Origin of the sequence: Engelhardtia mirabilis (genome assembly GCF_007748095.1) — a bacterium.
Taxonomy (GTDB): domain Bacteria; phylum Planctomycetota; class UBA1135; order UBA1135.
Window position 1 is genome coordinate 4,266,352 of sequence record NZ_CP036287.1, and the last position, 57,671, is coordinate 4,324,022.

Below are 57,671 nucleotides of genomic sequence, written 5' to 3' on the forward strand. Positions count from 1 at the left end.
GCGAGGGCCGCTTCTCCGGCCTGCCGAGCCGGGCCCGGGTGGGACGCTTCCTGACCACCCAGCGCGGCACCAGCGCCTGGCGCCTGGTGCTCATGGTCGGGCTCTTGCAGCTGCCGGTCCAGATCGCGGCGCCCTTCTTCAACCCCTTCATGCTCGAGGAGCTCGAGTTCACCTACGTGGAATTCATGGTCGCGTCGGCGTCCATCCTGCTCCTCAAGGTGCTCGTGCTGCCCCTGTGGGGTCGTTCGATCGACCGCCACGGCGCGCGGCGCACGCTCCTGCGTGGCGCGGTGCTCCTGGCCCTGGTGCCTCTGCCCTGGGTGATCGCCGAACGCCTGTGGTTCGTGGTCCTGTGCCAACTCCTCAGCGGCGCCGCCTGGTCGGGCTTCGAGGTCGGCCAGTTCTCGCTGCTGCTCGAGGTCAGCTACCGGCGCATGCGCCCGACGATCTTCGCCGCCCAGGCGATGGTCAACGGCACGGCCCAGCTGGCCGGCGGCCTCCTGGGCAGCCTGGTGATCGCCAACAGCGCGGACCCGCGCTCGGTCTTCGCCCTGAGCGGTGTCCTGCGTATGGCCGTGGTGGTGATGCTGATCTGGCTCCTGCCGGCCAGCACGCGCCGCCTGCGGCCGCAGCTGCGCGTGGTCGGCTTCCGCCCTGGCGGTGGCCTCGACCAGCGGCCGATCTACGTCGGGGACGACAGTCCGGATCCGACGGAGGAGCTCGCCCCTGACGACTCTTTCGTCGAGGACGAGCCCTCCGAGCGCGCCGTGGGCCGGAGCTGAATCGGCTCAGTGCCAGACGCCCGGCGCCTCGTGCCCGGTGCGCTCGACCCACGACTCGTAGCTGCCCTCGAAGACCAAAGGCTCCCGCGCCACGCCCTCCCCGCCGCCCGACAGGTCGAGCACCCGGTTGGCCATGCCGCGCAGGAAGGTGCGGTCGTGGGAGACGAACAGCATCGTGCCCTCGAACCCGCGCAGGGTCTTGATCAACATCTCCTTGGTGGCGAGGTCCAAGTGGTTGGTGGGCTCGTCCAGGACCAGGAAGTTGGGCGGGTTGTAGAGCATCTGCGCCAGGACCAGGCGCGAGCGCTCACCTCCCGAGAGCACGCGGATCGGCTTGTCGATCTCGTCGCCGGGGAAGTCGAAGCAGCCCAGCAGGTTGCGCTTGGAGGGAGTTGTCGCCGTGGGGAAGGCCTGGTCGATCTGCTCCCAGACCGTGAGGTCGGGATCGAGCACCTCCAGCGCCGACTGGGCGAAGTAGCCCAGCTTGAGGCTGGCGCCCAGTCGCACCGTGCCCCCGTCCGGCTCGATCACCCCCGCCACCAGCTTGAGCAGGGTCGTCTTGCCGGCGCCGTTGACGCCCATCACGCACCAGCGCTCGCCGCGCTTGACCTCGAAGTCGAGGCCGTCGTAGATCGTGCGGTCGCCGTAGCGCTTGGCCACCCCGGCGAGGGTCGCCACGTCGTTGCCCGAGCGCGGCGGCGTGGGGAACTCGAAGGGCACCAGCACGCGCTTCTTGGGCGGCTCGAGCTTCTCGATCTTCTCCAGCTTCTTGACCCTCGACTGCACCTGGGCCGCCTTGGCCGCGTGCTTCTCGAAGCGCTCGATGAAGCGCTCCTCCTTCTTCAGCATCGCCTTCTGCCGCGTGAAGGCCGCCTCGCTCTGGGCCGCGCGCACCTCGCGCGCCCGCTCGAACGAGGCGTAGTCACCCGTGTGGCTGACCAGCTCGCCCTCGTCGATCTCGACGATGCGCGTGACCACGCGATCCATGAAGTCGCGGTCGTGGGAGGTCATCAGGATCGCCGCCGGGCTGGCCTTGAGGTAGCCCTCCAGCCACAGGATCGACTCGATGTCCAGGTGGTTGGTGGGCTCGTCGAGCAGCAGCACCTCGGGCGCCTGGATCAGCACCTGGGCGATGGCCACGCGCATTCGCCAACCGCCCGACAGGGCCGACATGGGCCCCTCGATCTGCCGATCCTCGAAGCCCAGCCCGTGCAGCACCTCGCGGGTGCGCGCGTCGAGCTCGTAGCCGCCGCGCTGCAGGTACTCGCCCTGGGCCTCGCCGAAGCGCTCGAGGATCGCGTCCAACTCGTCCGCACGCTCGGGATCGGCCATGGCGGCCTCGAGCTCGGCCACCTCGTGGTGTAGGGCGCCCAGATCGCCGCAACCCAAGATCGCCTCGTCCAACACCGAGCGCTCGCTGCCCTCCCCCGCGTCCTGGCGGAAGTAGCCGATCGACAGGCGTCGCGGCACCTGCACGTCACCGCCGTCGGGCTCCTCGTCGCCCACGATCAGGCGGAAGATGGTCGACTTGCCGGCGCCGTTGGGACCGACCAGGCCCACCTTCTCGCCCGGGTTGAGCTGGAAGGAGGCATTCGCCAGGAGGGCCTGGCGGCCGTAGTGCTTGGAGAGCCCGTTGAGCGCGATCATCAGGGCGGGGAGGATAGTCAGGATGCCGCGCCGCGCCGAGTCCCGATTGGGCCCTGGGTGGCCGCTTCCGGCAGGCTGAACGCTCGGCGCCCTCCAAGGGCGCGAGCAGCCCCAGGGCCCCCCCGCCCCGCCTAGTGTCCTGGATCAGAAATTCGGCGTCACTTCCCGGGCTCCGATCGCCGCTGGCGTCGCCAGCGCCTCCTCCGAGTATCGCAGCGGATACGCGTCGTCGGCGCGCCTAGCCAGCATCGATCGGACCTCCGGGTAGTGACGCCGAATTTCTGATCCAGGACACTAGTCGACGAGCCCGGAGAGGGTCGAGTTGTCCCGCGACAGCCGCGTGAGCTTGCGGTCGAACCTGCGGATCCGCAGCAACGCGCGCACGATCAAGTAGGTGCCCAGGACGAAGAGCAACGCGCAGGCGAGCAGCACCGGCCAGATCAGGTGCTCGACCTCCGACCAGGCGTAGAGCTTCGAGGTCGCGATCAAGACGCTCACGATGGACAGGGGCAGGGCTACGACGGCGATCCCCGTGCGCACGGCCGAGAGCGATGTGCGCTTCTCCGCCAGCAGGACCTGGGCCTCCGCCAGGAGCAGCGTCTCTCGACCCTCGTGCAGGTTCGATCCCCCCGAGCCCTTGGATCCGGACTCGGGACCGCGGCCCCCCATCGCGCGCTGTGGCTTGCCCATCGGACCCAGAGGATAGCCGCGGCTCCCGGCGGCGCCGCTCCGGCCCCAGTCGGCACTTCGCCGGGACCAGCTCCCGCTCAGCGCCGCCCGCCGTCGGGCCGGCTCGAGGCCATCCGGACCAGGAGCCACCCCCCGCACCCGATCGCCAGGCCCAGCGCCATCCAGCCCCCGACCCTCAGGGCGCCCGCGAGGCTCGCGTCGGACCGCAGCAACCCCATGTGCGCCAGGAGCCAGTTCCAGTCGTGGATCGGCTCGCCTGCCCCCAGCCCCACGAGCTGCAGGGCCTGACTGCGGGCGTCGGCCACGTAGACCGCCACGTCGAACAGATTCGTGCCGAACCAACCGATGGCGAACGTCACCGCGAACCAATCGCGCTGGCGCAGGAACATGGCGACCCCGATCAGCGGCGCGAGGCACTGGCTCAAGCTGCCGCCGAGGATCGCCATGAACATCCCCAGGGGCCCGAACAGCACGTGGCCGAACTCGTGCACGCCGAAGTTGAGGCCGTCGATGATCGGCTGGTAGGTCACGTCCTGGGAGTAGCCCCAGGCCCACCAGGCCAGGAGCGCGAGCAGCGGCAGACGCGGGACCACCGAGCTGCGCTCGCAGTAGGCCTGGATCTCCCCCACCAGCCCGGAGTCCGCCAGCTCGGGCACCGGGCGCGGCGCCCGCCGCTCGGGCGCGTCCGCCGGGCGCGCCGGCCGAGACCGGTTCCGCGCCGTGCAAGCGGGACAGGTCCGGCTCAGGTCCGCCTGCTCGATCGAATCGAGCGCAAAGGTCCCGAGACACTCCGCGCAGATCACGCGCAGGGCCGTGGCGGACCCGATGGTTCGGTGGCGCGTCACGCTGGCAGTCTTCGGCCGCTCCGCAGCCCGGCCTGAATCGGAACCGCGCCCCGACGGCCGCGCGTCGTCGGCCGCCCGCCCACCCGGTCCCGGCCGGCTGGGCGGGCGCCGCGTCGATCAGGGCGTCGTGCCCTGCAGGGCATTGCTGGCGCTCAGCCCCTGGACCGCCCCGGGGTCGAGGAACCACTCCTGCAACCAGATGCTTACCCCCGAAGGGATCCCGGCCGGCCAGGTGGCCGAGTAGACGTGGCTCTGGTTGGCGCCGACCACGAGCGGGACCACCAGGTCGGGGTCGGGCACGAGGGTGCCGCCGGCGAAGGGCAACGAGAGCTGGCTGGCGCCGATCAGCAGCGCGCCGCTCGCTCCGGCCAGGCCGTGGTCGAGGGTCACGGTCACCGGGTCGCCGGCCTCGAGGCCCGACAGCCCGCGCAGCTTCGGCACGCCGTTCGCTCCGGCGACGGCTCCGCCGAGGTCCGTGAACAGGTCGCCGACCGGCGTCAGTAGGACCACGCCCGACTGGCCGCTGGGCCCGCTGCCGGTGGCGGCGATCTGTCCGGCGTCGTTGGCCGCCCCGCCGAGGTTGGTGAAGAAGGACCACTTGCCCTGCTGCGCCGGGACCAGCAGCGAGGTCAGCAGTTGCACGCCGATGCCGGGCACGTAGGCGGCCGGGGTGGGGATCTCCGCGTAGACCAGGCCCGAGTCGTTGATGTCGAAGGCCTGCACCGAGGCCGACTGGCCGAACTTGACGCTCAGGGACTGCCAGTCGCCGGCGGCTGTCCAGCGCGTGGCGCTGATCTGCGAGCCGTGCAGGGCCTTGCCCGCCAGGCCGCCGACGTCGCTGATCGCCCAACCCTGGAAGCCGGTCATGTCCGCTGCCAGGGTCGGCAGGGGCGAGGCCGTGAGGGTGTCGATGTCGAACAGGCCACCGTTGATCCCGACCACCACGCCCTCGTCGTTGATCTGCTTGGGGCTGCTCGGCGCGCCGAGCGAGCCGATGTCGAGCAGGCCGCTGGGGGAGTTGAACCACACCGTGGGTCCCCCACCGAAGCCGGGGAACAAGGACGAGCCGACGATGTCGCCGCGGTTGTTCACGTCGTAGGCGACACTCTGGGTCTGGCCGGGCAGGGCGCCCAGGAGCTGCACCGTCCAGCTCCCGGCGCCGTCGGGGTACCAGGCAGCGGCCTCGCCGAACTCGGGGAAGCCACCGGCCGCCACGGAGCCGACCACCACGCTGTCGTCGTTGATCCCCTGGGCCCAGGCCGAGCTGTAGCCAGCCGGCAGAGGCAGGAACTGGTAGGGCCGCTCGGGGCCGCCGATGAAGGCCTGGACGTTGCCGGCGACGGTCCAGCCGACGACCTCGCCGAGCTCGTTCATGTCGTTGATGACAGTGCCGCTGCCGAGGAACTGCGCGCCGTAGTCACCCTGGGCCAGGGCGGGCGCGACGAGGACCAAGAGGAAGAAGTGGGAGAGAGTCTGTGTACGCATGTCGTTCGGGGTGCTCGGGTAACAGGGAGGGTCAGGAGACCCTGGCGCTGGTCGAGGCCGGCGCACTGACGAGCGTCACCGCGTAGCGGCGCTCAGTCCGTTGGAGAGGGACCAGCCCAGTGCGGTTTCGGGATCGACGACCGCGGCCTGGAGGAAAGCCTCGGTGCCGGTGGACAGGTTGGGCCAGTTGAACGTCACGTCGTAACGACCGAGGGAGTCGGTGCCGACGGGAACGAGCACGTCGATCGGGTTGGCATGCAGCGTTCCGCCGAGCAGAGGCACTGCGACGGACGAGCCCGACCATGCGATCAGTGCCACGCTGTTCGGTGCCGCGCTCGCCAGCCGCAGTCGCGTGGGGGTCCCTGGAAGCAGGCTGCCGAAGCCGCCGAGAATCGGGTCACCGAGGGCACCGCGCACGGCGCCGCCGAGGTCGTCGAAGGCAGCCGGCGTGAGCAGCACGATCCCACCGCTACCGAAGGGGTCGACGCCGTTGCAGGCCAAGGCCCCGCCGCGACTGATCGCGGGGGCGAAGCTGCCGCCGAGACTCCAACTCCCGAATGCCGGATCGAGGGTGCCCTGCAGGGCGATACTGCCGACCTCGTCCACATAGACGTAGAGGCCGAAGACGCCGAGCTGGAACACGGTGTCGCCGAAGGCCGAGAGGCCCAGGGCGCCGGCCGCCGACAGGGGGAAGTTGCTGAACAACTTCCAGGCCCCGCCGTCGGTGAAGCGGATCGGAACGAAGGGGTTCTGGCTGGTCGCCGTGACCCCGTAGCCAGCACATTGACCGGCATCGTTGATCGAGCCGAGTTTGCTGAAGACGAAGTTGTAGGGCGTGCCGGTCGGGTTGCCGAGGTCCTCGAGCACCAGGTCGTCGAGGTCCATGCGGTAGGTGTCCCCCACCACCTGGCGCCGCTCGTTCAAGCCCTCGGGCACGACCGGGAAGGTGGTGGTCGGAAGCTGGACCGTGCCGGACAGCTCGTTCCAGACGAAGCTGCCGCTGAGGATCCCGTACTTGCCCACGACATCGCCCGCGTCGTTGATGGCTCGCGCGTCGAAGGGCAGGGTCCCGCCGGGTCCGGCGGGCAGCAGCTCGTAGGCGTAGATGCCACCGACCGGCCGCCACAGGATCGCCCGCGACAGGCCGCCGCCGAGCAGCACGCTGCCCACCGCCACCCCCGAGCCGTTGACGTCGCGCACGTCGCTCCAGGTGGCCTCCGCCGGCAGGGGCAGCAACTCGAGGCCGCTGCCGACCGCGCCGGTCCAGGCGCGCTTGAAGCCGGCGATGAACGTGTTGCCGACGACGCGGCCGCCGTCGTTGACCGCGGAGGCGGCTACGGTGCTCCAGCCGGCGGGTGCGGAGCCGACCAACTGCGGCTCCCAGGTGGGGACTTGGGCGAAGGCCGAGCCGGCCAGGGCGACCAGCGGGGCCGCGACGGCGAGGACGCGCGTTGACATCTGCATCGGAAGTGGGGAGTTCATGAGGCTCCACCGGCCCCGCCCGACCCCGCACGGCGCGGGGTTACCTGGGGCGGATCCGGGGGCGCTCGATTGCTAAACGGATCCGCAAGTCCCGTGCCACGCGCCAGCCCCCCCCGGAGGGCGCAGCCGCGCACCGTCGGACCCCGGGCCCGTCCAAACCTCGGACGGATCCGTCCGGACCGCGGACCGCCGGCCGCGCAGCGGGGTCGGCTCAGGCCGCGGGGCCCGCCAGACCCGGCTCGTCCCGGTGCTCAGCGAGGACGGCGATGACCAGGGCCCGATGCTCGTCCAGGTCCACGCCAAGGAGTTCGGGCCCCCGCTCGACTTCGTCCCGCTCGACCCCCGCTGCGAAGGACTCGGACTTCAGCCGCTTGAGCACGCTCTTCGGCGTGAGCGTCGCGAGACCGTCCGGCCAGACCTTTCAGCAGGCCATGACGAATCCGGTCAGCTCGCCGCAGGCCACCAGGGTCCGGTCGAGCTGCGACTCGAGGGGCACGCCCCACTTGGTGTAGTGGGTAATGATCGCGTGGGCCAGCCGCTCTTCGCCGCGCTCGCGCAGCCCGGCGACGATGCGCTGCGGATGTTCTGCGGGCCACTGCTCGTAGTCGGCGTCGTGGAGCAGGCCGGCGAGTCCCCCCTCCTCGATCTCGGAGGGGTCGCCACGGCGACCTGCTGCGGCACGTATCACCGACTCCGCCCCGGCCCCAGGGCTCGAACCCGCCCCCCGATCCTGTATCGTCCCCCCATGACCCCGCCCGACGAAGAACCGGCTCCGCTCCCGCCCTACGTCATCGAGAACGCGCGCTCCGGGCGTTCGAAGTGCAAGACCTGCCGCAAGACCATCGACAAGGACGCCCTGCGTCTGGGCGTGTTGGTCGAGGGGCCCTTCGGCGAGGGGCACATGTGGCACCACCTGACCTGCGCGGCGGGGGCGCTCCTGCCCAAGGTCGAGCAGGCCTACGAGCGCGAGGCTTGGAACGCGGCCAAGGTCCCGCCGGACCCCGCCGACCTACCGACCCTCGAGTCGCTGCGGGAGCTGGGCGCTGCGGCGCAGGCCGCGCGGGCCGAGAAGGAGGCCAACAAGCTCGTGATCCCCTATGCGGAGATCGCGCCCTCGGACCGCTCCAAGTGCAAGCAGTCGGGCGACCCGATCCCCAAGGGCGCGGTGCGGATCGTGCTCGGCAAGTCGGCCCAGTTCGGCAACCAGACGCGCACCTCGGCCTTCGCCGTGCTGCCTCAGCACGTGGGCGACGCCCTGGCGGACGAGGAGATCGCGACCGAGGCGGTCGGACTGGCGGAGCAACTGCGCGCCAACAGCCGCATCGACCGCGAGTTGCTCGAGGCGGCCATCGTCGAGATCGGGGAGCTCTGAGGGGGCGTTGGACGGCGCGGACGAGCAATTCGCCGGCACAGACCAGCGGGTGTCGTCGTTCGCACCCGGTGGCGCGGGACCGCGCCCGGGCCACACGGGCGGCGCCCGGCCAGGTCCCGGCGCCGCGCGAGCCATGCAGCTGCGTCCCTACCAGACCGAGGCCCTCGAGGCCGTGCGCGAGGCCTACCGGCGGGGTCACCGGGCGGTGTTGGTGGTCATGCCCACAGGCACCGGCAAGACGGTCCTGTTCGCCGAGATCTCGCGCCTGGCCAAGGGTCCAGTGCTGGTCTTGGCCCACCGCCAGGAGCTCGTCGAGCAGGCGCGCGACAAGATCTCGGCCTGGATCGACGACGTGGTGGCGGTCGAGATGGGCTCGCGCCGGGAGCTCACCCGCCCGGACGGTACGCGGCCCAAGATCACGGTGGCCTCGGTGCAGACCCTCGGCCGACGCCTGGCCTCGATCCCGCGCGACGCCTTCCGCATCGTCGTGGTCGATGAGGCCCACCACGCGACCGCGGATTCCTACCGCACGATCCTCGACCACTTCCACGGTCACCTGCTCGGCGTCACCGCGACGCCGGATCGCAGCGACAAGGCGCCCCTGGGCGACGTCTTCTCCGAGGTCGGCTTCGAGTACGACATGCGCCAGGCCATCGCGGACGGCTGGCTGTGCCCGATCCGCTCGTTCCTGGTGCAGACCCAGGCCGACTTCTCCGGGGTGCGCAAGGTCGCCGGCGAGCTGGCCACGCGCGGGGTCGAAGAGATCCTCACGCGCGACCTGCACCTGGCCGAGATCGCCGAGCCGATCGTGTCCGAGCGCGGCGAGCGCCCGACGATCGTCTTCGCGGCCTCGGTGGCCCATGCGCGCGCCTTGGCGCGGGTGCTGTGCGAGCTCGGCGGCGACCCTTCCTTCGCCGTGGCTCTCGACGGCACGATGTCCCTGGAGCAGCGCGCCCCGGTGATCGAGCGCTTCCGCGCCGGGCGCATCAAGGTGCTGGTCAACTGCTCCCTGTTCACCGAAGGCTTCGACGTCCCGGACATCGCCCTGGTCGCCATCGCTCGCCCGATCCTGTCGCGATCGTTCTACGCCCAGATGGTCGGCCGCGGCACGCGTATCGCGCCGGGCAAGCGCGACCTGATCGTGCTCGACTTCCTGCCGGGCAACTGCCGCCACTCCCTGGTCCAAGCGGTCGACATCTTCGCCTCGGAGCGCGAAGAAGTGCAGGAGCGCGCGCGGGCCATCGCCGCCGCGGCCAGCGCCCTGGGCGAGGCCATCGCCCTGGAGCAGGCGCTGGAGCTGGCGCAGCAGGAGCAGGAGGTCCAGGACGCCGACGTGGCCTACCAGCTGCGCCGGCGCGACCCCTTCGCGGCGATCGGCATCGACCTGTCGCGCTACACGCGGCGGCCGCAATCGGGGCAGCGCGCCACCGCGGACCAGCTCAAGGCCTTCAAGCGCGCGGGCCTGCCCACCGACGCCGTGGCCGAGCTGTCGAGCTCCCAGGCGGAGGCCCTGCGCGAGGAGCTGCTCGATCGCAAGGCGGTGGGTCTGTGTACGCCGCGACAGGCCGCGAAGCTGGTGGCCCACGGAATCGACCCGCGCGAGATGTACCACGACGAGGCGGCGGCGCTCCTGCGGGAGATCAATGCCTGAGCGAGACGCCGCGGACCGATCTATGATCGCGCCGTCCGAGTCACCCCCTCACCGGCGATCGCCGGCCACCGAGAGCGGTCGACCCGATCACCCGCGGGCTCGCTCGAACAGCCCTGTTCGACCTGCGGCCAAGCAACCCGACAAGGACCCAACGATGCGCGCCACTGCCCTTGCCCTCTTCGCTCTCACCCTCGCCGCCGGCTGCGCCTCGATCGAGGGCAGCTCCGAGTCCGCGGCCGACTCCTCGGCCGGCTTGGTCGAAGCCCTCGTCAGCCCCTTCGAGTCCTCCTCCACCTCCTCCGGCAGCGGCGGCACCGCCGCGGGCGTCAGCTACCAACAGGACGTCCAGGCGTTCGTGTGCTCCTACCTGAGCGCGCCCTCCGAGCCCGGAGACTTCGCTCGCGGCCTGACCCAGGTGGCCCAGGCCCACGGCGTCAGCGACTGGGAATCCCAGCCGGGCACCTTCGAGGTGATCGAAGCCAGCGTCAGCGATCCGGCCCTGGACTCCGAGTCCCGCGCCCGTCTCGAGCTCGAGCTCGAGGCTCTCGGTCGTCGCGACTGAGTCGGGCGCGATGCTCGCGGCTGCGATGGCCCTGTGGGCCCCGGGGCTGGTCCTGTGGGCACAGGCCGCGGCCGACCTCGAGGGCGCCTCATGGCAGCGCGCTCCCGAGGTCGGCTTCATTCACGTCGAAGGCAACGTGGACGCCGCCGCCGGTGGTCACGCGGGACTGCGCGTCGGCCCCCACGTTTACCACTTCATGCAGACAGGCGGCGGCACCCTGCGGCTGTCGCGGGTGGAGTGGCCCGCCTTTCGCCACGTCTACGCCGGGCTCAAGAACCGCAGCCTGCACCTCTACTACCTGGACCTCGATGCCGAGGACGCAAGGCGCATCGCGGCGAGCGCCGCGGGAGTCTGGATCGAACAGGAGCTCGAGCGTGAGCGCATCTCGCAGCTCGCGCAGGACGCGGCCTGGTGGCAGGCCCTGGCCACGGGGGACTCACCACCCCCGCTCGAGTGCGCTGGCCTGCTCGCCGGCCCGCAGGCTCCGAGTAGCGCCGAGGGCATCGCCCTGCGGGCGACCCTGCGCGCTCGACTCGGGGAAGACTTCGCCGCCAAGCGCTTGGACTGGCTCGAGGCCGTGATCGATCAAGTCTCGGGTGCCGAGCAGTCGCTGCTGAGCTTGCGCGAGCGTTGCACCGAGCGCGAGGTGGTCCTGGCACTCCAGCGCGCGGCGCCCCTGGCGGACGCGGTCCTGGTCGACGTCTCGCCCGCGCAGCCCCTCACCCCGGCCGAGCGCAGCTCGCTGGAGCTGTTCCGCGATCAACAGTCCGACCGGGTCGTCGCGCTCTGGAGTTCGTCTCGCCCGGACCGCGGTCGCGCCCTGGCCGTGGCTGCGGCCCGCCATCACGCGGCGTCGCGGTCCCTGGTCGAGGGTCGCCTGCTGACGCTCGACGGTTTCCCCGACAGCGCGCAGCTCGTGCGACCCGACGCGGACGAGGCGCGGCTCGCCTACGCGCCGCTCGAACGCCGCGCCCGTGAGGGGCTCGCGGCCATGCGCGCTGGGATCCTCGACGGCGGTCTGCCGACCGAGTTGGACTTCGGTCGTCTGGAGGAAGCGGCCACTCGCTGCCGGGAGGCCGAGCGTGGAGCCGCGGGCGAACCGGTTCGAGTCTGCGCGGGGCGCCTGTTGCCCTCCCGCGGCCGAGCGACGAGCCTGCCGATTCACGTGGATACCGAGCGTGCCCTGGCCTCCGCTGCGAGCTGTCAAGACCAGTGGGAGGCGGCCGACGCCGCCTGGCGTGGGCGCCACGGGTACGCCCTGCTGAGTCGCAACTGCGCCACGGAGCTGGTGGACCTGTTGCAGGCCGCCTTCCCCGACGGGGACCAGGCGCGCCTGGCGTTGGGCGGATCGCTCGATGCCGGGGAGGGCTTCGCCTTCGTGCCCTGGGTGCTGGCTCGCCAGATCCGCACCGAGATTCGCGTGCGTGAGGTGCAGCTCGTCCCCTCCCAGCGCCGCGCGGCGTTGGACCAGCTCGCCCGGGCCGGCGCGGGTCGCTGGGAACTGGTGCGCGAGGGCTCTCCCCTGACCTCCAAGCTCTACACGCCGCGCGCGGAGGACGGCTGGTTCCTGTTCTTCACCGACGACACCGTCTGGAACCGCCCGCTGTGCGGAGTGCTCAACCTGACCTATGGCTTGGCGCGGAGCGTCGTCGGCCTCTTCGCGCTGCCCTTCGACGGCGGTGAAGAGGCGAGCGCGAGCCTGCACGGCGCCTTCTACAGCCTGCCCGAGTTGGTCTTCTGGAACGTACGCAAGGGGACGTACGACTCGGTCGAGGCGATGCGGTAGCGATACGGCTTCGCACAGCTTGTCATCGCTCAGTAGCCGGACCCGGTCGGGTTGGTCCAGAAGCGCACCACCTGGTAGGGCAGCACGCCGACCTCCTGCTCGAGGGGTTGGTTCGACGAGTCCGCCGTCAGACCGCGGTGATAGACCGCCATCCCCAGCTCGTAGCGCCAGGCTTCGAAGTCCGCCACCGTGGCGATGTCCCCGACGAGGCCAACGTAGGAACTCACCTGGCTGACCGTCACGCTGTAGGCCGAGGAGTTCGTCAGGCCGAAGCTGCCGCCGAACTCGACGCCCCCCGAGGAGAAGCCCGCCTCCCAGGTCACGTCGAAGGTGCGCTCGTCGGTCGTCGTGCTCTGCTCCTCGAGCTCGATGCCGAGCTTGTTGCTCGACAGGCCCTTGCCCACCGTGAGCGGCGCACCGTCGCTGGTGCGCCAGCCCACGTACTGGTCGGTCAGCGCTTGGAGCTCGGTCAAGCTCGGGTAGCTGGTCGGGTCGCCGATGGTGTGCGACAGCACGTCCGTGCCGATGCGCAGCTCGGGCTCGACCTGCGCGTTGTAGTAGTCCACGGTCCACTTGTAGACCCGCGACTCGACCGGCACGTCGAAGGTGAAGTACGCGCCGACCTGGTCCGGATCCGGAGCCGCCAGGATCTCGTACTCGTAGGACTGGAACAAAGTGCCCTGGAAGACGACGGAATCGGTGCTGAAGTCGGTCGCGTAGCCCTGGATGAAGCTCTCCGTGAAGGACTGGGTCTCGGTCGTCGTCAGCGCCCCCGCGATAGTCTGCCGGGCCGAGACGCCGAACAGGTCGAACAGGTCGGAGACGGCGAAGCCCGTGTAGACCGATGCCGTCACGCCGGTAGTGACGCCGATCGACTGGGAGCTGCTGGTGGTCAGCGAGTAGCTGGTCTCGCAACCGTCGTAGTTCTGGCTGATCCCGGCGCGGGTCGGCACCGCGGACAGCACGACCATTGGCATGGGGTCCGAGAGGGATGTGAACTTGACTCCCGTGAAGCGGATCGCGAAGCCATCGGCATCGAAGTCCCCCGCCACCAGGACCGGCGGGTAGGGCGAGCCGCTGGACTGGGCGGTGGAGGTCCAGGAGTTCGTGATCGGGCCGCCGGGGTCGCCCCAGTCGATGCGCTGGGAGAGGCGCGACTTGGTCGATGAGCCGGAGCTGCCGGACATGCGGCAGAAGTAGAGCTCGCTCTGCCCGTCGGCATCGTCGTCGGTCTCGACCAGCGAGGCGGCGTCGTCCTCGGACAGGAACAGGCTGGTCAACTCGACGTCGGGCTGCCAGCCGCCGCCGTCCCAGCGCCACGAGACCAGCTTGGAGCTACCGAACTCCCCCGACGGAACCAGCAGCGCGACCTCGCAGATTCCGTCCGCGTCGCGGTCGAAGGCCACCGCGTCCCAGGCACGTTCGGGGTGGAAGGCGAAGAACGACGGAGCCGGGCCGAGCAGGGTCTTGGCCGGCGAGACGTCGAGGCTGCCGTCGAGCAGGTCGAAGCTACGCACCGATTGCACGCCGTCGGAGAAGATCGCGACGGTCAACTCGACCTGGACGTCGCCATCGATCTGGGAAGCGAGCAGCCGGCTCGCGGTGCGGTCGGGGTCGAGGTTGGCCTGCACCTCGAACCAGGGCTCCAGCAGGGCGAAGTCCGCTTCGGCGTCGTCGACCAGGGCGAGCTCGACGCTCGTGCTGGGAAAGTCGGAGCGCTGGGCGAGCAGCGCCAGCTCCGCGCGTCCGTCGCCGTCCAGATCCTCCACCACGGCCTGGACGTCCTGCAGGTCATTGGCGGGGAACCCCAAGAAGGTCTTGGGCAGCGGCAACGTGGCCAAGAGGCCCAGACCGTCCGAGGGGTCGTCGTAGACCCGCACCCAGACGTCGCCGGTGCCCGTGCCGATCTCGAAGCGGCGCGCGACGATCACCAACTCGTCGCGGTAGTCACCGTCCACGTCGCCGAGGGTCACGCGCGCCTCGCGGTAGGGAAAGCCGGCCGAATCGATGGTGAACTCGGAGCTGGACTCGTAGCCGACCCCGACCGAGCGCTCCAGGATCGTGACGCGCAGGGCGCCGCCGTCGATGCGCACCAGCACCAGCTCCTCGTCGGCGTCGTCGTCCAGGTTGCCCGCGGCGGCGGCGCGGTACTGGCCGGGCGCGACCAGATCCGCGACCTCCCCCAACACTCCCGCACCGGCGCCGATGTCGTCGAACAGGGTCGCCCGCGCGGTGGCGGGGTCCTCCGGCACGTTGATCATCAGCAGCTCGTCGCGGGTGGTCAGCACCGACGCCTGGTTGCCGAGGGGGTTGAACTGCGCCGGGTGGGGATCCTCGTACTGGAAGTCGTCCTTGCCGTAGGTCGCGTCCTGGGGCGCGGGCCCGGCTCCCCCACCCGCCGGACCACCGCCACCGCCTCCACAGCCGAGCACGAGGAGCGGGAGGGAGAGGGCCGAGAGCAGCTGTCGAGTGGGTCGCATGGGGGTCTCCGAAGGGGTTCAACCTGAAAGCGACGGGTGTGCCGATCGGCTGTCAGAAAACTCCCCCATCGCCCAGGCGGTCCGGTGCAGGGCGAAATCCACGGGACCTGACAGGACCGGCCACCGGCCGTCGCTTGACCCTTGGATGCCCCCCGCCCTGCTCCTGTCTCTGCCCCCGATCGCGGGCTATTCTTCGCCCATGGACCCGCTCCCCGGCCCCGAGGACGCGACCCGGCTCCTGCGGCGCGCCGCGCAGGGCGGTCAGGGGGGGGACGCGCGGCTGATCGAGCTGCTGCAACCGGAGCTGCGGCGCCTGGCCGAGCAGGCCATGGCCCGCGAGCGATCGGACCACACCCTGCAGCCCACGGCCCTGGTCAACGAGGTCTGGCTGAAGCTGTTCGAGCCCGACCAGGTGTCCTTCGCCGATCGGCAGCACTTCCTGGCCCTCTCGGCCCAGGTCATGCGCCAGGTGCTGGTGGACCACGCGCGCGCGCGCCGCCGGTTGAAGCGCGGCGGTGGCTGGCAGCGGGTGCAGTTGCAGGACGCCCAGGGCGAGCTGCAGATCGACGAGGTCGAGCTCGACCTCTTGGCCCTCGACGCCGCTCTGGAAGACCTGCGGATCCTCGCGCCGCGCCAGGCCCAGGTCGTCGAGCTGCGCTTCTTCGGCGGCCTGTCCGTCGAGCAAACGGCCCAGGCCCTGTCGACCTCCGAGAGCAGCATCGCCCGTGAGTGGCGCTTCGCCCGGGCCTGGCTCGCGACGCGATTGGGTGGTGCATGACTGCAGGCGACTCCCGCAAGTTCGAGGCCGCCCTCGAAGCCTTCAACGACCTCTGCGACCTTGCGCCCGACGACCTGGAGCGGCGCCTGGAGGAACTGGACAACGCGGATCCGGTGCTGCGCGCGGAGGTCGAAGCGCTGCTGCGAGCCGACCGCCGCACGGCACATCCCTTGGACCGGCGCGCCGTGGACCTGTTGCCGGAGCTGGGCGCGTCCTCCGCGGGCAGCGCCCGGCAGCCCCACCGGATCGGCGAGTACGAGATACTCGGCGTGCTCGGCCTGGGCGGAATGGGCGTCGTCTACGAGGCGCAACAGGAGTCGCCGCGTCGCAGGGTCGCGCTGAAGTTGATCCGCCCGGGCCTCTTGACGCAGGACCGCCTGCGCCGCTTCGAGCACGAGGCCAGCGTGCTGGCGAGCTTGAGTCACCCGGGCATCGCCCAGATCTTCGCCGCGGGCACCGCCGGTACCCCGCCCGAGCTGCAGCCCTTCATCGCCATGGAGCTGGTCCAGGGTCTGCCGCTCGACCAGTTCGTGCAGGAGCGGAACCTCGACCTGCGCGCGCGCCTGGCCCTGGTGGCGAGCCTGTGCGACGCGGTGCACTACGCCCACGGCAAGGGCGTCGTGCACCGCGACCTCAAGCCCGCCAACGTGCTGGTCACCGCCGACGGCAACCTGAAGATCCTCGACTTCGGTGTGGCCCGCATGACCGACGCCGACGTCGACACGTGGACGCGCGGGACCCAGGTCGGCGAGGTACTCGGGACCCTGCCCTACATGAGCCCCGAGCAGGTGACGGGCGACCCCGAGGCCGTGGACCTGCGCGCCGACATCTACTCGATCGGCGTGCTGGTCTTCGAGCTGCTCGCCGGGCAACGCCCCTTGGACCTGACCCAGCGCAGCCTGGCGGAGGCCGCGCGGGTGATCAGCGAGGAGGAGCCCACGACCCTGGGCTCCATCGATCGCAGCCTGCGTGGGGACGTGGAGACGATTGTCGGCAAGGCCCTCGAGAAGGACCGCGAGCGCCGCTATCCCTCGGCCCAGGCCCTGGCGAGCGACCTGCGTCGCTACCTGGCCCACGAGCCGATCCAGGCTCGCCCGCCCAGCCGCACCTATCAACTGGCGCGCCTCGCACGCCGCAACCGGGGGCTCGTGGCGGGCCTGGCCCTGACGATGCTCGTGCTGACGGTCGGCGCGGTGACGTCGACGGCGTTGTTCCTGCGCTCCCAGCACAACCTCGGGCGCGCACAGGAAGCCGAAGCCCGTTGGCGCGACGCCGCGCAGCGGGCCGAGGTCGAGACCCGAGTGGCGCGGGAGGTGTCGGACTTCCTCAGCGGACTGTTCGAGGTCAGCGATCCCAGCGGCGCCGCCGGGGCGCGGGTAACCGCGCTCGAGCTGCTCGAGCGCGGCCGGCAGCAGATCGCCGAGGGCCTCGCCGACCAGCCGCTGGTGCGCGCCGAGCTGATGAACACCATGGGTCGGGTGTACTTCAACTTGGGTCAGTACGCCGCCGCGGCGCCGCTGCTCGACGACACCATCGCGGCCCTGCGCGCGGAGCCGGACGCGGACCCGCTCGAGCTGGCCACGGCCCTGTTCTCGCGCGGGGAGGTCTACCACTACGAGGGCGAGCTGGAGCCGGTCGAGGCGTACTACGCCGAGGCCCTGGCCCTGCGCGAGGCGAACCTGCCCCCGGGCGACCTGTTGATCGCCCACAACCTCGACGTGCTCGGACGGCTCTACCGCGACCTCGGCGATCCGCAGCACATGCTCCGCGCGCGCGAGCTCGCCCAGCGCGCGCAGACCATGCGGATCGAAGGCGGCGCCGACGCCATGGCCCGCTCCGAGAGCCTGCAGAGTCTCGGCTTCCTGGCCATGGCCGAGGGCGACCTCGACGGCGCCAGGGACCTGATCGAGCAGGCCCTGGCGATGCGCGAGGAGCTGCCGAGCGAACGCTTTCGCGTTCCCGAGCTGCGCCACACCCTGGCCAGCCTGCACTCGGCCCGGGGTGAGCTCGCCGAGGCCGAGGCCTTCTACCGGCAGGGAGTCGAGGAGTCGCGGCGGATCTTCGGCGAGCGCCACGTCTTCGTGGCCCACAACCTGAGCGGCCTGGCCTTCTGCCTGCAGGCCCAGGGCGAGCTGGAGCGGGCCGAGGCGACGTTCGTCGAGGCCCTCGACCTGATTCCGAATCCAGACAGCCCCATCGGCCGCCAGGTCCGCAACGGGCTGGCGTTCGTGAAGCAGGACCGCGGGGACCTGGACGGGGCCGAGGAGATCTACCGCGACCTGGTCGCGGCCTCGGCCCGGCGGTTGGGTGCGGACCACGCCATGACGCTGGTCCATCGCAACAACCTCGCCTCGCTGCTGCTCGACCGGGGCGACGTCGAGGGCGCGGTCGAGATCATGTCCGAGGTGGTCGCCGCCCATGGGCGCGCGGGGCTCGAGACTCCGGACCGCGCCTTGGCGGTCCGCAACCTGGCCAACTACCTGGGTCAGCTCGGGCGGCAAGAAGAGTCGGTGATGCGTTTCGAGGAGTACCTCGAGCTGTGCGGCAAGATCTTCGGCGAGGCCTCGCCCCAGGTCGCGCGGGCTCAGGAGCTCCTCGACGGGCAACGGGCGGCCGGCGGTCGATGAAGCGATAGGCTGCTACCGTCTTCCCGGCCATCCTCCACCACGTTCAATCAACCATGCGCCCTGAACTCTCCCGCCGCCAGTTCATCCAAACGACCGGGGCCGCCGGATTCGGGCTCGCCGCGACCCGCCTGGCCCGGGGCGCCAGCCTCTTCGAGCCGGGCCCCGTGCGGGTGCTGTCCATCGGCGTGATCGGCACCATCGGCGGCGCCGACCGCGAGCAGGTCGCCGCGCACCCCGAGGCCCAGATCGTGGGCCTGTGCGACGTGGACGCGAACTCCCTCGCGCGGGCGTCGGAAGACCACCCCGACGCGTTCACCTGCACGGACTACCGCGAGGCCTTCGCGCGCCACGGGGACGCCTTCGACGCGGTGATCGTGTCGACGCCGGACCACTCCCACGCGCCCATCGCCCTGACGGCCCTGGCCCACGACAAGCACGTCTACGGGCAGAAGCCGCTCGTCCACCAGCTGGAGGAGATCGCGCTGGTCGAGCGCGCCATCGCGGCCAAGCCCGACCTGGTCACCCAGGTCGGCAACCAACGCATGGCCTATCCGGGTCGCCGCGCGGCCGTGGAGATCCTGCGCTCGGGCGTCCTGGGGCGGGCGCTCGAGGCCCACGCCTGGACCGGCGCGCCGGGCCCCGATCCGTACTTCAACTTCGAGCACCACTTGAGTGCCCCCGTGCGTCCGCCGGAGCACATCGACTTCGACCTGTGGCTGGGCCCTTGCCAGGAGCGGCCCTACCGCGAGGACCTCTTGCCGGTGAAGTGGCGCTCCTGGTGGGACTTCGGCAGCGGCGGGCTCGGCGACTGGAGCGTGCACGTGCTCGACGTGATCTTCTTCGGCTTCGACGAGCTGACCTCGCCGATGTCCGTGGTGACCCACGCCCAGCACCCAGCCGACACCTTCCACACGCATCACTGCCGTTCGACGATCACCTATGCGGTGGATTCGGACGCCTTCGCCGGGAAGCGCTTCGCGATCCACTACAGCGACCGCAACCAGGCGCCCTCGCGGGCGGCCCTGGGACTTCCGGGGGATCGCTGGCCGGACTCGAACATGACCGTCGTGGTCTGCGAGGGTGGCGTCCTGTCCTTGACCGCCGGGGGCGGCTTGGAGATCTGGCGCGACGGCGAGCTCACCGATGGGCTGGCGCTGCCCGGCCTGCCCGAGTTTGGCGAGCTCAACCACTGGCACGCCTGGATCGACAACATCGTCGGTGTGCCGACCGAGCTGCGCACGCCCTTCCGCGACGGCGCGCGCATCACCGAGGCCGCGCTGCTGGCGGTCAAGGCCTCGCGCTTCCCGGGGCAGGAGCTCCTGTGGGACAAGGCCGCCCTGGCCTTCACCAACCACGCCGAGGCCACCGACACCGTCGTGCGCCGCGACTACCGCACGGGCTTCGCGCCGCCCGAGGTGGGTTGACCCGTTCGGCGGGCGCCGGTCGGGATCGACGGCGCTCGCGGCGGGCGGCGACCTACCTGACTCCGGGGAGGTCGAGCGGCGCCCGAGGCACGCCGCTCGTCGAGCAGCGCGGGTGCTAGGCTCCCTCCATGTCACTCCGCCTCCTGGCCTCGCTCGCAATCGCCGCTCCCGCCTCCGCCCAGGGCCTGCACGGCTACATCGGCTACGAGGCCTCGCCGCCGCCGGACAGGTCCGAGTACGCCGCCGGGATGGGGTTCTACTCGGCGGTTTGGCCGCTGATCGACGAGCCCCTCGACGGCTTCCAGATCGGACTGGCCGGCGCGTGGATCCTGCCCGACAACTCGGACAACAGGGATGTCCCGCTCGCACCCGAGGGCACCCTGGCGCGGCGCTGGGCCGAGCGCGGTCCGACTTGGGACAGCGTGTTCCAGACCGTCGAGGGCGGCCTCGGCTACTGGCGCGGGAACCGCTTCCGCTACGGGCCGCCCAAGTTCAGCATGAACGCCACGCCCCAGTGCTACGACTACGAGGTCGGCTCCCCGGGCTGGTCGTTCTTCTACGACACCGAGGCCCTTCCGGACGATCGGCTCGGGATCGCCCAGCTCTCGAACCGCATCCTGATCCCGCCCGACGCCCTGCCCTTCGAGGGCAATCCGCGCGGGAAGTTCATGGGCTACACCTACATGGCGCTCCCGTTCACCGATCCCGTGCCCGCGGATGCGGACACAGGGCGCGAGCCCACGGGGGACCAGGCGTGGACCTGTTTCGTCGCCACGCAGAACTTCAAGGGACCCATCGCCTACTACATCCCCGAGACCTGGAGCAAGATCGCGCGCCTGTTCGACGAGCCCTTCCTCCACGGCCGCGGGCTCGACGCTCGGGCCGGAGTCATGGGCGGCGGCGCGATGGAGATCAACACGGTCCCGCGCCTCGAGGCGACGGCTACGGACGGCACACGCTACGCGCGCATTCCGCGTCTGTCGTTCCCCGTCGACGCCGACGGACGCGCGGTCCTGGTCCAGGACGTGAGCTACTACTCGAAGGCCGCCCTCTACGACGACTTCCTCGCCTGGCGCCGCGGCGGCGAGCCCTGCTCGGGCAGCTTCCGGGCCGAGGGCACCTTCGTGGCGAAGCTGTCCACCCGCTCGACCCGCTACGACCAGTCCGGCAAGCCCATCGAGGGCGTGAACGAGGTCTTCGACACCCGGGTCTTCGACGACAACACCTGGGGCTTGGTCTGGAACGAAAGCGAGGTCGCCGAGCCCGGCCAGTTCCCCGAGTACTTCCGCGTCGAGGAGGAGCGCTGCGTCGCGGTGGCCGCCAAGGATGTCCCGCGCTCGACCGGACTGCGCCGGGAGACCTTCGCGCTCGCGACGCCGGGCGCGCCCTTCACCTCGCCGGACCAGCCCACGGCAGGCAGCGCCTGGTCGGAGCCGGGCCCGGCCTCGCCCGCACGCAAGGTCAAGCTCGGTGACGGCTCCCTGGTGACCTACCGCTGGTACCGCTTCGTGGACCAACCCTCGCTCCAGCAGTACCGACGACCGCCCTACTCGTGGAGTGATGCGAAGTGCGACGCCTTGCAGGCCTTCATCGAGGAGCTCCACCGCCAGTGGCCGACGGACCGCGACTACATGGCGCCGCCGACTTCGGGCGAGCTCGTACGCTTCGATCCGGCGCTGTTCGTGTCGCCGCCGAAGGGCATGGAGGTGGGCTACGTGCCGATCGTGGCACGCCAGGAGCGCGCCCGTTAGCGGCGCACCGATCGACGCCCGTAGCCAACCCGGCGCGTCAAGGGCTGCGGTCGGCGCCGGCGTGGCCCGCGAGGGCCTCGTGCAGGGACCGCAGCAGCGGCTCGATCGAACCCTCGGGCATCCCGCGCTCGATCACGACCACCTCGGCGCCGGCCAGGTCGGGGGGCGCTAGATCCAGGCGCTGGGGCGGCGACACCGAGGCGCCCGCGGACTGCAGCACGTAGGTCGCGCCGCTCGCCCGACAACGGGCCAGGGCCTTGATCCGCAGGAGCCTGGGGCCGTCGAGTTGCGTCACGAGGCGCAGCCAGAGCTGGACGGCCTCGATCTCCACCGCGTCGTCGACGCGGATCGAGTGGGTCGTGTAGCCGATCGAGCCGTGGTCGGCTCGGCCGTCGCCGGAACTGGCAGCCGGGCCCGCGAGCGGCCCCCACAGCCAACCCCTGGCCCCCTCGACCGAACTCGACGCCCGCAAGCCGAACCCGGGCCGGTCCAGCAGCCAGTGCCAGTCCAACCGCCCTCGGTCCGCGGCGCGCACCTCCCGACCGGGCACCTCCCGCTCGAGCCAAGCCCGCACGCCCTGCGCGCGCTGCGGCGCGAGGTCGACCTTGCTGAGCACGACTCGATCGGCGAAGTCGAGCTGGCGCCGCACCTCGGGCTGCTCCCGGGCCAACTCCTCGATGCGTTCGCAATCGACCGCGACGATGACCCCGCGCAGCTCCACGCGCGCCGCGAGCCCCGCGTCCGCGGCGATGGCGTGCAAGAGGGGCGCAGGGTCCGTCAAGCCGGTGGTCTCGAGCACCACCCGGGCCGGCCGCCGCTCGAGCAGCCGGTCGAGGGCCACCAAGAGGTCGCCACGCAACTCACAGCACACGCACCCCCCCGGCAGAAGCAGGACGTCCTCGTCCACCCGCTCCAAGAGGTGGTGGTCGAGCCCGAGCTCCCCGACCTCGTTGACGAGCACGGCCACGGGCTCGAGGGCGTCGGCCAGCAGCGCGCGCAGGATGGTGGTCTTGCCGCTGCCGAGGAACCCCGTCAGGACGTGTAGCGGCGTGGTCTTCTTCGAACTCATGGGTGGCCGTCGTAGCCGAGGGCCGCAGTAGCATACGCCGATGCAACCGCGTTTCCTGATCGACGCCCACGTCCACCTGAACAACTACCACGAGGCGACTCGGCGCCCCACGGTGGAGAACGCCAACGAGCTGTTCGCCAAGATGGACGAGATCGGCATCGCCCACGCGGTCGTGATCACCTCCTACAAGGTCGACCTCGACCGCCCCAGCGTCGAGGAGCTGCTCGAGATCCTCTCCGCGGACTCGCGCGTCACCCTGGTCGAGGGTCTGCGCTGGCGCGGCGAGGTGCGTACCGACCTGTTCTCGCTGGAGGAGCGGATCCGTGACGGCGCCATCCAAGGGATCAAGCTCTACCCCGGCTACGACCACTACCCCATCAACGACCCCTCGCTGGAGACGGTCTTCCGGATCGCGGCCAAGCACGACGTGCCGGTGATGATCCACACCGGCGACACCTACTCGAAGACCGCCAAGGTCCGCATGGCCCACCCGCTGCTGGTCGACGACGTGGCGGTCGACTACCCGGACGTGCGCTTCGTCATGTGCCACCTGGGCAACCCCTGGTTCCAGGACGCCGCCGAGGTGCTCTACAAGAACGACAACGTCTTTGCGGACATCTCGGGTTTGACCCTGGGCGACTTCACCTACGACTTCGAGCGCTACGTCGCGATGCGCCTCAAGGACATGATCACCTACATGGGCGACCCCGGCAGCCAGCTCATGTACGGCAGCGACTGGCCCCTGGTCAACATGAAGCCCTACGTGAAGCTGCTGCACGAGCTCGACTTCACCGACGAGCAGCTCGAGAACGTGGCCTGGCGCACGGCCGCGAAGCTGTTCAAGATCGACGAGGCCACCTTGGTCGCGCCGGAAGGCGGCGGAGCTCCGAGCGAGTAGGCGCAAGTCGGAGAGACCCGATCCTGGCCCGCTTCGGGTGACGACGTCCTCGCCATCAACCCGGGCGTGGGTTGCCGAGATCGGCCCAGCTCTCGGCGTCCAGGAAGATGTCCGTGGTCACCTGGGCCGGGTCGCTCACGCCGCAGGCCGCGATCAGGTCCAGGGTCGCTCGGACCGTGTTGCGGTGGAAGCGCTCGACGCGCAGACGCTTGTCGGCCACGGACAGCCCCTTCACGAGTTCCGGATCCTGGGTCGCTACGCCCGTCGGACAGGTGTTCTTGTCACAGCGCAGGGCCTGGATACAGCCCAGGCTCAGCATGAAGGCCCGGGCCGAGTTGCAAACGTCGGCGCCCAGGGCCAGGGCCCGCACCAGGGAGGCGGCGGTCAGGAGCTTGCCGCTGGCGATCAGGACCAGGCGCTCGCGCAGGTCGAACTCCTGCAGCGTGCGGTGGACGAGTTGCAGCGCGGGGCGCATCGGCATGCCCACCGAGTCGGTGAACTCGAGCGGCGCGGCGCCGGTTCCGCCCTCGGCTCCGTCGACGGTGATGAAGTCGGGCAACAGGTCGGTCTCGACCATGGCCTCGCACAGCGCTCGGAACTCGTCCTCGCGACCGATGCAGAGCTTGAAGCCCACCGGCTTGCCGCCCGAGAGCTCGCGCAACGAGGCGACGAACTCGAGCAACCCCCGCGGCCCCTGGAAGGCGCTGTGCCCGGGTGGCGAGAGCACCGTGCGGTGCGGTTCCACCAGGCGCACTCGAGCGATCTCCTCGGTGTTCTTGATCGCCGGCAGCACTCCTCCGTGGCCGGGCTTCGCGCCCTGGGAGAGCTTGATTTCGATCATCTTGACCTCGGGTCGGCGCGCGCGCTCGACGAACGCGTCCCGGTCGAAGCGACCCTGGTCGTCGCGGCAGCCGAAGTAGCCGGTCCCGATCTGCCAGACGACGTCGCACTCCCCCACCAGGTGGTGCTCGGTCAGCGACCCCTCCCCCGTGTTGAGGTAGAAGCCGCCAGCCCGCGCGCCGTGACTGAGTGCTTCGATCGCGCGGCCGCTGAGTGCGCCGTAGCTCATGGCCGAGATGTTGAGCATCGAGGCCTCGTAGGGCTGGGTACAGCGCCCGGCGCCAATGGTCACTCGCGGCTCCTGCTCGAGCGCCTGCACCGGATACATCGAATGGCGCAGGCCTTCGTAGCCCTTGTCGTAGAGGTCGAGCTCGGTCCCGAAGGGGTGGGTCGGATCCAAGTCCTTGGCGCGCTGGTAGACCAGGGCGCGGTGGTTGCGCGAGATTGGGACACCGTCCGTGTGCCGCTCGATGAAGTACTGCTGGATCTCCGGGGAGATGGCCTCGAACAGGAAGCGCAGGTGACCGGCGAGCGGGAAGTTGCGCAGGATCGAGTGCTCCCGCTGGAGCATGTCGCGGAGCCCGACCCCGAACAACACCACCAACGGCACCAACAGCCAGGCGAAGGCCAGGTGCCACCAGGTCAGGAGGGCGGCGGCGACCACCAGGGTCGCGCCAACTGCGAGGAACAGACGTCGCATGGGCTCAGGTCTCGGGGGACTCGGCGGGGGCGTGCATCGAAAGAGAAACTGGACAGATAGGGCGCTATCTGAGTGGCTCAACCTTCAATCGCCTGGCCCTGAAGTGGACCGGACGGGACTCGCCCGGCCCCGCTCGGATCAACGGACAAGTGACAGCAGGGCGCCGATCGAAACCCAGCCGGCCGCGATCCAAGCGATGGCGACCAGAACCCGATCGAGGCTCAGCCCCGACGATCGCTCGTCGCCTTCGTCCTCGCACTCGTCGACCGCCCCATCACCCGTCCGGCGCAACCACCACAGGCCGGCGGTGAGGGCCCCGAAGGCCAGGTTGAGATAGAAGGTGTGATCGATCGCGAAGCTCGGTCCGCGCTCGCCGCTGCTCGCCGCGACCCCGTCGGGCAGTGCGCCAAAGGCGTCGAAGAGATAGTGCAGCGTCACCGACACGGTCACGAGCGCCGCCAGGAAGATCGCCCCGATGTAGAGGGCCAGGCGCCAGCCGTTGTAGCCGATCTGGATCCGCAACACCGGAAGCACGACCAGGTCGCTGAAGAGGAAGGCCATCACCCCGGCGAAGCTGACGCCGTTGTGGTAGAGCAGCCCCGCCAGGGGCACGTTGCCCATGGAGCCGATGAAGGGGCAGAAGGCCGCGACGGGCCCGATCAAGGCGTCGAGCAAGACTCCGCCGAAGCCGGCATCCTCGGCTCCGCCCGGGAAGAGGGCCTGGAAGAACGACCGCGGCACGAAGACGGCGATCGCGCCCGCCGCGGCGAAGCCGATCGTCACGTCCTTGACGACCATGTCCCACTCCATGAAGTAGCGCCGGGCGACGTCGCGCCAGGCGGCTTTGGAGCGCAGCCGTCGCGAGAGCGGACGGGACTCCTCCTCCGAGGCTTCGTCAGGGTCTTCACCCCGCGCCTGTTCGACCAGTCGCGCCGGCCGGGTGAGCCGCACCAACGCCCAGGTCACGAGGATCAGCAACAGGCCGCCCAGGTACTCGCCGACCACGAACTCCCAGGACAGGAAGACCGCGATCACGAAGCCCAGCTCGATCACCAGATTGGTGGAGGCCAGCAGGAAGGCCAGGGAGGGCACCAGCCCCGCGCCCTTGCGGAACAGGGAACGGGTCGTCGACAGGGCCGCAAAGCTGCAACTGCTGGAGATGAAGCCAAAGAGGGTCCCGAGGGCGACGCTGCGCGGGCCCGCGTCGCCCATCGCGCGCTGCATCCGTGAGCGCGTGACGAAGACCTGGATCAGGCTCGACACCGCGTAGCCGAGCACGAAGGCCCACAGGGCACTCCAGAAGAAGGACAGCGAGGTCAGGGCCGCCCGCGACCACAGATCGAGGAGCTCGGCCACGCGCCGATGGTAGCGGGGAAGCTCCGGAGTCCGAGGGCGGTCGAGGATGCGCCAGGCTCGGACCTGTCCACTCGAGGCGGCGAGGCCAGGGACCGCTCGAGGTCCACGCGTTCGGTGTGTGCCTTGCGCCCCGCCGCAACGCAGTGCGTCGGTCTCCAGACGGCCGCACTACCGACCGCGGCTCCCATCGCTCGAAGTGCCTGGATGGATGGGTCACGACGACCGTGGGCTGGCGCGGCCAGGTCGGTTCCCGGCGGGGCTTGGGCGCTGCGGTCCCCGAAGGCGACCCGGATCGGGTCGTCGGGGAGGACCGTCCTGCCATGGTCCCGCCAGGAGACGCGCGGCCGGCGAAGCCGGCCGGTTGGCCCGTTGGAGCGCGAGTCGTGCGGACGTATCCGGGCCAGACGCCCGAGGTCAGCCCGTTGGATGGCCGGCAGGCTAGCCTCGGTCGGCGGATCGCTCGCCGAATGCCGAGAGCTCAGCCCGCGCGGCGCCCCCCTGGTTCTCGGATTCCCGCGGGACGGCCGACCTCCCGGGCGGATTGGACCTCCGACGGGCGAGACCCGCTCGGTCGACCTCCCCTCAACATCCCCAGCCCATGTCCAAAGTCGCACTGACCGCCGCATTCATCGCCTCCTTCGTCGCCGTCGAGTCGGGCGCCGCCCGCGCGGGCGAGCTGCTCGTGAGCAACTTCACCACCGGCGTGGTCGCGAGCTTCGATCCGATCAGTGGCACCCCCACGGGGACCTTGCAGCCGGGCGTCTCCACGCCGGCAGGGATGGTCGTCGCGCCGAACGGGACCCTGCTCGTGGCCAGCAGCTCCGGCAACTTGATCCGCGCCTACGACGGACTGTGCGGGACCAGCCTCGGCGTCTTTGCCAGCGGCGGCGGCCTCAACCAACCCCGCGACCTTGCCTTCGGGCCGAACGGCAACCTCTTCGTCGCCAACCGCCAGGGCAACAACGTGCTCGAGTTCGACGGGACGACCGGCGTCTTCGTGAAGGTCTTCGCCAGCCAGGACCTGTCGGCCCCGATCGGCCTGGCCTTCACTTCCGACGGCAACCTGCTCGTCACCAGCCTGAACACCGACAAGCTCGTGCGCTTCGATGGGACGACGGGGGCCAAGCTCGAGGTGCTCCCGACCGGGTCCGAGCTCGACGGACCCGTGGCGATCCTGCTGCGGCCCAATGGCAACCTGTTGGTCTCCAGTTCCCTGAACGACCGGGTGTTGCAGTACACGCCCAGCGGCGGCTTCCTGGGGATCTTCGCCCAGGGCTCCGGTCTGGACAATCCGATCGGTCTGGCCTTCGACGGGGCCGGCGACCTGCTCGTGGTCAGCGCGAACTCCGGGGCGATCCTGCGCTTCGATGGTACGAGTGGCGCCTTCGAGGGCGTCCTCGCGACTCCGGGCCCACAACCCTTCGACCTGGCCTTCGGTCCCGACGCACCGCCGCTCCCGACGGCTCCTGGATACGACGTCAGCACCTACGCGCCGAACGTACCGGGTCCCTTCGTGCTCGACTTCGCCCCGGACGGGCGCCTCTTCGTCGGGCAGCAGACCCAGCCCGTGATCGGGGTAAACGCCTTCGTGACCGTGGTGGCCCCGGACGGGACCCACGCGCCCTACGGCGCGGCTCCGACCCTCGACCCCGACGTCGTGGTCTACGACGCGGTGGGGACGGTCTCCGGTGTTCCCGGCTCGGTCATCGTGGGAGGGATCTGCGGAACGAGTGTCGGTTGCCTGCACCGTATCGGTCCGGATCAGTCGGTGACCCAGATCCTCGGTCCGACCACCGAACTCGAGAACCCCTACAACCTGGAGTTCGACAGCCAGGGTCGCTTGATCTGCACCGACGACACCCAGCCCCGACTCCTGATCGTCGGCCCAGGTGCCGGGAGCGTGGCGACCCTGGTCAACCTCCCGTCGCCGGCCACCGGCCTGGCAATCGACGCGGCGGACCGGATCTACTCCTCGAATGAGGGCGGGACCGTACTTCTGCACTCGAGCAGCGGCGCGCTGCTCGACGGAGCCTACGCCCAGGGCCTGGGACCCAACCCGCCCCTCGCGATCGGGCCGGGGGGGCCGTGCTTCGGCACCTTCCTCTACGCGATCGATCCGGCCACTGGCGAGCTCCTGCGCCTGCTCCCCGGAGGCGGCAAGCAGGTCCTGGGCACGGGCTTCGCCAACGACCAGTCCGACCTGACTTTCGGCCCCGATGGCGCCTTGTACGTGACCCAGGTCTGTGCGGACCGTGTAGTCCGCATCGCGCCGTCCTCGCCGGCAATCCAGGCCACGCGGAGCGGGATCCCGCCCAACCCCACGGCCCTGCTCCCCGGGGTGACCAGCGGCCCGGTGATCGGCGCGACCTGGGATCCGGTGATCTCCCACGGAAGCTTCGCTCCGGGAGCGCTGATCGACGTGCTCGTGGTGACCTCCGGTCCGACCAACCTGCCCCTGCCTGGCTTCGGAACCCTGCTCTGCGACCTGGCGGTGACCTACTTCACCGCGACCACCGCCGCGGGCGCTCCCTTCGCCGTGGACATACCGCCGACCTGCCAGATCGTCGGCCTTGGCCTCTGCACCCAGGGGGTGTCGGTGGACGGCGTGGGAGGCCTGCTGTTGACCAACGCGCTCGACATCGCGGTCGGGACCTACTGAACCGACCCGGCGGCTCACGGACCGCCGCAGGTTGGCGGGCGCGCGCCGAACTCGCCGATTCCGGGGAATTGCCGTCTTGCCAGAACGGCTTGCTCCGTTGTATTTGGAGTCTTCGGTCCGCGCCCCCCCAACTACGACCATCGATGAGCCAGCGTCTTCGCGTCGCCCGCACCCTCCTGGGAGTCACTTGCGTCGCCTTCGCCCTCGCCGGACTCGGCGCCGCGACCCCCGGCGGCACTCCCCCGACGAACGTCCTGCTGCTGCTCGCCGACGACGTGGGGGTCGACTCGCTGACCCTCTACGGCCTCGGCACCCTGGCCGCGAACACGCCCAATCTCGACGCCCTCGCCGCCGGCGGGATGCGCTTCGACAACGCGTTCTCGAACCCGACCTGCTCGCCGACGCGGGCGACCCTGCTGACGGGGAGGTACTCGTTCCGCACGGGCATCGGCGCGATCGTCGACACGTCGGGCGGCGGGCTGCCCCTCTCGGAGGTCACCCTGCCGGAGATGCTCGACCTGGGCGCGACCACGCCGTGGTCCCACGCCATGTTCGGCAAGTGGCACCTGGGGCACCTGAACATCGGCGGCCCCCTGGCGCCCAACCTCGCTGGCTTCAGTCACTTCGCGGGGTCCCTGCAAAACCTCGATCCGCCCGCGCAGAGCTACACCTCCTGGAACAAGATCGTCGACGGGGTGACCACCCACGTCGACGCCTACGCCACGACCGAGGTCGTCGACGACGCCTTGGCGTGGATCGCCACGGCCCCGGAGCCCTGGTTCACCTATGTCTCGTTCCACTCGGCCCACACGCCCTACCACGCCCCGCCGGCGAACCTGCACACGGTCGACCTGAGCGGAGCCGGCGAGCCGAACATGGACCCGGTGCCCTACTACCGGGCCATGATCGAAGCCATGGACACCGAGATCGGGCGTCTCTTGGCCGGACTCGGTACGACCCTCGACAACACCCTGGTGGTCTTCTTCGGCGACAACGGGACGGCGACCGAGGTGACCCTGCCGCCCTTCTCGCCGGCCCAGGCCAAGGGCAAGCTCTTCCACCAGGGGACGCGGGTCCCGCTGATCGTCAGCGGCCCCCAAGTCGCCGTCGCGGGGAGCACCAGCCAAGCGCTGGTGAACACCACCGACTTCTTCGCGACCCTGGCCGAGGTCGCAGGCGTCGACTTGACCAACGTCGAGCCCGCGGGGCAGGTCCTCGATTCGATCAGCTTCCTGCCCTCGCTCGCGGATCCCGCTGCCGCAGGAGCGCGGGACCTGGTCTTCGCCGAACGCTTCTGGCCCAACCAGCCCCACACGTCGGTACCGGTGCAGCCGCTCGGGTACACGTGCCAGCCGACCCTCGATCCGGGCGGCGAGATCTCCATGTCCCTGAGCCTGTGCGGCGGCGCACTGGTCGACGGCAACACGGCGGACCTCACGCTGACGGGGGCCCCGGCCCTCGCACCGGTCTGGCTGGCGATCGGATCGAAGTACGACCCCCTGCCCCTGCCTGCCCTCGGCGGGGTCCAGGGGCCGAATCCGATCGCGTACATGATCTCGGCGCTGACGGATCCGAGCGGCAGCCTGGTGGTGCCGGGGCTCAAGGGCAACATCGGCCCCTTCGTTTTCTACTTCCAGGCCGTGGCCCAGAACCCGCTCAATCTCTACCAACTGCTGTGGTCGAACGTGGTCGAGACGCACTACCTCGGCGTGGACTCCAAGGCGGTCTTCGACGGCCGCTACAAGTTGATCGCGAGCGTGCTCGGCGGCCCCGACCTGTTCTTCGACCTGTGGAACGACCCGTTCGAGCAGGTCAACCTGCTCGACGCGCCACTGGCATCGGCGGACGCGGTCTCCTTCGACAACCTGACGCTGCGGCTCACGACTCTGATCGCACCCTGAACCCAGGGTGCTGCTGCATTGCGCCGCGGCGTTCGAGCGGGGGACGGCGGGGCCCGCGCCCGAGATCTGCCGCCGCCGGGGTCCAGCCCCCCACCGAGCGGAGCAGTGTTTCGGGAACGACGCACCCAGACCCGTGGCCAGGATCCAAGACCCAGCAGACCGTGCGCCGGGGGGCCCGGGTTCAGGCCGATGGACTCGACTTGGTGCCTCGAGCGGTGGCACCCTGCCCGGGCCATCCGTCGGATCCCCATGCAGTTGCCCCACCTTGCGCCGCTTCTCGCCCTCCTGACGATCCTGACCGGCCCCGCGCGATCGCAGGGCAGCGCTGGAGCGACAGCTCCGGGCACGGCGGGGATCGAGGCGCTGCAAGAGACCACGACCGCGGCTGCCGGACAGCAGCTCTCGGAGCCCGTTCCGCTCGTGGTCTGGAATCGCGAGATCGCCGTGCTGCGGGTCGACCTCGGAGGCGTGACCACCCAGGAGCGTGCGCGGCGCGCCGCCGAGCGCATCCTCGCCCTGCCCGACGACCCACTCGGACCGACGACCCACTCGGACCGACGATCGCGATCGAGGCCACGCGGCTCGGATCCCTACCCGGCTTCAACCTGATCGTCGGCGGAACGATCGTCTTCACGCTGTTCGAAGCGGACGTCGACCCCTCCCTCGGCGAGCCGCTCTCGGTCGCGGTCGACCGCGCGCGCGCCCGACTGGCCGAGGTTCTGGGGGCCCGAGCCAAGCAACGCAGTCTGCCGCTGCTCCTGCGGGGAGTGGGCCTGGCCCTCGCGGCGACCATCGGCCTGGGGGCTGTGCTCTGGCTGCTCGCCCTGATCAAGCGCGTCACGATCAAGCGTGCGCGCAAGAGCGTCGCCCGCAGCGAGCGACTTCGCGTGCGCGACGCGGACCTGCGGCCCTACGCGGCCGAGGCGGTCGAGCGGCTGATCGGGATCGTCAACCTGGGTCTGATTGGCGTCTCGCTCTACATCTGGCTCGAGTTCTGCCTGACTCGCTTTCCCTACACCTCACCCTGGAGCGCCGCCCTCGGGACCCAGCTCTGGGAGCTGGCACGGTGGATCGTCGATGGGGTCCTCGAGGCCATCCCGGGGCTGATCGTCGTAGCCCTCGCCTTCTTCGTGACGCGCGGCATCGCGCGCGCGATCAGCGTCGCGGTGGCGCGTATCGAGCGTCGCGCGGAGCGCACCGAAGGCGTCGCCCCCGAGACCGTGCGAGCGACACGCCGCCTCGCCGTCGCCGCAGTCTGGATCTTCGGCATCGTGTTCGCGTACCCCCACCTGCCCGGCGCCCAGAGCGACGCCTTCAAGGGAGTCAGCGTGGTCCTGGGACTGATGGTCACGCTCGGTTCCTCGGGGCTCGTGAATCAGATGATGAGCGGATTCGTCGTGCTGTACTCGAAAGCGGTACGCAGCGGCGAGGTGGTCCGAATCGGCGACATCGAGGGGCAGGTCACCGATCTGGGGCTGCTCGCCACGCGCGTGCTCCTGCCCAGCGGCGAGGAGGTCTCGATCCCCAACGCAGTCGTTGTCACCCGCGAGATCACGAACTTCAGCCGCGGCCCCGGCGAGGGTCGCGCCGTGGCTTCGACCTCGGTCACGATCGGCTACGACACCCCCTGGCGCCAGGTTCGGGCGCTGCTGCTGCTCGCCGCGCAGCGCACCGATGGCGTCGCCCGTGAGCCCGCCCCGCGCGTCACCCAGACGAACCTCTCCGATTGGTTCGCCGAGTATCGGCTGATCTTCGAGGTCGAGGACGGCAAGCGCCGCGCGGCGATCATCAACCAGGTCCACGCGGCGATTCAGGACGCGTTCAACGAGTACGGGGTGCAGATCATGTCGCCCCACTTCGTCGGACAGCCGGACAGCCCGATCGTCGTCCCACGCGGCGCGCAGGAGCCTGAGCCCGCCCCCCGCTTCCGCTTCACAAAGGAAGCGCCCCCGGCCTCGTTCGACCCCGTCGAGCAGGCCGCGCAACAGCGCGCGGAGCGCGAAGCGGAGGAGCAGGCCAAGACCGAGCGGGTCCGGCTCCGCGAGGAGCGCGGGCAGGCGGAGAAGGAGGAGAAGGCGCGGGCGAAGGAAGCGGAGCAGGCGCCGGAGGGGGACCAACCGTCCGAGGACGACCCCGAGCGCCCGAACCCTGTGGACCCGGCCTCTTAGGCGTTGCGATGGCGCCGTGCGCCGGCCGAGCATCGCGGTGCGCACGGGCGCAGCCCAACGACTGGGCGCCGACGACCAGGGAGTGTGGTTCGGTCCCTTGGGTGCCCCAGCAGGCCGCACTCGCGAGGGCCTCACGGCAACTGGCAAGTCGGTGCCTCGGCCTGGCCCCAGACCCTCTGGCTCGAGGCACCAGGTGCTGCAGTGCTCGGTCCGACAAGAGGGCCCCGAGCGCAGATATCGACTGATCTAGCCGGACAACCATGCGGAGACAACGCGACCCACCGTCTCCCCTCTTCCGCACCACTACGAGAATCAGCATCGGGCGCGGGAGCGGTCGCCGCGGCGCACACCCCTTCCAGAACGGATCGCGACCATCGCTGCAAGGAATCCCAGTTTGCCGCCTCCAAGTCCCAAAGGAACTACGCAGCGCCCCACAACCCACGCCCTCGGCTCGCACCCCCCAGGCCAGATTGGCTGGCCCACAGCGGTCACCAAGCGTCGCGGCCAGTGCCTCCAGCTCGTCAGCAGCCGAGGGCCGGCGCTCAGGGTTGCTGGGCGCGGGTCTTGATGAACGCTGAGGGCAAGCACCACAGCGCCTTGCACGACCTGCTCGAGATCGCGCGGACGTGCGGACACGGGGGACCCCTGCGAGCCAAGACCCCGCTCGGTCTGGTAGCTGGTTGGAAAAGCCCGGAATCGAGATCTCGGCCCGGACAAACAAGTGACTTGGTCTCCGCCTACCCTGGATCACCCCCGAGTAGCAACGCTCCACCCCGTCCCTCCGGACGGCTACGCGCGCACCGGCATCTTCATGAACAAGCGCGTGCGAGAGCGTCAGGCAGCTGCCCAGTCCTCAGAGACGGGCGAAACGATTGCGGGTCAATCGTTCTGGATCGTCGGCATCGGCGCATCGGCCGGAGGCTTGGTAGCGATCACGGAGGTCCTTCGGCCGCTTCCCGACGACCTCCAGATGGCCTTCGTCGTGATGATGCACCTGGACCCGACTCGCGCGAGTGGTCTGTCGGACCTCCTCGGGCGCGCGGCGTCGATGCCCGTCGTCCAGGCGACGGATGCGCTGGTGATGGAAGCTGGGCACGTGTACGTCCTTCCTCCCAGCACCTACATGATCGTGCAGGGTGACAGCCTGCGCCTCGTGCCGCGGGATCAGTCTCCTGAACCCCACCACCCCATCGACCTCTTCCTGCGTTCGCTGGCCCAGGAATGCGGCAGCCGCAGCATCGGCGTGGTCCTCTCGGGAACCGGCACGGACGGCACCTGCGGCCTGGAAGCCGTGCGGGCCGCCGGCGGTATCACCTTCGCCCAGGACGCTTCGGCCGAGCACAGTGACATGCCCTGCAGCGCCGTGGCTGCTGGCTGCGTGGACGCTGTCCTCTCCACCGATGGCATCGCGCGCGACCTCGTGCAGATCAGCCGCGACCCCTCGCAGTGGCTCGAGAGTCGCACTCTCGATGAGTTCGACGGCGACCACGCCGAGGAAGCCCAGGGCAAGGCCCTCGACGAGCTGGTGGGACGGCTGAGCCGCAGCACAGGCATCGACTTCCGCAACTACAAGCAGTCGACGATCAGGCGGCGCATCCAACGGCGGATCGTGATCCTGAAGCTGGATCGCCTCGAGGACTACTTGAAGTTCTTCGACGAGCACCCCGATGAAGCGGAGACGCTCTGCCAGGAGATCTTGATCCACGTCACGAGCTTCTTTCGCGACCCGGAGGTCTTCGAGGCCCTCGAGCGGAAGGTCTTCCCCAAGTTGTTGGAAGGCAGGCTCCCCGACGAAGAGCTGCGCATCTGGGTCCCCGGCTGCGCGACCGGCGAGGAGGTCTACTCCCTCGCCATCGTGCTCCTGGAGTTCCTCGCTCAACGCTCCTCCAACCTGACGATCAAGCTGTTCGGGACGGACGTTTCCGAGATGGCCATCAACCACGCGCGCGCCGGCCAGTACTCGGAGCGCATCCGCGCGGAGGTCTCGCAGGAACGGCTGCGACAGTTCTTCGTGCAGGACTCGGAGGGCTACGTCATCGCCAAGGCCGTGCGAGACCTGTGTGTCTTCGCGCGCCAGGATGCGACTCGGGATCCGCCGTTCTCCAAGATCGACTTGATCAGTTGCCGCAACCTCCTGATCTACCTCGGTCCGGCGCTGCAGCGGCGGGTGCTCCCGATCTTCCACTACGCACTGCGCGAGGGCGGCTTCCTGTTGCTCGGGACCGCGGAGTCGGTCGGGGCGATGAAGGATCGTTTCACGGCCGTTGACGGCGCACGCAGCATCTTCTCGCGCAAGGCCGTTCCCTTCCGACTGCCATTCGATCTCGCTCGCGTGGAGCACTCGGCGCGCCGTAGCGGTCACGATCCCGCGCTGCCCTCCAGGCGCACGCCCAGCAGCGTGGACGCGCAACGCGAAGCCGATCGCGCGCTCCTGGCGAAGTACGCGCCACCAGGGGTCGTCATCGACGAGGGCCTCGAGATCCTGCAGTTCCGGGGCGATACGGGTTCCTTCTTGGTGCCGGCCCCCGGAGCGCCCAGCAACAACCTGCTGCGAATGGCGCGCGAAGGGCTCCTGACCGACCTGCGCGCGATCGTCGAGGAGGGCAAGGCCAGCACCGAGGCGATTCAACGGACGGGCCTCCGCATCCGCGGCGACGGCCGCGAGGTCCTCGCCGACATCGAGTTGATCCCGCTGCGTGTTCCAGAGTCCGTGGAGCGGTGTTTCTTGATCCTGTTCAAGGAGCGTCCGCAGCCGCCCGCGCCGACGGCGACCTCCACTCCCCAACTCGTGCCTGGGGCGGCCGAGGCAAGCCGCATTGCGGAGCTGCAACGTGAGCTCCACACGACCCGCGACTACCTGCGCGCCAACGTCGAACGCCTGGAGACCGCCAACGAGGACCTGCGCTCCTCCAACGAGGAGGTCCTCTCCAGCAACGAAGAGCTGGTCAGCACCAATGAAGAGCTGCAGACGGCCAAGGAGGAGCTCCAGGCCACGAATGAGGAGTTGCTGACGGTCAACGAGGAGCTCCAGCACAGGAACCACGAGGTGACGCTGCTCGGCGACGACCTCGCCAACCTGCTGAACAGCGTCCAGATCCCAATGGTCATGGTCGGGCCCGATCTGCGGATCCGCAGGTTCACCCAGAGTGCTGCCAAGGCCTTCGGCCTCGTCGCCACCGACGTCAATCGAAGCATCCTGGATGCGCGCTTGGATGTTCAGGCCGTGGATCTCGCAGCTATCCTGCACACGGTCATCGAGACATCCGCTCCGATCGAGCGGGAGGTCCAGGACCGGGAGGGGCGCTGGAGCGTCCTGACCGTCAGACCCTATCGGACGCAGGAGAAGAAGGTGGACGGGGCAGTCGTCGCCCTGACCGACATCGACGCCCGCAAGAGGATGTCCGAGGACTTCGAGCGCGCGCGGGACTACGCGCAGGCCGTGGTGATGGCCATGCGCGAACCGCTGCTGGTTCTGGACGCCGACCTGAAGGTTCAGCAGAGCAACCGAGCCTACTTCGAGGCCTTCCCGTCAACGACGCAAGACCTGCTTGGAAGCCTTCCCAGCGAGGCGGGCGGCGCACACTGGGCCACCGGCGAAGTCCTCGACGCGCTCGTCGCGTTCCGTGATCGAGGCGCGACGATCGAGGGCCTGGCGGTTCAATGCGACGTGCCTGGTCGCAGAATGCGCTTCCTGCGACTGAACGCCCGCTCCGTGCCCGGTGACGGCGAACGTGAGGCGTTGACCCTGTTGGCGATCGATGACGTCACCGATCGTGAGCAGCAACGCGAGGAGCACGAGCGTTTCGCACGCGAGGTCCAGGACTCCCAGCGACTCGAGAGCCTGGGCGTCCTGGCCGGTGGTGTCGCACACGATTTCAACAACATCCTGACCGCCATCCTCGGCTTCGCGGATCTGCTCGCGATCGAGCTGCCTCCGAGCTCGAATCAAGCCAAGTTTGTGGGGCAGATCGTGGATGGTGCTCGCCGCGCGGCCGAGCTGTGCAGCCAGATGCTCGCCTACTCTGGGCGGGGTCACTTCCAGATCGAGTCATCGAACCTCAATTCGCTCGTCCGCAAGTCCACTCCGCTCTTGGAAGCCATGATCGGCAAGAAGGCTCGGCTGCGATACGAACTCTCGCCCGAGCTCCCCTCCGTCAACGTCGACGTGGTGCAGATGGGCCAGGTCATTGCAAACCTGATCCTCAACGCATCGGAGGCCCTGGGTGGCGAGGAAGGCGAGATCGTCGTCTCGACCGGCGTGATGCAGGCCAACGACGAGTTCCTCGAGGGTGCGGCGGTCTGCGGACTCCGCGCGGGTCGCTATGTCTTCCTGGAAGTAGCGGACACCGGTCAGGGCATGACCGCCGAGGTTCGCGAGCACCTCTTCGACCCGTTCTTCACCACCAAGTTCGCCGGCCGCGGCCTCGGCCTGGCTGTGGTCCTGGGCATCGCTCGAGGGCATGGTGGGACCCTCACCGTTAGATCCGAACTCGGCCGTGGCTCGGCGCTCCGACTCCTGCTCCAGGTCGGAACCATAGCCGTCCTCGATGTGGAATCGGTTGCGGCTCAGGATCAGCCCCCGTGGCGGGGATCGGGAACTGCCTTGGTCGTAGACGACGAACCGGAAGTTCGCGCGGTCCTTCGAACGATGCTGGAGCACGTGGGCATGGATGTCGTGGAGGCGGGCGACGGCCGGCGTGGGATCGCGGAACTCCGCGACCATGCCGAGACGATCCGCGTCGTGCTGCTAGATCTGACCATGCCCGTCATGGGCGGCCGGGATGCGTTCGTCACGATGCGCGAGTTGCGCCCGGATCTGCGCGTGATCCTGATGAGCGGCTACGAAGAGCAGGAGTCGGTGGAGTCCTTCCCCGATTCGAGCCTGTCGGGCTTCCTCCGCAAGCCGTTCACCTTGGGCGATCTCTCGTGCCAACTGCGCCTGGCGATTCCCGACCTGGGAGGAGCCTCCGCGCCGGAAGCGACACCGACCTCGCCCCGATGATCTCGGCGAGCTCCTGGTCAGCCTGCGCTGGTGGAGCTGCCGGAGCTGACTCCCGGCAGTCCCCGCGGACAAGGCTCGACCCGTGCCCAGGACTTCGGTGCCAGAAGCCTGGGCACGGCCCCCACTCGCTGCCACAACCCCCGTACGCAAGGGAATGCTCGTGATCAAGCAAGTGCTCCTGGCCCTGACCCTGGGTGCCGCGCCGTCGTGCGCCGCGCAGGAGGCCGCGCCCGTCTCTGAAGTGCCGCTGTCGGTCGTGGCCGAGATCGCGCTGCCCGGCGTCGAAGGGCGCATCGACCACCTCGCCGTAGACTTGGAGCGCGAGCGGCTCTACGTCGCTGCGCTCGGAAACGACAGTGTCGAGGTCATCGATCTGGCGCGGGGCCAGTGGCTGCGCCGGATCGATGGGCTGGACGAACCACGGGGCATTCTCTACCTGACGGCGACCGACCGTATCGTGGTCGCGAGCGGCGGCGCCGGCACCTGCGTCGCGATCAACGCCGAGACGTTCGAGACAGCGGCGAGCGTGCCCGTCGGCCCCGACTCCGACAACCTGCGCTTCGACGACCGCCGCAGGCGCGTCCTGGTGGCGAACGGCAGCGCCCTCGGCGCGCTCGACGCGGGTACGCTCGAGGTGCTCGCGTCGACCCCCCTCGGCGGCGGCCACCCCGAGGGCTTCCAGCTCACGCCCGACGGAACACGGGCGCTCGTCAACGTGCCCCACGCGCGCCAAGTCGTCGTGGTCGACCTGGAGCGCAGCGCGGTGATCGCACGCTGGAAGCTCGAGCAGGCGGGCTCGAACTTCCCCCTCGCGATCGCCCCCGCCAGGGCAGGTTCGGGCGGGACCGACCTGTGCCTCGTCGGCTGCCGCTCGCCCGCGCGACTGCTCGTCCGCGGCCTGCCCGACGGCGCAGCGCTGCAGGACCTGGAGCTCTCCGGCGACGTGGACGACCTGTTCCTCGACGCGCGTCGCGAGCGCGTCTACGCGGCCTGCGGCGTCGGCTTCGTCGACTGCTTCCAGCGCGACGGCGACCGCCTCACCCCTGGCCTCCGCACCCCCACCGCCCCCGGTGCGCGCACCTGCCTGTGGGTCCCCGAACGCGACCGCCTCTACGTCGCCGCGCCGCGCCGCGGCGCGCAGCCCGCGCGGATCTTGGTCCTCGCGCCGACGGGGTGATCGAGGTGTGTGGGAGCCACGGGGCCTGCACCAGCGGTCCGAGTTGGCGCGCCTGCCGAGATGGGGCTCGACATGGCTCGGCGGGGAGGCCCAGGGGGGCGAAGCGCGGAGGATCGGACCGCCCCGACGACCTCGCCGGATCTGCAGGCCTCCACATCGACCGATCCCGAGGGACCGCCGCATCGGGGTCGGCCTCGGCCCAGCAAGCGTCAGCCCGGTTCGGTCACCAGGATCCGTGCCCAGTGCGTCCCCCTTCGCCATGCCGATCTACTGGTACCGGCGGGTCTGGGCGCCTCGACCAACGCCAGCATCGAGACCGATCCAGTCAGGTCGCAGAGGCTGGGCAGTCCCCATTCGGATCGGGGACTGCGCCCAAGCAGCCTGCGAGCCCTTGGGGTCCCGCCCTGGGTCGGGTGACCCAGGGGGGGTGCGACATGGGCGAGGTCGACCAAGTCTCTCGGTCGACCTCCTTCGGTACACCGCTCGGCCGAAGGGCAAAGTGCTGGTGGGTTGCATGGCCACAGCGATTGCGTAGGCTTCCCCCGTGCTCGATCGGCCCTCCCGGCGACTTCGGACCGCGCTCCCTGGAGCGGGCTTCACCTGAAGCCGACGCCTTCGTGGCGGCGTGTCCGTTTAGTCGCTGAGCCCTCCGCTCGTCGACCTCCACCTCGACCCATCCGGATCACCGCCAGCTCGTTCCTGCCCACTCCACCGTGGGTCGAGGTCTCACGATTCGATGGCGCAAGATCCCGATGCCGACCAGACCGGTGGCGCGCAAACCGGTGCCCAACAACGCGGCGCTGACCAACGCGGTGCCCACCAGCAGGATGCCGCAGAACAGCAGGCGCCCAGCGCGAGTTCCGTCGATCGGCGGCAGTTCCTCTCCGGCACGCTCGGAGCCGTAGCCAGCGTGGCGGGCGCCTCGGCCGCGACGTCGGGCCGCGCGAGCTCGCCCGAGGACCTGTTCCTCCCCGAGGAGGCCTGGCGCGAGCGCATGACCGCCCCCGAGGACGGCAAGCAGTACGGCTGGGTCGTGGACACCCGCCGCTGCTTCGGCTGCCACGGCTGCGAGGTGGCCTGCAAGGCGGAGAACGACGTGCCGCTGGGCAACTACATCCGCCAGACCGTCTACCACGACCACACACGATCAAACGGTGCCGTCGCGCGCATCATGGTCCCGATGGCCTGCCAGCACTGCGAGGACGCGCCGTGCATCAAGGCCTGCCCCTGTGGCGCGCTGCACAAGGGCTCGGGGGGCAGTGTCCAGGTGAACTACGACACCTGCTCGGGGCATGGCGCTTGCAAGGAGGTCTGCCCCTACGGGGCGATCTACATCGACCCGGTCGCCAACCAGGCGGTCAAGTGCCACAACTGCACCCACCGCGTCGACGAGGGGCTGGAGCCGGCCTGCGTCGAGACCTGCCCCAGCGGAGCCCTCTTCTTCGGCGATCTGAACGACCCGGAATCGGCGGTGTCCAAGGTAACGGCTCAGCTCGAGAAGGAGGGCGCGCTCGAGACCCTGCGCCCCGAGAAGGAGACCCGACCGCGCATGAAGTTCGCAGTGGACGAGAATCACCCGCTGGCGGCCTGGGAGCCCAAGATTCCCGGCGAGGGTCAGAGCTATCAGAACGACGCCTACAGCGTCTATTCGTGGGGCGAGCCCGGATTCGACGGCGGGGCCGGCGACGGGGAAGCGGGTGAAGAGGGAGCCGCGCGATGAGCACACAGAACCCCGACCGCCGCTCGCTGCTGCGCCTGGGCGCCGCCCTGATGGGCGGAGGTGGCCTGGCCGCCTGCGCCTCCACTCCCGAATCCGCGCAGGGTCCCACCGTCGTGCGCGGGCGATCGGCGGCGGCCTCCGAGAGCGCGCGCGTCTGGCAGGAGGGCGCGGGCAAGCCCTACTCCGAAGGTGTCCTGCACGCCCCCGGCGTCTGCCCCCTGCCCGGCCCCAACAAGAAGACGCGCTTCCCGGATCCGGACAAGTACAAGGACACCGAGCGAGTGCCCGGGATGTGTCAGCTCTGCTCGACGGTCTGCGGCACCATCGCCCACGTCAAGGACGGGCGGGTGATCAAGATCGACGGCAACCCCAAGGATCCCAACTCGCGCGGCAAGCTGTGCGCCCGGGGTCAGGCCGGCCTCAACCACCAGTACCACCCCGAGCGCCTGCTCTACCCGCTGAAGCGTGTCGGCGAGCGCGGCGCGGGCAAGTGGCGGCGTATCACCTGGGACGAGGCCTACGACGAGCTCGCCACGCGCCTGAACGCCTGCCGCGAGAGCGACCCGACCCAGTTCGCCTTCCACCAGGGCCGCAGCCGCTCGAAGGACCCGGTCTCGGCCTTCTTGGACGCCTTCGGCACGAAGACGCAGCTCAACCACCGCGGGCTGTGCTCGGCCTCGCGCCGCGCGGCGAACCTGACCTACCTGTTCGAGTCGGACTGGGACCTCGGCGACTACCAGCACACGAAGTACATCTTGAACTTCGGCTCCAACATGTTCGAGGCTCACCAGGGCCACGTCGCCGGGGCCCAGCGCATCCAGCAGGGCCGCTTCGACAACGGGGCCAAGCTGGTCACCTTCGACGTGCGCATGTCGAACACCGCCGGCAACTCCGACGAGTTCTTCATGCCGCGCCCGGGAACAGACGGCGCCATCGCCCTGGCCTTGGCCCACGTGATCGTCAAGGAAGGCCTGGCGGACGCGCAGTGGTTCAAGACCTGGGCCAATGCCAGCCTCGAGGACGTCTGGGAGCACGTGTTGAAGGACACGACCCCTGAGTGGGCCGAGGGCGTCAGCACCGTGCCCGCCGCGGACATCGCGCGCATCGCTCGCGAGTTCGCCGCCGCTGCGCCGCGCGCCACGACGATGTGCAATCGCGGCTCCTCCGCCCACGTCAACGGCTACTACAACGACCGCAGCATCATCCTGCTGAACGGCCTGGTGGGCAGCGTCGGCAAGCACGGCGGCTGGTGTTGGATGTGGACCGGCGGCATGGATTCGGGGCGCTTCAAGCTGCCGCCGCAGCCGGCCAAGACCAGCGCGAAGTCCGTCCTCGCCGACCCGCCGGAGTTCGTGCTCGCCAACACCTGGAACACGATGCGCGTGGGCGAGATCGTGTATTGGTACCTGAAGCAGGAGCGGGCGCGGATCCAGGTCTACATGACCTACAACCTCGACTCGCCCATGACCTGGCCCGAGATGGACGTCACGCGCAGCGTCCTCTTGGACGAGGACAAGATCGGGTTCCACGTCTGCATCAACCCCTTCTACAACGAGACGGCGCACTTCGCGGACATGGTCCTGCCCTGGACCACCTACCTCGAGCGTTGGGAGCTCGACGCGCGCGGGGCCTACAACCTGAGGCCCTACGTCAACGTCCGCTGGCCGATCGCCGAGCCCCTGGGCGAGGCCAAGGACCTGCGCGAGATCCTGCCCGAGCTCGCGCGCCGCATGGGTGGCGACATGGCCGAGCAGTGGTTCGCCCAGCACAGCCAGGAGGAGTACATGCGCGAGTGGGCGAAGGACATCCCCTTCGACGCCGAGAAGTACGCGGACCCCCTCGACTTCCTGCGCCACGAGGGGGCCTATGAGGATCCCGAACAGCGGCCCTACTTCGAGCCGCACCTCTTGCCCTTGACCGAGGCCGATCTGGCGGACTCCGTGACGGACGAAGCGACCGGGGTCATCACCAAGGACGGCAAGGGCATCGGCATCTGGATCGACGGCGAGGCGGTGCGCGGCTTCAAGACCCCCAGCCGCAAGTTCGAGGTCTACTCCGAGTTCGTGGTCAAGACCGCGCGCAACGAGGACACCAGCGATCTGACTTCGCTCGCCAACTCGAAGGGTAAGAATCGGGCCTCCCACCACCGCGGGCACGAGTACGAGCTCTCGCCCTGGCCCAAGTTCGAGCTGCCCGAAGAGCACCGGGACCTCGACGAGGACCAGCTCGTGATGACGTCCTTCAAGTGGTGCGTCCACAACCACGGTCGGACCGCCAACCTGAAGTGGTGCTCCGAGATCGTGCACTCGAACCCGGCCTGGCTGCACCCGGAGACGGCCAAGCGCTTCGGGTTGAAGAACGGCGACTGGATCGAAGTCACAGGCTATCGCTCGACAACCCTGCACCGGGCCATGCCCGGGCTCGAGCTCGGCGACGGCCCGATCGAGCGCAAGCTCGAGCTGCCGATCGTGGTGACCAAGGGGGTCCACCCCGCTGCCATCGCGATCTCGAACTCCCTCGGGCACGACCAATACACCCGCGTGGCCCAGGCCAGCAGGCAGGGTCCCGTCGGCAGTCAGTCCGCGGGGATGGACCGCGCCGGCCTGCGCGACGAAGACTGGGAGCGCAACATGTGGTGGCAGGACGACTCCGGCGGCGACCGCGCCAAGTGGCAACGCAACACCGGCAACGGCTGGGCCCAGAACCACGTGCTGCCGATCGCTCCGGACTACATCTCGGGCCAGCAGGCCTTCAACAGCACCGTCGTGCGGATCCGGAAGCTCTCGTGACAGGGTCGCCGAGCGCCGACGCTGCACCGGGCCACGAGGCGCCGGCGGACCCCGAGCGAGCCCCCCTGCGGGCCGTCGCGGACCTCCTCGGACAGCTCCTACTGAGAGAGGTGGACAGCGCCCAACTCGAGCGCCTGCGCGAGCCGCCCCTCGCGGCGGCGCTGGGCGAGTGGGGCATCGAACTCCCGCCCCCCACCGAGCAGGCGAGTTGGATCGAGGCCCGCGGCGCCGACTACCACGACCTGTTCCTGCGCCCAGAGACCGGACCGCTGGTCCAGTCCCTGTGGACCCAGGGTCGCTACGAGGGCGACGCCACCGTGCGCGTGCGCAAGCTGGCCGAGGTCGCCGGCATGGAGTTCCAACGCTCCGCCGCCCGCGGTGCGGCGGTCGACCACCTGGGCAGCCTGCTGCTCCTGTGGAGCGCGACCGACGGCCACGCCCAGGCCGTCGCCGACGAGATCGCGGCCGCGCATCTGGAGTGGGGACTCGCGGGGATGGCCCGAATCGAATCGACCGGCGGGTTCTACGGCGCCGTGGCTGCCGCGGCCGCCGACCTGGTTCGCGCGATCCTCGCGGCGTCGCCACTCACGCGTTAGGACGCACCACGCGCCCGATCTCGACCACCCCGACGGAACGCACCCCTCCCCGGTCCCCCCGAGCTGTCCCCCTCTGCGCGCCGCCGAGACGCAAGGACGGCTCAGTGAGCACGGCCGCCGCCCCCCAGGCGCTTGGCGAGCTGGGGAGTCGAACATGTCTCCTCGGGACTCTCCGCACCCTTCTCCGTGCGGGCGGCAACGACCCTGGCACCGGGGGGCTCCGCCATCGCGCGAAGGTAGCGTTTCTCCGACGGGGTCAGGCGATCGAAGCGAACGCGGAAGAAGCTCTCGTCGAGCGAAGCAATCGCAGATGCCGAGGCAGTCTCGACATCGTGCAGGGCAATCGGCGAACTCAGCGCAACGTCCCAGACATGCTTGCCCCACTCCTGGAGGAAGTAGGGGTAGCCATGCGTTTCCTCCACGATGCGATTCAGTGCCTGCGGGTCGAACTCCACACCTTCGACCCGCGCAGGTTTCGCGAGCGCCGAGCAAGCGTCCCCGGGAGGGAGTGTGAGCGCGGTCGATCGGATGGGTGCCGTCGGACCGCTTGCCTCTGACTGCTTTCGTCGAGTGCTCCGGTTGTAGTGGTACCGAGCCAGTGTCCTGGATCAGCAGTTCGGCGTGACTTCCCAGGCTCCGATCGCCGCTGGCGTCGTTGCGCGTCCTCCGATCCTGCCCCCGCTACCACCGACCAACGCAAAGAGCCGCCCCCTTGGAGGCGGTCCTTTGCGTTGGTTGGTGGTAGCGGGGGCCTCATGTGCTCGACAGCAGAGCGCGATCGGCACCGTCAGCCCCTCCTTCCATGCCTCGCCGTCCCGAGGTGCTCGTCGAGCTCGCCTTGCAGCGCCGGGTAGCGGCTGTAGCGGGATCGCAGTCGGGCGATCCAGCGGCCGCCTTCCGGAGTCGCGTCGAGGTTGGCGCACGCAGCGACCAACTGGGCCGCGTGCCCGTAGTGCCGGCGCCGCTGCTCCTTGGTCACACCCTCCACACGCTTCTCGGCCGCCTTCCGCATGGCCGCGAGCATCGCAGACCTGGCCTCCGCACAGATCGGCCGCCTGACTCCAGCGGCCTCCAGGATCGCGGCCACGTCGGGCGCCCGGAGTCGCGGCTCGTCCGGATCGGCGTTCATCGGTCCCAGCTCGTCCAGGTCCATGCAGCGCACCGGCGACGGTCGGCGGCCGGACCCGGCTCCGGAATCCCCATCGCCCAACAGCTCGGCGAACAGTGGAAAGACCAGGTGACCCGGATGCTCCGGGCTCGACCAACCCAACCCCGGCGCCGCGGAGAGCCGCTTCGCCGCGGACTCCAGGTCTCCGACTACCATGTGGAGCACGGCACGCTGACGCTCGTCGCGCTTGGGACACGCCTCGAGTGCCTCCACCGTGCTGCTCCTGATTCGGGCTGCGGTCCGAGCCGCACCGAGCCAGCGCCGGAGCCGTACCAGGCTCGGTGCCTCGCGCCACACCTGCTCGAGTCGAGCAGGCAGGTCTCGGCGGCCGAGCTCCTGCGCGGCCAGCGCGGCTCCGTCCAGGAACTCGCCGCGACGGTGCGAGTCATCGCGGACGGTCTCAGCAGCTTCCTCGAACGCCGCGAGCGCGGCCTTCCAGTCCGTCACTTCGACCAGCGCACGACACCAGACGCGCAGGTCCTGGCCGCGCCGCGTAGCACGCGCATGCGCCGCGAGCCCATCCACCCCCTCGAGGCGCTGCACGACCTCACGCATCCATCGATCCTCGTCGGAGTCCCAGCCACCTCGGCTGGCGCCGCCGGCGGCTTCCTTCTCGATCAGGGCACGCCACCGAGCCAGGAATCCGCCGAGGTCCGGCAACGGCTCGACGGCGACGCTCTCCATCTCTGAGAGCGGCTCCCAAAAGAGCCCCAGGTTTCCAGCCGCACGGAGCGCAGCGTGGACGGCCTCCGCGCGCTCTCCGGGATCGACGGTCATGTAGGTCGCCACGAGGTACCGCGCGGCGCACTGCCCGATGTCGACGGTGAGCACTTCGTCCGCCATCTCGTCTTGACCGAGATCGATGTCCGCGACGGCGATCGGTGGCAGCAAGGCGTGGAAGATCCGTCGCGCGCCCTCGTAGTCCTTGCGGAGGAAGGCGCCGGTCCCGCGGCGCAGGAACCGGTCGACGGCGCGCGGATCGGCGTAGTGGCTCCGCTCGGCCGTCTTCGCGAAGGAAAGGACCTCGGCCACCGCGTCATCGTCGGGGCCCTCGGGTTCCCACCCACTCCCCTTTCTCGCAGCGCAGGCCACGAGCCGATCGACCATCATGCCGCGCGCACGCTCGTCGAGATCGGGAAGCGCCTCCCGCAGCAGCTCGCGAAGATCCTCGGCTTCCAGCGCCTCGAGGGCGCCGGCCAAGCTGATTGCGGTCATCTTTCTCCTGCGGCGCCCCATGGGCTAACCCGCGCACTCCTCGAACAGAAAGGGCCACTCGGCCGCGCACTGCTGGCGCAGTCTGGCGAGCAACGCCTCGGGGTCCCTCCCCTCCTCGTGCGTGCCGAGCGTCAGGTAGTGGTTCCTCTCCTTGTGCACCGCGTAGAGAATCCACTCGCCGGTCAGACGCCTGCGCCACGCCCGGTCCTCGTACCCCCCCACCGTGAGCCGATGGGCCAATACACGAGTCCACATGACCGGATCCTCGCCATGTTCTTTGGCGATGGCCGCAAGTGCTTGGTCCAAGGCCTGGTTCCCGCCGCGATTCAGGCCCCAGCGTAGGCAGATGTTGCGCGGAATGTGCCGGGCGGACGAGTAGTGCTTGTGCCAGAACCGCTGAAGAAGTGGATGCCGAAACGGCTTGGGCTCCTTGGTCATCGACGATTTCCCGATGCCCTCCAGAAAGTCCATCTCGTCGAGAACGGGGAAGTAGTCCCCGCGGCCCTCGCGCAGTGCAACCAAGAGGATGGCGAGCGAAGTGCTCACACGATCTGCGTACACTCGTCCACCCACGGCCTCGACCTTCAGGCTGCGACGCTCGTCAGGTCCCAGACTAATGCGCTGCATCTCCATGGGACAGTCCGCCCTGGCCTGTGTTGTTCGTGAATCCGATGCCCTGGAGCGTCCTCTGCCGCCGGGCCTGCATCCGAGCGAGGACGGGAACCAGCCCATCTCGGTAGTCGTAGACGGTCACGGCGTGCTTCATTGTGTGCGAACGGAGGATGCGCCCAGCGTACTGGATGACCTTCCCGCGGAAGGAGATCGGGAACGCCAGCACCAGCGTGTCGAGGCGCGGCAGGTCGAAGCCCTCCCCCACCAAGGCCCCGGTGGCGACAACGAGCACGGGATTCTCTCGGCCCGCATCGTTCAGACCGGCGACACGGGTGAGACGCTCCTTCTTCTTCACGCCCCCGTGCAGCACGACCGGAGAAGTTCCGGCCGACTGCAGGGTCTCGGCCAGGCGTTCCAGGTGGTCTCGCCATTCCGTCAGGACCAGGCAGTTCTTCCCGTCCTCCACGGCTTCCCGGACGTCTTCGCAGATCAGACGGTTCCGGCCCTCGTCCTGCACGAGTTCCCGGTAGACCTGCTGGATGGGAGCGTCGACCCCCAGATCCGGTTCGAAGCCCGTCGCGCGAACGACGAGCCAGCGCTCCATCGCATCGGCATCCGGGTTCCCTTCGGAACGGTAGCGGACGGGGCCGCAGCGCATCGTGATCAGCTCTCCGAGCCCGTCGCGCCGGTAGGGTGTCGCGGTCAAGCCCAGGACGAACCGGGCCGCGGCCTCCCGAATGACCGCGTCGAACGAGACGGCCGGGACGTGATGGCACTCGTCGACGACGACCTGTCCGTAGTCGGCGAACACCTCACTCGCCGCGTCGGGCTGGAGACTCTGGATCATGGCCAGGTCGATCACCCGACTGCGGCGCTTGCGCCCGCCTCCCAGCTGTCCGATCTCCCTGGAAGACAGGCCCAGGGAGCGCTGGAGCTCGAGTTTCCACTGATCGAGCAGGTGTTTGCGGTGGACCAGCACGAGCGTCGGGACGCTCCTGGCCGCAATCACCGCACATGCCACGCGCGTCTTGCCGCTTCCCGGAGGCGCGACGAGAACGCCCTCGTCGTGGCGTAGGAGTTCGCGCGCCGCCGCTTGCTGGATCGGCGACAGGGCCTCCTCGAGGCGCAACGCAATGCGGCCGGGGAGCGTTCGCGAGTCTTCGACGTCCAGCCGTGATCCGACCTCTCGAACTGTGGACTCGAGCTGGCTCAGGACTCCCCGTGGAAGGTCAAGATGCGTCAGGTCTTCTCCGTAGCAGCGCACGAAGCGTGGCGTACCGTAGACCGACAGGCGCAGCTTCTGTCGCTTGTGGAACTCGGGATTGTGCAATGAGGCGAGATGCTTGATCCGAGCCAGGAGCGACGGCGGCAGGCCCGAGCGCTCCAGCGAGAGCCTCGGGCCCTGCACACAACGGATCGACTTCGGCGGGGGCGGCTCGGGAGCAGAACGCCCCCACCGCGACGGAAAGTTCGATCCTTCGGCTCCCACGTCCATCGGCGGCAGTTCGCCCAGGAGCGCCTCGAGAGCACCCGGCGTGAGGCGCCGCACCAGGCTGAGGCCCCGCCATGGATCGGGCCACGGCCGTAGTTCGCGATCGAGAAACTCCGTGTTCCCGAGCGCACGAGTTCCCTTCTGCAACGGCAACGCGATCAGGTTGCCGAAGCCGCCCTTGGGCATGAAATCCTGGTTCGGGAACAGGCGGTCGTAGCTCGTGAGCTCCATCTCACCCCTGGCGACCATGGTCTCGCGCAAGAGCCCGGTACCCAGCCTCCGGGCCTGGACCGCCGACACCGGGCGTGTGAAGAAGATCCAGACGTGCCCCCCCTGCCCGGAGCGCGACCGCTCCAGATAGGCGGGGACCCGCCATCGATCGGCCGCTTCCAGGAATCCGAGCGCGTCCGGTGCCCACGTCGGCCCGTCGAAGTCGCAAGCGAGCAGGCGGCACGTGTCATCGCGGAGGAGCGGGTAGAGCCCGACGGTCTCCTCACCCGCGAGGTGCCGAAAGAGAACTTCCTCGGTCAGCGGAAGGTAGTCCTTGGCGCCGCACCCCGAGCGGCCGCGCGCCGCCGGCGAGTACCCCTTCTTCCCGCTGCGCTCGTCGCACCAGTAGCGGGCATACACGTCCTCGCGACCCCGGAAGAGCACTCGGAACAGCGCGATCCTGTCTCGGGCCGTGGAACGAGCGTCCACCTGCGGCAGCGGATCGTCCTCGGGGAAGAGACGACCTGCCTCGACGTCGGCTTCCGGCAGGACGCCCGGCGGCAGGCCGAGCATCCCCCGAAGGCGCTCGTTCTCCGCGCGGAGCCGTGCGTTCTCATCCTCGAGTCCGGCCATGCGGTCAGTCGAGGGCTCCGCAAGCTGCAAGCTCATCGTTCGCCGTCGCATTGCCTGACCAACTCGCGCACGAAGCCGGCGACATCAGCCAGGAACGTCGCGTCCCCCTGGCGAGCCAGGAATGCTGCGACGCGCATCGCACCGACCGAGTCCGGCGTCGTGAAGTCGCCCTCGAGGATCCCGAGCGCATCGCGCGCTGCGGGATCATCGAGCAACGGACGGAACACCTCGGCGACCGTACGTGGACCGTCGCCGTGGTTGCGGAGCACGTAGTAGAGATCGTATGCGTCCTTGTTCTCGCCTCGCGACCGGAACGCAAGCGCCTTCAGAACCCAGGTAGGCCGCCGGTCCACAGACCCACACCTCGCGCACGGCCCGTTCGCCAAGGAGCGTCTCCCCGTCCAAGGTCACCTTCGTTCGGTCGCGAAACGCGAGCGGCAGCCCGGGGGCGATCAATGCCGCGAAGTCCTCCTCGAGGTCGCGGATCGTTCCTCCGCGGTCCACCGGCGTGCTCGGCGGAATCAGGAAGTCCACCGAGACGCCGCGTGAGCCTCTCCACACCCAGCGCTGCCGAGTTCTCCGGCCGGCCTCGTTCGCGTCGGGGCCGAATCCGGCCCGACGCAGGCGTTCGCTCAGTTCCTGGTAACGACCCTCATTGAGGAGACCCAGCGCGAGACCTATGTCCACGTCCAGCGTGCCGACATGCCGCTCCGCCCCGCTCGGAAGGGGCTCTTGAGCAACGATCAGGGACGGAACCAGACCGCCGACAAGGACAATCTCATCCGTCATGTCGCCGATCACGGTCGCCACGTGGAGGCACGTCCGGCGGGCACGTTCGAGGAACTCCGGGCCGTAGCCCACCGCGGTCGTCGGCTTGTCAGGCACGGCTACTCCAGGAGAGCAACGTCTCCTCGATGTGACGCGCAGCCTCGCCGGCTCGTTCCGGCTGACCCAAGAGGTCGAGCCAGACCTGGATGGGACTGGCGCAGGGGAGGCCGTCCATCTTCTCGACGCCGGCGAAGACGCCCTCGTCGACGGGGAGTGCCAGCCAGAGGTTCGCGCCGCGCTCCTCCTCGTGGAAGCCGAGGCTGTCGAGGACGTCACTCGACGGAAGGTCCGCCACGAAGCAGGTCACGGTGCGGAATGCGGCGAAGTGCGTGAGCAACCAGGCGCCAGCCAGGCCGGTGGCCGCGTGCTCGATGCCGGCGCCCGACAGCGCGTTCGACACACGAGCCAAGAGCTCGTCCCCGGACCGCGCGGCAACGTGACCGCGGAGCAGGTGATGCCGCTCGAACGCGTAGCGTTCGGCCCAAGCCTCGAGCAGAAGCTCCGGATCACGCACCCGGACGCCTCCCCGCTCGTTCCGCTCGATCAGCTCGAGTTCCTCGAGGCGCCGCACGACACGGCTCACAAACCCCGCCCCCACGTCGATAGCCGCGGCGATCTCCTTCTGGACGTGGAACTCGCCCTGATGCAGCAGGAGCCACCGCGCGACGCGCGAGCTCTTCGGCGCGAACGGGTTCGAGGGACGCCCCCGCCGCTTGAACCGGTTCTCTTTGCCTTCGACGCGGACGTGAACTCCCGGCGCGTCGATGTGCGCGTTCCCGGAGAGGTCCAGCCAGCTCACCCCGCTTTCGCTACAGATCCGCCGTCCCGCGTCGCCCATGAAGGGCACGGCGAGGAGCGCCACGTGCTCGATTCCGCTCCCATCTCGAAAGGCGGCGAGTTGTCGAATCCCCGCCGACACGCCTGCCACGTCGCCGGAGACCTTCCACTCGACGAGGTAGGCATGATCGCCGACCCGGATCACCGCATCGGGCTGGCGTCCGACCGCAGGGCCTGCGGGCCGGGTGGCCTTTGCCGGCGTCTCGAGCAGTTCCTCGAGCCGTCGAGCGACCTTCTCGAGGGCCAGGGGTTCGGGCGGGGGTTTCACAGTTCACTAAATCTAGTTGATTTACCCGCGGGTCTATCGAGCCATTCTCGGCCCGCGCCCAAGCTGGGCAGGCCCCGGAACCCTAACAAGGGCCGAACTTCGGGTCCACTCTGCTCCGGGGCTCACGGGCCTGCTTCTGGATCTCTCGGTCGCTTGTCAGGTTCGCCGCGGCCCGCCGCTTCACCCCGCTGGTCGCTACGGGGAGCAGGACTCCCCATCGCGGCTCCGAACGTCAAGTGAAGCCCGGCCCGGACCCCGGGGCGGCTCTCCGGCCCCCGGAATGGGCCCCTGGGGGGTCGCACAGCGCCATGGCCGGCTTGCCAGTTCGAACTTCTAGTGTTTCCTTCCCCCCGGGAAGGCCCTGATCGCCCTGGCTGCAGCGAACGACCTGAGTCTCCATGGGGGTATCCGGCAGCCCCTGCCAGGCCAAGACGACGCCCCCAGGCGCAGGGCGGCCGGTCCGGGCCCCAGGTGGCTGCCCGCTACCTCCGCCGCTCGACCGACCGTCAGAAGCAGTGCATCCCCGACCCGAGGAACGCCGTCCGGCGTCCGGCCTTCCAGGAGATGGTAGGGCTGGCCCAGCAGGAACGCTGGCTGTCGTCGTACGTCGTCGGCTACGACGTCAACCGCTTCGCGCGGGCTCTACAACGACGAGGCGGGGTACTGCCGGCGCAGCTTCCGCATCGACGGCGTTCAGGTGCTGTACGTCGGCGGCAACTTCTCAGGAGGTGCGGCCCGCGACCTGCGGCGGCCCGTCGAGCAGTGTCAGGGGCGCGAGGATTCCAAGGACCTCGCCAAGGTGACGATCCGGGGGATGCTCTCCCGCGTCGAGAGCGGCTACTGGAACGGCGGTTCTCCCCCGCCGACCACGCCCTCCGCTACGAGGGCCCGCGCGAGGACGGCGGGGTGGTCCTCTTCGTCCTGCGATGCCAGGCCGACGGGAGCAGGCTGGTCCTCGACGAGTCCGGCGAGGTCGTCCGCACACTCGGTCGCGGGGAGCACCTGCTGGCTTCGAAGCGGGATCCCAGCCGCCGCATCCTGAGCTCCCCGGAGCGCGTCGGCCTGGTCCGCCGCATCTTCACGATGAGCGCGGTCGACCGGATGGGTGCCGTCGGGACCGCTTGCACCTGACTGCTTTCGTCGAGTGCGCCGGTTGTGGTGGTACCGAGATTGGCGTTCGACGGGCCGAGTGAATGAGCCGCGAGGATGGCGGGCCGGTCAAGGCCTTCGGGTTGGGGGCGCCCCCCGCACTCGAGTCGATTGGCGGGGACTGGGGAAGTTCGCGGAGGCCGGGCAGGAGCAGAGACCAAGCCATGCGACGGCTGGGGCGAGCTGGCAGGAGTTTCGTTGAGCACCACACGAGACGTCCACCGCGCGCAGGCCCTACCGGACAGGGCCGAGGGACAAGGTCGGGACGACGCCTAGGAGACGAGAGATGTCGTCACCCATGCCTGCTCGTGGGGTCCGGCCCGGCCAGGGCGTGGCCGGAACGAGATGCGGGAGCCTTGCCGCATCGCGCGCGGCGCCCCCCGGGACCCAATCCCCGAAGAAGAATGCCCTCCCGGAACCGAAGCGCGTCCGCGAGAATCCCCGCAGATGGTCGGTTCTCGTTTCCCAGGCGACGACCAACCGGTAGCCCGGATCCTCAACGCCGTCGAGGAGGGCGTGCCGGAAGCGTCGAGCCAGCTCCTTCCCTTGGTCTACGGGGAGCTCCGCAAGCTGGCCGCGGCGCGCATGGCCCGGCTCTCGCCAGGGCAGACCCTCCAGGCGACGGCGCTGGTGCACGAGGCCTACGTCCGCCTGGTGGGCAGGACCAACCCCGGTTGGCAAGGTCGGGCGCACTCCTTCTGCGCCGCCACGCGTGCCATGCGCGGCATCCTGGCCGACCACCTGCAGAAGAAGGGCAGCCCGAAGCGGGGCGGACATCTACGCCGATTGGACATGGAGACGATGGCAGAGCTGTCCGGGGACGGTCCGAATGGCGCTGCGCTCGCGGTCGAAGAGGCGCTGCAAGCTCTCGAACAGGTGCACCAGCGAAAGGCCGAGGTCGTGACGCTCATGTTCTTCGGTGGGCTGACCGCGAAGGAGATCGGTGAAGTCCTCTCCGTCTCGTCGCGCACGGTCGAGAGTGACTGGCGCTTCGCGAAGGCCTGGCTCAACCGTTGGCTCGCGGACCGGGAGGAGGAGTGACGCCGCGCCTTTCCCCCGCTGAACGCCAGCGGCTGGAGACGCTCTTCGAACGGCTGGCCGACCTCGCCCCCTCGGAACGCGCGGCGTTCATCGACCGGGAGTGCCCCGGCAACGACGCGCTACGGAGGGAGCTCGAGTGGCTGCTGGCGGGCCTCGAGTCCGAGGACCTCCTCGGCCGCGCGCAGGTGGCCCTGGCGTCGCGCATCGGGACCGAGGTCGGTCCCTACCGGCTGGTCGAGAAGCTCGGGGAAGGCGGGATGGGCGAGGTCTACGCCGCCGAGCAGAGCGACCCCGTCGTGCGCCGCGTGGCCCTGAAGGTCATCAAGCCCGGAATGGACAGCGCCCAGGTCATCGCCCGCTTCGAATCGGAGCGCCAGGCCCTGGCGCGCATGACGCACCCCAACATCGCCATGGTTCTCGATGCCGGCGCCACCACCGAGGGCCTGCCCTACTTCGTCATGGAGCTGGTGGAGGGACAGCCGATCAACGAGCACTGCGACCGCCAGAGGCTTTCGATGCGAGAGCGCCTGGAGCTCTTCCTCGCGATTTGCGACGGCGTCCAGCACGCGCACCAGAAGGGCATCATCCACCGCGACCTCAAGCCGTCGAACCTGCTGGTCACGCAACAGAATGGCCCCGCCGTCCCGAAGATCATCGACTTCGGCGTCGCACGCGCGACGACCGGCCGCCTGTCCGCACGCACGCTCTTCACCACCGTGGGCCAGGTCGTCGGCACACTCGACTACATGAGCCCCGAGCAGGCCGATCCGATGGGCCTCGACGTGGACACGCGCTCGGACATCTACTCCCTGGGGGTGGTGCTCTATCAGCTCGCCAGCGGCCTCCTGCCGTTCGATCACGCCTCGACGGCACGGCGGCTCTCCGAGGTGCAACGCACGATCCGTGAGGTGGATCCACCCACGCCGAGCACGCGCCTACGTCGCCAGACGGAAACGGCGTCGGCGGTCGCGCGGCTCCACGGAACCGACGAGCGCGCGCTGCTCCGCGAGCTCACCGGGGACCTCGACTGGATCTGCCTCAAGGCACTCGAGAAGGACCCCGCGCGGCGCTACGCGTCCGCCGACGAGTTCGCGGGCGACGTTCGCCGCCACCTCGCCCACGAGCCCGTGCTCGCCGCACGACCCGGCACGCTCTATCGCCTGCGCAAGTTCGTGCTCCGCAACCGCACGGCCGTCGTGGCCGCCACGGTCTTGGCTGGGGCGGCTCTGACGGCCGCCTATGGCATCGCCTCGGGCAAACTCGAGGCGGAGGCCAGCGCGCGCGTCGCGGAGGCGCTCCGGCCCCAGGCGGACGCACACGAGCTGGTGCTGCTCGAGCGGGAAGCCGATCGCCTGTGGCCCCCGCACCCGGATCTGATTCCGGCCCTGGACGCGTGGTTGGAGCGAGCGCGAGCGCTGGCGTCCCGACTCGCGAACTACCGACAGGAACGCGATCAGCTACGCAGTCGCGCGAAGGGCTGGACCGAGGCGGAACAGGCAGCGGACCGTGCCACGCATCCGCGCGCGGCCGAGCTGCGGGAGAAGCGGGCTGAACTCTCGATCTGGATCAAGGAACTCGGCAGCCCGCAGCGCAACGCGGACTGGCTGACCGACCGGCCGCGGGAGGCCCTGGCTCGCCTGGAGGAGCTCGACAGCCTCGAAGAGGAGCTGGGGAATCGGCGCACTTGGACCTTCGACTCGGATCTGGAGCGTTCCCGACTCAAGGTGCTGAGCGACCTGGTCGTCGCCCTCGAAGAGCTGACGGACGAGGAGACCGGCCTGCTCGGCGCGCAAGCCCTCTCCGTCACACACGGCTGGAGCGTACCGCATCGACTGGAGTTCGCACGTGAGCTCGAGGCGACCTTCGCCGAGGGCGGAGAAGCTCGAGCCGCCTGGGACGCGGCACTCCCGTCGATTCGCGCGACCTACCCGGGCGTCGAACTCGAACCGCAGGTTGGACTCCTGCCCCTGCGCGCGGATCCGGAATCGGGCCTGTGGGAATTCGCGCACCTCCAGACGGGAGAACCGCCCTTGCGTGGCGCAGACGGCGAGCTCGTCGTGGACGCGGCGACCGGGCTCGTCCTCGTGCTGCTTCCTGGCGGGAGGTTCGTGATGGGCGCACAGAGCAACGACCCGACGGGCCCGAACTTCGACAGCGACGCGCGCACGGAGGACGAAGGCCCCCCGCACCCGGTGCGGCTCTCCGCCTTCTTCCTCTCGAAGTACGAGATGACGCAGGCTCAGTGGGAGCGAACCATGGGGAAGAATCCCAGCTTCTACACCTGGTTCTCACCGACGCACCCGGTCGAGTCGGTTAGCTGGCTCGACTGTGACGACGCGCTGTTCCGGCTGGGCCTCTCGTTCCCCACGGAGGCTCAGTGGGAGTTCGGGGCACGGGGCGGCCGAGACAGCCCGTGGTGGACGGGGGCGGACGCCGAGACTCTGCGTGGGACGGCCAACCTGGGGGGTCCCGGCCTCGAAGATACGCACCAGTACCATGCGCCCGTGGGCGAGTACGCGACCAATCCGTTCGGCCTGAAAGGGGTTCACGGAAACGTCAGGGAATGGATCTTGGATGGCTGGAGCCACCGCATCCACGCCTATGAGGAGACCACCGATCTCTTGGTCCCCCCCGCCGGCCCGACCCGCATCACCCGTGGCGGCAGCTGGAAACACGGAGCCAGCGTCGCGCGCGCGTCGTCGCTGACCACTCATTCGGCCGCCTTCACCGACAGCGACCTTGGCCTGCGACCGGCCAAGGAGATCTCGGGCCCCGCCCAAGGCCCGGCGACGGGGAGCGACGAGCTCGCGACGAGCAACCTCCGCCGCGAACTGGAGGCGGTCCTCGGACGCGAGGGCGCGCCTACGCGCGAGCCCCCCCACTCCGGAGGTCGCTAGGATCGCGCGCGGGGATCGTCGAGATCGACGGGTCCTCCCACTTTGCGCCCAAGAACTCCGCTTCGGAGTGGCCGGGTCACGAAGGCCGCTTCCTGAGCCATCGACGTGGGATCTCCGTGGGGCGGCGGAGGCAGGCTCCCAGAGGTCGCAGCACGGCTCTACTCGCTCGCCATGAGCTGCAAGCTCGCCGAGGTCCCTCCGGACACCTACATCAAGGACGTGCTCGAGCAGATCTCGACCCTCCCGGTGGACCGAATCGCCGAGCTGACACCCTGGGGCTGGAAGACGCGACGGACTGCTGAGGCGGAGCCCGGCGCCGAAGATCGGCGGCTACTCGATGGCTGGGGCCTTGCCCAATCGACCCGGTCGAGCAGACCAGGCCCACAACTCCGACCGGACGAGACCTCTCGTGACCGATGCGGGCTAACGCCTTGCCGATCAGCGGCGGCCGAAGGCCGTCCGCTGCATCGGCTTGTTAGCCGACCAGCAGTCACTTTCTCGGACCCCACTTGTAGCGAAACGCGACGAGTTCGTCTTCTCGCACGTCACGCCAACTTGCCCAGATTGCCTCCGTTCCAGCACTCGCAACAGGCGGGCCGACGGAGGCCTTCTTATGATCGACACTTCCATCGGCTAGTACGCGAAAGGCGGGACGTTCTCCCGTGAGTTCTAGATCGTTCGTCGGCGACTCAATGATTATCGTTACCACGGGAATTGTCATTCCGTGATGGTTTGGGTAGCCCCACCAAGCCTCGCCTGGCCCGAGCGTCACGATGTCACGTATCGCCCGGCGCGTATCCCCTGCCGTGAATGGCAGATCAAAAACAACCTCGGACCCGAACACGAGGGACTTGACTTCCCCGGGCTCAATGCCCCTTGGGGATCACCCAAAACCGGCCAGTAGTGATCGGGTCAAAAGCGGCCAGTTGAAGGGGTGATCCCGGGACGTTGACGCGGCAGGAGGGCGTGTGCTCTTCGTGCCGGATGGGCAACGTCTTGAAGCACGAGAAGCAAGAGCAGATCCGAGCACTGGGCCGGCTGGGCTGGTCGATGAGGCGCATCGAGGATGCGACGGGGGTGCGTC

At 69.6% G+C, this 57,671-nt stretch carries 41 protein-coding genes (2 of these 41 only partly in view); 24 read left to right on the top strand and 17 right to left on the bottom strand.

What is annotated here, in order from left to right; translation table 11 throughout:
• Positions 1-782, top strand: the 3' portion of a protein-coding gene (locus Pla133_RS15820; RefSeq protein WP_145066942.1) for an MFS transporter. Its footprint begins 631 nt before the window's first position; only the last 782 of its 1,413 coding nucleotides appear in the window; the start codon falls outside the window, past its left edge; the stop codon is at positions 780-782.
• Positions 783-788: 6 nt separating this feature from the next.
• Here Pla133_RS15820 and Pla133_RS15825 read toward each other — a convergent pair whose 3' ends face one another.
• The 7 genes from Pla133_RS15825 to Pla133_RS26375 all read right to left on the bottom strand — a co-directional run bounded on the left by Pla133_RS15825 (position 789) and on the right by Pla133_RS26375 (position 7,619).
• Positions 789-2,429, bottom strand: coding sequence for an ABC-F family ATP-binding cassette domain-containing protein (locus Pla133_RS15825; RefSeq protein ID WP_145066944.1), 1,641 nt, complete (start codon positions 2,427-2,429; stop codon positions 789-791).
• 294 nt (positions 2,430-2,723) lie between these two features.
• On the bottom strand, positions 2,724-3,119 hold the full coding sequence (locus tag Pla133_RS15830) for a YidH family protein (protein ID WP_145066946.1): 396 nt from the start codon (positions 3,117-3,119) through the stop codon (positions 2,724-2,726).
• A gap of 77 nt (positions 3,120-3,196) precedes the next feature.
• Positions 3,197-3,964: a hypothetical protein gene (locus tag Pla133_RS15835; RefSeq protein ID WP_145066948.1), complete on the bottom strand. Its 768-nt coding sequence runs from the start codon at positions 3,962-3,964 to the stop codon at positions 3,197-3,199.
• A 117-nt stretch (positions 3,965-4,081) separates the two neighbouring features.
• Positions 4,082-5,449 carry a hypothetical protein gene (locus Pla133_RS15840; RefSeq protein ID WP_145066950.1) on the bottom strand — a complete coding sequence of 456 codons (1,368 nt, stop codon included), beginning with the start codon at positions 5,447-5,449 and terminating at the stop codon, positions 4,082-4,084.
• Positions 5,450-5,524: 75 nt separating this feature from the next.
• Positions 5,525-6,913 (bottom strand): hypothetical protein, encoded by a 1,389-nt coding sequence (locus Pla133_RS15845; RefSeq protein ID WP_145066952.1) that lies wholly within the window; start codon positions 6,911-6,913, stop codon positions 5,525-5,527.
• 229 nt (positions 6,914-7,142) lie between these two features.
• The gene (locus Pla133_RS26370; protein WP_419191586.1) at positions 7,143-7,310 is read right to left on the bottom strand and encodes a hypothetical protein; all 168 of its coding nucleotides are present in this window, start codon (positions 7,308-7,310) and stop codon (positions 7,143-7,145) included.
• 42 nt (positions 7,311-7,352) lie between these two features.
• Positions 7,353-7,619, bottom strand: coding sequence for a hypothetical protein (locus Pla133_RS26375; protein WP_419191587.1), 267 nt, complete (start codon positions 7,617-7,619; stop codon positions 7,353-7,355).
• 57 nt (positions 7,620-7,676) lie between these two features.
• On the opposite strand from Pla133_RS26375, the gene Pla133_RS15850 reads away from it, so the two are divergent.
• The 4 genes from Pla133_RS15850 to Pla133_RS15865 all read left to right on the top strand — a co-directional run bounded on the left by Pla133_RS15850 (position 7,677) and on the right by Pla133_RS15865 (position 12,302).
• Positions 7,677-8,303 carry a hypothetical protein gene (locus Pla133_RS15850; protein WP_419191588.1) on the top strand — a complete coding sequence of 209 codons (627 nt, stop codon included), beginning with the start codon at positions 7,677-7,679 and terminating at the stop codon, positions 8,301-8,303.
• Positions 8,304-8,436: 133 nt separating this feature from the next.
• The gene (locus tag Pla133_RS15855) at positions 8,437-9,954 is read left to right on the top strand and encodes a DEAD/DEAH box helicase (protein ID WP_419191589.1); all 1,518 of its coding nucleotides are present in this window, start codon (positions 8,437-8,439) and stop codon (positions 9,952-9,954) included.
• 154 nt (positions 9,955-10,108) lie between these two features.
• Entirely contained in the window at positions 10,109-10,516 is a 408-nt protein-coding gene (locus tag Pla133_RS15860; protein WP_145066958.1) for a hypothetical protein, read from the top strand.
• 10 nt (positions 10,517-10,526) lie between these two features.
• Positions 10,527-12,302: a hypothetical protein gene (locus Pla133_RS15865; RefSeq protein WP_145066960.1), complete on the top strand. Its 1,776-nt coding sequence runs from the start codon at positions 10,527-10,529 to the stop codon at positions 12,300-12,302.
• Between the two features lie 29 nt (positions 12,303-12,331).
• Here the strand turns inward: Pla133_RS15865 and Pla133_RS15870 are convergent, their stop codons facing one another.
• Positions 12,332-14,782 carry a hypothetical protein gene (locus tag Pla133_RS15870; RefSeq protein WP_145066962.1) on the bottom strand — a complete coding sequence of 817 codons (2,451 nt, stop codon included), beginning with the start codon at positions 14,780-14,782 and terminating at the stop codon, positions 12,332-12,334.
• Between the two features lie 199 nt (positions 14,783-14,981).
• Between Pla133_RS15870 and Pla133_RS15875 the strand changes: the two genes are divergently transcribed.
• The 4 genes from Pla133_RS15875 to Pla133_RS15890 all read left to right on the top strand — a co-directional run bounded on the left by Pla133_RS15875 (position 14,982) and on the right by Pla133_RS15890 (position 21,362).
• Positions 14,982-15,560, top strand: coding sequence for an ECF-type sigma factor (locus tag Pla133_RS15875; protein WP_145066964.1), 579 nt, complete (start codon positions 14,982-14,984; stop codon positions 15,558-15,560).
• Complete coding sequence (locus Pla133_RS15880) at positions 15,557-18,187, top strand: serine/threonine-protein kinase (protein WP_145066966.1); 2,631 nt, start codon at positions 15,557-15,559, stop codon at positions 18,185-18,187. Before Pla133_RS15875 ends, Pla133_RS15880 begins: the two co-directional genes overlap by 4 nt.
• 53 nt (positions 18,188-18,240) lie before the next feature.
• On the top strand, positions 18,241-19,611 hold the full coding sequence (locus Pla133_RS15885; RefSeq protein ID WP_145066968.1) for a Gfo/Idh/MocA family protein: 1,371 nt from the start codon (positions 18,241-18,243) through the stop codon (positions 19,609-19,611).
• A gap of 128 nt (positions 19,612-19,739) precedes the next feature.
• Positions 19,740-21,362 (top strand): hypothetical protein, encoded by a 1,623-nt coding sequence (locus tag Pla133_RS15890; protein WP_145066970.1) that lies wholly within the window; start codon positions 19,740-19,742, stop codon positions 21,360-21,362.
• Positions 21,363-21,399: 37 nt separating this feature from the next.
• Here Pla133_RS15890 and Pla133_RS15895 read toward each other — a convergent pair whose 3' ends face one another.
• Positions 21,400-22,431, bottom strand: coding sequence for a CobW family GTP-binding protein (locus Pla133_RS15895; RefSeq protein WP_145066972.1), 1,032 nt, complete (start codon positions 22,429-22,431; stop codon positions 21,400-21,402).
• Between the two features lie 40 nt (positions 22,432-22,471).
• On the opposite strand from Pla133_RS15895, the gene Pla133_RS15900 reads away from it, so the two are divergent.
• Positions 22,472-23,329 (top strand): amidohydrolase family protein, encoded by an 858-nt coding sequence (locus Pla133_RS15900; RefSeq protein WP_145066974.1) that lies wholly within the window; start codon positions 22,472-22,474, stop codon positions 23,327-23,329.
• A 55-nt stretch (positions 23,330-23,384) separates the two neighbouring features.
• On the opposite strand, the gene Pla133_RS15905 is transcribed toward Pla133_RS15900, so the two are convergent.
• Positions 23,385-24,869, bottom strand: a complete 1,485-nt coding sequence (locus Pla133_RS15905; RefSeq protein WP_145066977.1) for an FMN-binding glutamate synthase family protein — start codon at positions 24,867-24,869, stop codon at positions 23,385-23,387.
• A 138-nt stretch (positions 24,870-25,007) separates the two neighbouring features.
• Positions 25,008-26,225: a permease gene (locus Pla133_RS15910; RefSeq protein WP_145066979.1), complete on the bottom strand. Its 1,218-nt coding sequence runs from the start codon at positions 26,223-26,225 to the stop codon at positions 25,008-25,010.
• A gap of 598 nt (positions 26,226-26,823) precedes the next feature.
• On the opposite strand from Pla133_RS15910, the gene Pla133_RS15915 reads away from it, so the two are divergent.
• The 9 genes from Pla133_RS15915 (at position 26,824) to Pla133_RS15955 (ending at position 44,237) form a co-directional block, all read left to right on the top strand.
• The gene (locus Pla133_RS15915; protein WP_145066981.1) at positions 26,824-28,884 is read left to right on the top strand and encodes an NHL repeat-containing protein; all 2,061 of its coding nucleotides are present in this window, start codon (positions 26,824-26,826) and stop codon (positions 28,882-28,884) included.
• Positions 28,885-29,027: 143 nt separating this feature from the next.
• A complete protein-coding gene (locus Pla133_RS15920; RefSeq protein WP_145066983.1) occupies positions 29,028-30,785 on the top strand; it encodes a sulfatase-like hydrolase/transferase in 1,758 nt (585 codons plus the stop codon).
• A gap of 249 nt (positions 30,786-31,034) precedes the next feature.
• Complete coding sequence (locus tag Pla133_RS26380; protein WP_419191590.1) at positions 31,035-31,394, top strand: hypothetical protein; 360 nt, start codon at positions 31,035-31,037, stop codon at positions 31,392-31,394.
• Positions 31,395-31,552: 158 nt separating this feature from the next.
• Positions 31,553-32,953: a mechanosensitive ion channel family protein gene (locus Pla133_RS26385; protein ID WP_419191591.1), complete on the top strand. Its 1,401-nt coding sequence runs from the start codon at positions 31,553-31,555 to the stop codon at positions 32,951-32,953.
• An 811-nt stretch (positions 32,954-33,764) separates the two neighbouring features.
• Positions 33,765-37,955, top strand: a complete 4,191-nt coding sequence (locus Pla133_RS15935) for a chemotaxis protein CheB (protein WP_145066985.1) — start codon at positions 33,765-33,767, stop codon at positions 37,953-37,955.
• Positions 37,956-38,109: 154 nt separating this feature from the next.
• Positions 38,110-39,132, top strand: coding sequence for a YncE family protein (locus Pla133_RS15940; RefSeq protein ID WP_145066987.1), 1,023 nt, complete (start codon positions 38,110-38,112; stop codon positions 39,130-39,132).
• A 736-nt stretch (positions 39,133-39,868) separates the two neighbouring features.
• On the top strand, positions 39,869-40,852 hold the full coding sequence (locus tag Pla133_RS15945) for a 4Fe-4S dicluster domain-containing protein (RefSeq protein WP_145066989.1): 984 nt from the start codon (positions 39,869-39,871) through the stop codon (positions 40,850-40,852).
• Positions 40,849-43,641 carry a molybdopterin-containing oxidoreductase family protein gene (locus Pla133_RS15950; protein WP_145066991.1) on the top strand — a complete coding sequence of 931 codons (2,793 nt, stop codon included), beginning with the start codon at positions 40,849-40,851 and terminating at the stop codon, positions 43,639-43,641. The genes Pla133_RS15945 and Pla133_RS15950 overlap by 4 nt, the downstream gene beginning before the upstream one ends.
• A 110-nt stretch (positions 43,642-43,751) precedes the next feature.
• On the top strand, positions 43,752-44,237 hold the full coding sequence (locus tag Pla133_RS15955) for a molecular chaperone TorD family protein (RefSeq protein WP_145066993.1): 486 nt from the start codon (positions 43,752-43,754) through the stop codon (positions 44,235-44,237).
• Positions 44,238-44,338: 101 nt separating this feature from the next.
• Here Pla133_RS15955 and Pla133_RS15960 read toward each other — a convergent pair whose 3' ends face one another.
• The 6 genes from Pla133_RS15960 to Pla133_RS15985 form a co-directional block, all read right to left on the bottom strand.
• Positions 44,339-44,692, bottom strand: a complete 354-nt coding sequence (locus Pla133_RS15960; protein WP_419191592.1) for a hypothetical protein — start codon at positions 44,690-44,692, stop codon at positions 44,339-44,341.
• Between the two features lie 332 nt (positions 44,693-45,024).
• The gene (locus Pla133_RS15965) at positions 45,025-46,620 is read right to left on the bottom strand and encodes a hypothetical protein (protein WP_145066995.1); all 1,596 of its coding nucleotides are present in this window, start codon (positions 46,618-46,620) and stop codon (positions 45,025-45,027) included.
• Positions 46,621-46,644: 24 nt separating this feature from the next.
• Positions 46,645-47,253 (bottom strand): hypothetical protein, encoded by a 609-nt coding sequence (locus Pla133_RS15970; RefSeq protein WP_145066997.1) that lies wholly within the window; start codon positions 47,251-47,253, stop codon positions 46,645-46,647.
• Complete coding sequence (locus tag Pla133_RS15975; protein WP_419191593.1) at positions 47,234-49,603, bottom strand: DEAD/DEAH box helicase; 2,370 nt, start codon at positions 49,601-49,603, stop codon at positions 47,234-47,236. Before Pla133_RS15975 ends, Pla133_RS15970 begins: the two co-directional genes overlap by 20 nt.
• Entirely contained in the window at positions 49,600-49,836 is a 237-nt protein-coding gene (locus Pla133_RS15980; protein ID WP_419191594.1) for a hypothetical protein, read from the bottom strand. Before Pla133_RS15980 ends, Pla133_RS15975 begins: the two co-directional genes overlap by 4 nt.
• A 608-nt stretch (positions 49,837-50,444) precedes the next feature.
• Positions 50,445-51,500: a type IV toxin-antitoxin system AbiEi family antitoxin gene (locus Pla133_RS15985; RefSeq protein WP_145067003.1), complete on the bottom strand. Its 1,056-nt coding sequence runs from the start codon at positions 51,498-51,500 to the stop codon at positions 50,445-50,447.
• A 906-nt stretch (positions 51,501-52,406) separates the two neighbouring features.
• On the opposite strand from Pla133_RS15985, the gene Pla133_RS15990 reads away from it, so the two are divergent.
• The 5 genes from Pla133_RS15990 to istA all read left to right on the top strand — a co-directional run.
• Entirely contained in the window at positions 52,407-52,631 is a 225-nt protein-coding gene (locus Pla133_RS15990) for a hypothetical protein (RefSeq protein ID WP_145067006.1), read from the top strand.
• A 465-nt stretch (positions 52,632-53,096) separates the two neighbouring features.
• On the top strand, positions 53,097-53,690 hold the full coding sequence (locus Pla133_RS15995) for an ECF-type sigma factor (protein ID WP_145067008.1): 594 nt from the start codon (positions 53,097-53,099) through the stop codon (positions 53,688-53,690).
• Positions 53,687-56,587, top strand: a complete 2,901-nt coding sequence (locus Pla133_RS16000) for a bifunctional serine/threonine-protein kinase/formylglycine-generating enzyme family protein (RefSeq protein ID WP_145067010.1) — start codon at positions 53,687-53,689, stop codon at positions 56,585-56,587. The genes Pla133_RS15995 and Pla133_RS16000 overlap by 4 nt, the downstream gene beginning before the upstream one ends.
• A gap of 171 nt (positions 56,588-56,758) precedes the next feature.
• Complete coding sequence (locus Pla133_RS16005; protein ID WP_145067012.1) at positions 56,759-57,253, top strand: transposase domain-containing protein; 495 nt, start codon at positions 56,759-56,761, stop codon at positions 57,251-57,253.
• Between the two features lie 318 nt (positions 57,254-57,571).
• Positions 57,572-57,671, top strand: partial view of an IS21 family transposase gene (gene istA, locus Pla133_RS16010; RefSeq protein ID WP_145061410.1) — the beginning only. The gene runs 1,529 nt beyond the window's last position; the window shows 100 of its 1,629 coding nt (coding positions 1-100); the start codon lies at positions 57,572-57,574; its stop codon lies off the right edge, out of view.

Excerpts from the sequence above, each read along its gene's own strand:
- Pla133_RS15975 (WP_419191593.1), bottom strand. The coding sequence starts at position 49,603 with ATGAGCTTGCAGCTTGCGGAGCCCTCGACTGACCGCATGGCCGGACTC.
- Pla133_RS15875 (WP_145066964.1), top strand. The coding sequence starts at position 14,982 with ATGGACCCGCTCCCCGGCCCCGAGGACGCGACCCGGCTCCTGCGGCGC.
- Pla133_RS15995 (WP_145067008.1), top strand. The coding sequence starts at position 53,097 with ATGGTCGGTTCTCGTTTCCCAGGCGACGACCAACCGGTAGCCCGGATC.
- Pla133_RS26380 (WP_419191590.1), top strand. The coding sequence starts at position 31,035 with ATGCAGTTGCCCCACCTTGCGCCGCTTCTCGCCCTCCTGACGATCCTG.
- Pla133_RS15915 (WP_145066981.1), top strand. The coding sequence starts at position 26,824 with ATGTCCAAAGTCGCACTGACCGCCGCATTCATCGCCTCCTTCGTCGCC.
- Pla133_RS15850 (WP_419191588.1), top strand. The coding sequence starts at position 7,677 with ATGACCCCGCCCGACGAAGAACCGGCTCCGCTCCCGCCCTACGTCATC.
- Pla133_RS15840 (WP_145066950.1), bottom strand. The coding sequence starts at position 5,449 with ATGCGTACACAGACTCTCTCCCACTTCTTCCTCTTGGTCCTCGTCGCG.
- Pla133_RS15935 (WP_145066985.1), top strand. The coding sequence starts at position 33,765 with ATGAACAAGCGCGTGCGAGAGCGTCAGGCAGCTGCCCAGTCCTCAGAG.
- Pla133_RS15970 (WP_145066997.1), bottom strand. The coding sequence starts at position 47,253 with ATGGAGATGCAGCGCATTAGTCTGGGACCTGACGAGCGTCGCAGCCTG.
- Pla133_RS15895 (WP_145066972.1), bottom strand. The coding sequence starts at position 22,431 with ATGAGTTCGAAGAAGACCACGCCGCTACACGTCCTGACGGGGTTCCTC.
- Pla133_RS16005 (WP_145067012.1), top strand. The coding sequence starts at position 56,759 with ATGAGCTGCAAGCTCGCCGAGGTCCCTCCGGACACCTACATCAAGGAC.
- Pla133_RS15860 (WP_145066958.1), top strand. The coding sequence starts at position 10,109 with ATGCGCGCCACTGCCCTTGCCCTCTTCGCTCTCACCCTCGCCGCCGGC.
- Pla133_RS15830 (WP_145066946.1), bottom strand. The coding sequence starts at position 3,119 with ATGGGCAAGCCACAGCGCGCGATGGGGGGCCGCGGTCCCGAGTCCGGA.
- Pla133_RS15965 (WP_145066995.1), bottom strand. The coding sequence starts at position 46,620 with ATGACCGCAATCAGCTTGGCCGGCGCCCTCGAGGCGCTGGAAGCCGAG.
- Pla133_RS15845 (WP_145066952.1), bottom strand. The coding sequence starts at position 6,913 with ATGCAGATGTCAACGCGCGTCCTCGCCGTCGCGGCCCCGCTGGTCGCC.
- Pla133_RS15825 (WP_145066944.1), bottom strand. The coding sequence starts at position 2,429 with ATGATCGCGCTCAACGGGCTCTCCAAGCACTACGGCCGCCAGGCCCTC.
- Pla133_RS15900 (WP_145066974.1), top strand. The coding sequence starts at position 22,472 with ATGCAACCGCGTTTCCTGATCGACGCCCACGTCCACCTGAACAACTAC.
- Pla133_RS15880 (WP_145066966.1), top strand. The coding sequence starts at position 15,557 with ATGACTGCAGGCGACTCCCGCAAGTTCGAGGCCGCCCTCGAAGCCTTC.
- Pla133_RS15890 (WP_145066970.1), top strand. The coding sequence starts at position 19,740 with ATGTCACTCCGCCTCCTGGCCTCGCTCGCAATCGCCGCTCCCGCCTCC.
- Pla133_RS15950 (WP_145066991.1), top strand. The coding sequence starts at position 40,849 with ATGAGCACACAGAACCCCGACCGCCGCTCGCTGCTGCGCCTGGGCGCC.
- Pla133_RS15885 (WP_145066968.1), top strand. The coding sequence starts at position 18,241 with ATGCGCCCTGAACTCTCCCGCCGCCAGTTCATCCAAACGACCGGGGCC.
- Pla133_RS15855 (WP_419191589.1), top strand. The coding sequence starts at position 8,437 with ATGCAGCTGCGTCCCTACCAGACCGAGGCCCTCGAGGCCGTGCGCGAG.
- Pla133_RS15865 (WP_145066960.1), top strand. The coding sequence starts at position 10,527 with ATGCTCGCGGCTGCGATGGCCCTGTGGGCCCCGGGGCTGGTCCTGTGG.
- Pla133_RS15945 (WP_145066989.1), top strand. The coding sequence starts at position 39,869 with ATGGCGCAAGATCCCGATGCCGACCAGACCGGTGGCGCGCAAACCGGT.
- Pla133_RS15905 (WP_145066977.1), bottom strand. The coding sequence starts at position 24,869 with ATGCGACGTCTGTTCCTCGCAGTTGGCGCGACCCTGGTGGTCGCCGCC.
- Pla133_RS15920 (WP_145066983.1), top strand. The coding sequence starts at position 29,028 with ATGAGCCAGCGTCTTCGCGTCGCCCGCACCCTCCTGGGAGTCACTTGC.
- Pla133_RS15940 (WP_145066987.1), top strand. The coding sequence starts at position 38,110 with ATGCTCGTGATCAAGCAAGTGCTCCTGGCCCTGACCCTGGGTGCCGCG.
- Pla133_RS15870 (WP_145066962.1), bottom strand. The coding sequence starts at position 14,782 with ATGCGACCCACTCGACAGCTGCTCTCGGCCCTCTCCCTCCCGCTCCTC.